This window comes from Virgibacillus sp. 7505 (assembly GCF_002272135.1).
In the GTDB taxonomy this organism is placed as follows: Bacteria; Bacillota; Bacilli; order Bacillales; family Amphibacillaceae; genus Terribacillus.
On sequence record NZ_NPBF01000021.1, the window covers coordinates 173,014 to 230,684 of the forward strand.

Annotated in this window: 57 protein-coding genes, 1 riboswitch and 1 other annotated feature (2 of these 59 only partly in view); of the genes, 53 read left to right on the plus strand and 4 right to left on the minus strand. The window is 45.6% G+C overall.

Annotation, left to right across the window (positions count from 1 at the left end; genetic code table 11):
* Window positions 1–692, plus strand: the end of a protein-coding gene (gene pyc / locus CHH91_RS08370; protein WP_095222997.1) for a pyruvate carboxylase. The gene continues 2,752 nt to the left of window position 1, outside the view; only the last 692 of its 3,444 coding nucleotides appear in the window; its start codon lies beyond the left edge, outside the window; its stop codon occupies window positions 690–692.
* 38 nt (window positions 693–730) lie between these two features.
* Here pyc and CHH91_RS08375 read toward each other — a convergent pair whose 3' ends face one another.
* A complete protein-coding gene (locus tag CHH91_RS08375) occupies window positions 731–1,639 on the minus strand; it encodes a COX15/CtaA family protein (RefSeq protein WP_286160727.1) in 909 nt (302 codons plus the stop codon).
* A gap of 268 nt (window positions 1,640–1,907) precedes the next feature.
* On the opposite strand from CHH91_RS08375, the gene cyoE reads away from it, so the two are divergent.
* The 9 genes from cyoE to coaD all read left to right on the plus strand — a co-directional run bounded on the left by cyoE (window position 1,908) and on the right by coaD (window position 7,484).
* Entirely contained in the window at window positions 1,908–2,843 is a 936-nt protein-coding gene (gene cyoE / locus CHH91_RS08380; RefSeq protein ID WP_095222999.1) for a heme o synthase, read from the plus strand.
* Between the two features lie 101 nt (window positions 2,844–2,944).
* Window positions 2,945–3,466: a GNAT family N-acetyltransferase gene (locus CHH91_RS08385; protein WP_095223062.1), complete on the plus strand. Its 522-nt coding sequence runs from the start codon at window positions 2,945–2,947 to the stop codon at window positions 3,464–3,466.
* Window positions 3,467–3,546: 80 nt separating this feature from the next.
* Window positions 3,547–4,581, plus strand: coding sequence for a CAP domain-containing protein (locus CHH91_RS08390; RefSeq protein ID WP_176465730.1), 1,035 nt, complete (start codon window positions 3,547–3,549; stop codon window positions 4,579–4,581).
* Between the two features lie 102 nt (window positions 4,582–4,683).
* Entirely contained in the window at window positions 4,684–5,115 is a 432-nt protein-coding gene (ylbD, locus tag CHH91_RS08395) for a YlbD family protein (RefSeq protein ID WP_176465731.1), read from the plus strand.
* Between the two features lie 15 nt (window positions 5,116–5,130).
* Complete coding sequence (locus CHH91_RS08400) at window positions 5,131–5,364, plus strand: YlbE-like family protein (protein ID WP_095223002.1); 234 nt, start codon at window positions 5,131–5,133, stop codon at window positions 5,362–5,364.
* Window positions 5,365–5,414: 50 nt separating this feature from the next.
* On the plus strand, window positions 5,415–5,852 hold the full coding sequence (locus CHH91_RS08405; protein ID WP_095223003.1) for a YlbF/YmcA family competence regulator: 438 nt from the start codon (window positions 5,415–5,417) through the stop codon (window positions 5,850–5,852).
* A 102-nt stretch (window positions 5,853–5,954) separates the two neighbouring features.
* The gene (locus tag CHH91_RS08410) at window positions 5,955–6,230 is read left to right on the plus strand and encodes a YlbG family protein (protein WP_095223004.1); all 276 of its coding nucleotides are present in this window, start codon (window positions 5,955–5,957) and stop codon (window positions 6,228–6,230) included.
* 205 nt (window positions 6,231–6,435) lie between these two features.
* Complete coding sequence (gene rsmD / locus CHH91_RS08415; protein WP_286160728.1) at window positions 6,436–7,011, plus strand: 16S rRNA (guanine(966)-N(2))-methyltransferase RsmD; 576 nt, start codon at window positions 6,436–6,438, stop codon at window positions 7,009–7,011.
* Complete coding sequence (gene coaD / locus CHH91_RS08420; RefSeq protein WP_095223006.1) at window positions 7,008–7,484, plus strand: pantetheine-phosphate adenylyltransferase; 477 nt, start codon at window positions 7,008–7,010, stop codon at window positions 7,482–7,484. Before rsmD ends, coaD begins: the two co-directional genes overlap by 4 nt.
* On the opposite strand, the gene ylbJ is transcribed toward coaD, so the two are convergent.
* Entirely contained in the window at window positions 7,481–8,665 is a 1,185-nt protein-coding gene (ylbJ, locus tag CHH91_RS08425) for a sporulation integral membrane protein YlbJ (RefSeq protein ID WP_176465736.1), read from the minus strand. The two genes, coaD and ylbJ, sit on opposite strands and share 4 nt — an antisense overlap.
* A gap of 174 nt (window positions 8,666–8,839) precedes the next feature.
* Here ylbJ and CHH91_RS08430 point away from each other — a divergent pair, with 174 nt between their 5' ends.
* A complete protein-coding gene (locus tag CHH91_RS08430) occupies window positions 8,840–9,862 on the plus strand; it encodes a SepM family pheromone-processing serine protease (protein ID WP_095223008.1) in 1,023 nt (340 codons plus the stop codon).
* A gap of 35 nt (window positions 9,863–9,897) precedes the next feature.
* On the opposite strand, the gene CHH91_RS08435 is transcribed toward CHH91_RS08430, so the two are convergent.
* Entirely contained in the window at window positions 9,898–11,085 is a 1,188-nt protein-coding gene (locus CHH91_RS08435) for a nucleotidyltransferase (protein ID WP_095223009.1), read from the minus strand.
* A gap of 609 nt (window positions 11,086–11,694) precedes the next feature.
* On the opposite strand from CHH91_RS08435, the gene CHH91_RS08440 reads away from it, so the two are divergent.
* From CHH91_RS08440 to CHH91_RS08450, 3 genes are all read left to right on the plus strand, one after another.
* Window positions 11,695–12,210: a YceD family protein gene (locus CHH91_RS08440; RefSeq protein ID WP_095223010.1), complete on the plus strand. Its 516-nt coding sequence runs from the start codon at window positions 11,695–11,697 to the stop codon at window positions 12,208–12,210.
* A 31-nt stretch (window positions 12,211–12,241) separates the two neighbouring features.
* The gene (gene rpmF, locus CHH91_RS08445) at window positions 12,242–12,415 is read left to right on the plus strand and encodes a 50S ribosomal protein L32 (RefSeq protein WP_077309792.1); all 174 of its coding nucleotides are present in this window, start codon (window positions 12,242–12,244) and stop codon (window positions 12,413–12,415) included.
* A 130-nt stretch (window positions 12,416–12,545) separates the two neighbouring features.
* The gene (locus CHH91_RS08450; protein ID WP_095223011.1) at window positions 12,546–13,022 is read left to right on the plus strand and encodes an RsfA family transcriptional regulator; all 477 of its coding nucleotides are present in this window, start codon (window positions 12,546–12,548) and stop codon (window positions 13,020–13,022) included.
* A 20-nt stretch (window positions 13,023–13,042) separates the two neighbouring features.
* Here CHH91_RS08450 and CHH91_RS08455 read toward each other — a convergent pair whose 3' ends face one another.
* Entirely contained in the window at window positions 13,043–13,492 is a 450-nt protein-coding gene (locus CHH91_RS08455; RefSeq protein ID WP_176465732.1) for a GNAT family N-acetyltransferase, read from the minus strand.
* Between the two features lie 160 nt (window positions 13,493–13,652).
* Here CHH91_RS08455 and CHH91_RS08460 point away from each other — a divergent pair, with 160 nt between their 5' ends.
* From CHH91_RS08460 to carB, 39 genes are all read left to right on the plus strand, one after another.
* Window positions 13,653–14,534 carry a 2-dehydropantoate 2-reductase gene (locus CHH91_RS08460; RefSeq protein ID WP_095223013.1) on the plus strand — a complete coding sequence of 294 codons (882 nt, stop codon included), beginning with the start codon at window positions 13,653–13,655 and terminating at the stop codon, window positions 14,532–14,534.
* The gene (locus tag CHH91_RS08465; RefSeq protein WP_095223014.1) at window positions 14,531–14,914 is read left to right on the plus strand and encodes a DUF3397 domain-containing protein; all 384 of its coding nucleotides are present in this window, start codon (window positions 14,531–14,533) and stop codon (window positions 14,912–14,914) included. The genes CHH91_RS08460 and CHH91_RS08465 overlap by 4 nt, the downstream gene beginning before the upstream one ends.
* Window positions 14,915–14,945: 31 nt before the next feature.
* Window positions 14,946–16,571 carry a bacillithiol biosynthesis cysteine-adding enzyme BshC gene (gene bshC, locus CHH91_RS08470; protein WP_095223015.1) on the plus strand — a complete coding sequence of 542 codons (1,626 nt, stop codon included), beginning with the start codon at window positions 14,946–14,948 and terminating at the stop codon, window positions 16,569–16,571.
* Between the two features lie 166 nt (window positions 16,572–16,737).
* Window positions 16,738–17,169, plus strand: coding sequence for a division/cell wall cluster transcriptional repressor MraZ (gene mraZ, locus CHH91_RS08475; RefSeq protein WP_095223016.1), 432 nt, complete (start codon window positions 16,738–16,740; stop codon window positions 17,167–17,169).
* Window positions 17,170–17,193: 24 nt separating this feature from the next.
* Entirely contained in the window at window positions 17,194–18,153 is a 960-nt protein-coding gene (rsmH, locus tag CHH91_RS08480) for a 16S rRNA (cytosine(1402)-N(4))-methyltransferase RsmH (protein WP_095223017.1), read from the plus strand.
* A gap of 18 nt (window positions 18,154–18,171) precedes the next feature.
* On the plus strand, window positions 18,172–18,552 hold the full coding sequence (ftsL, locus tag CHH91_RS08485) for a cell division protein FtsL (RefSeq protein ID WP_095223018.1): 381 nt from the start codon (window positions 18,172–18,174) through the stop codon (window positions 18,550–18,552).
* 16 nt (window positions 18,553–18,568) lie between these two features.
* Window positions 18,569–20,707, plus strand: coding sequence for a penicillin-binding protein (locus CHH91_RS08490; RefSeq protein ID WP_095223019.1), 2,139 nt, complete (start codon window positions 18,569–18,571; stop codon window positions 20,705–20,707).
* A gap of 83 nt (window positions 20,708–20,790) precedes the next feature.
* Window positions 20,791–22,725 carry a stage V sporulation protein D gene (locus CHH91_RS08495; RefSeq protein ID WP_095223020.1) on the plus strand — a complete coding sequence of 645 codons (1,935 nt, stop codon included), beginning with the start codon at window positions 20,791–20,793 and terminating at the stop codon, window positions 22,723–22,725.
* Between the two features lie 121 nt (window positions 22,726–22,846).
* Window positions 22,847–24,322, plus strand: coding sequence for a UDP-N-acetylmuramoyl-L-alanyl-D-glutamate--2,6-diaminopimelate ligase (locus CHH91_RS08500; RefSeq protein ID WP_286160729.1), 1,476 nt, complete (start codon window positions 22,847–22,849; stop codon window positions 24,320–24,322).
* 2 nt (window positions 24,323–24,324) lie between these two features.
* A complete protein-coding gene (locus CHH91_RS08505) occupies window positions 24,325–25,677 on the plus strand; it encodes a UDP-N-acetylmuramoyl-tripeptide--D-alanyl-D-alanine ligase (RefSeq protein ID WP_095223022.1) in 1,353 nt (450 codons plus the stop codon).
* An 80-nt stretch (window positions 25,678–25,757) separates the two neighbouring features.
* On the plus strand, window positions 25,758–26,738 hold the full coding sequence (gene mraY / locus CHH91_RS08510) for a phospho-N-acetylmuramoyl-pentapeptide-transferase (RefSeq protein WP_095223023.1): 981 nt from the start codon (window positions 25,758–25,760) through the stop codon (window positions 26,736–26,738).
* Window positions 26,738–28,090 carry a UDP-N-acetylmuramoyl-L-alanine--D-glutamate ligase gene (gene murD, locus CHH91_RS08515; protein ID WP_095223024.1) on the plus strand — a complete coding sequence of 451 codons (1,353 nt, stop codon included), beginning with the start codon at window positions 26,738–26,740 and terminating at the stop codon, window positions 28,088–28,090. Before mraY ends, murD begins: the two co-directional genes overlap by 1 nt.
* Before the next feature lie 71 nt (window positions 28,091–28,161).
* Window positions 28,162–29,265, plus strand: coding sequence for a stage V sporulation protein E (gene spoVE / locus CHH91_RS08520; protein WP_286160730.1), 1,104 nt, complete (start codon window positions 28,162–28,164; stop codon window positions 29,263–29,265).
* Between the two features lie 153 nt (window positions 29,266–29,418).
* Window positions 29,419–29,525, plus strand: a riboswitch (SAM riboswitch).
* A gap of 90 nt (window positions 29,526–29,615) precedes the next feature.
* Window positions 29,616–30,167 (plus strand): NADPH-dependent FMN reductase, encoded by a 552-nt coding sequence (gene ssuE, locus CHH91_RS08525; RefSeq protein WP_095223026.1) that lies wholly within the window; start codon window positions 29,616–29,618, stop codon window positions 30,165–30,167.
* 12 nt (window positions 30,168–30,179) lie between these two features.
* Window positions 30,180–31,445: an MFS transporter gene (locus CHH91_RS08530; RefSeq protein WP_217973714.1), complete on the plus strand. Its 1,266-nt coding sequence runs from the start codon at window positions 30,180–30,182 to the stop codon at window positions 31,443–31,445.
* Between the two features lie 18 nt (window positions 31,446–31,463).
* Window positions 31,464–32,855, plus strand: coding sequence for an LLM class flavin-dependent oxidoreductase (locus CHH91_RS08535; RefSeq protein WP_095223027.1), 1,392 nt, complete (start codon window positions 31,464–31,466; stop codon window positions 32,853–32,855).
* 4 nt (window positions 32,856–32,859) lie between these two features.
* Window positions 32,860–34,047, plus strand: a complete 1,188-nt coding sequence (locus CHH91_RS08540; RefSeq protein ID WP_095223028.1) for an acyl-CoA dehydrogenase family protein — start codon at window positions 32,860–32,862, stop codon at window positions 34,045–34,047.
* Window positions 34,048–34,421: 374 nt separating this feature from the next.
* Complete coding sequence (locus CHH91_RS08550; RefSeq protein WP_095223030.1) at window positions 34,422–35,204, plus strand: cell division protein FtsQ/DivIB; 783 nt, start codon at window positions 34,422–34,424, stop codon at window positions 35,202–35,204.
* A gap of 232 nt (window positions 35,205–35,436) precedes the next feature.
* Entirely contained in the window at window positions 35,437–36,720 is a 1,284-nt protein-coding gene (gene ftsA / locus CHH91_RS08555; protein WP_095223031.1) for a cell division protein FtsA, read from the plus strand.
* A 58-nt stretch (window positions 36,721–36,778) separates the two neighbouring features.
* Window positions 36,779–37,948, plus strand: a complete 1,170-nt coding sequence (ftsZ, locus tag CHH91_RS08560; RefSeq protein ID WP_095223032.1) for a cell division protein FtsZ — start codon at window positions 36,779–36,781, stop codon at window positions 37,946–37,948.
* A 177-nt stretch (window positions 37,949–38,125) separates the two neighbouring features.
* Window positions 38,126–39,046 (plus strand): sigma-E processing peptidase SpoIIGA, encoded by a 921-nt coding sequence (gene spoIIGA / locus CHH91_RS08565; protein WP_095223033.1) that lies wholly within the window; start codon window positions 38,126–38,128, stop codon window positions 39,044–39,046.
* A gap of 23 nt (window positions 39,047–39,069) precedes the next feature.
* The gene (gene sigE, locus CHH91_RS08570) at window positions 39,070–39,783 is read left to right on the plus strand and encodes an RNA polymerase sporulation sigma factor SigE (RefSeq protein ID WP_095223064.1); all 714 of its coding nucleotides are present in this window, start codon (window positions 39,070–39,072) and stop codon (window positions 39,781–39,783) included.
* 125 nt (window positions 39,784–39,908) lie between these two features.
* Complete coding sequence (sigG, locus tag CHH91_RS08575; RefSeq protein WP_095223034.1) at window positions 39,909–40,691, plus strand: RNA polymerase sporulation sigma factor SigG; 783 nt, start codon at window positions 39,909–39,911, stop codon at window positions 40,689–40,691.
* A 95-nt stretch (window positions 40,692–40,786) separates the two neighbouring features.
* Window positions 40,787–41,050, plus strand: a complete 264-nt coding sequence (locus tag CHH91_RS08580) for a YlmC/YmxH family sporulation protein (RefSeq protein ID WP_095223035.1) — start codon at window positions 40,787–40,789, stop codon at window positions 41,048–41,050.
* Between the two features lie 61 nt (window positions 41,051–41,111).
* Window positions 41,112–41,918, plus strand: a complete 807-nt coding sequence (pgeF, locus tag CHH91_RS08585) for a peptidoglycan editing factor PgeF (RefSeq protein ID WP_286160731.1) — start codon at window positions 41,112–41,114, stop codon at window positions 41,916–41,918.
* A gap of 2 nt (window positions 41,919–41,920) precedes the next feature.
* Window positions 41,921–42,598, plus strand: coding sequence for a YggS family pyridoxal phosphate-dependent enzyme (locus CHH91_RS08590; RefSeq protein WP_095223036.1), 678 nt, complete (start codon window positions 41,921–41,923; stop codon window positions 42,596–42,598).
* A gap of 17 nt (window positions 42,599–42,615) precedes the next feature.
* The gene (locus CHH91_RS08595) at window positions 42,616–43,056 is read left to right on the plus strand and encodes a cell division protein SepF (protein ID WP_095223037.1); all 441 of its coding nucleotides are present in this window, start codon (window positions 42,616–42,618) and stop codon (window positions 43,054–43,056) included.
* 6 nt (window positions 43,057–43,062) lie between these two features.
* Window positions 43,063–43,320, plus strand: coding sequence for a YggT family protein (locus tag CHH91_RS08600; protein WP_095217536.1), 258 nt, complete (start codon window positions 43,063–43,065; stop codon window positions 43,318–43,320).
* 21 nt (window positions 43,321–43,341) lie between these two features.
* Window positions 43,342–44,115: a YlmH family RNA-binding protein gene (locus tag CHH91_RS08605; protein WP_095223038.1), complete on the plus strand. Its 774-nt coding sequence runs from the start codon at window positions 43,342–43,344 to the stop codon at window positions 44,113–44,115.
* Between the two features lie 74 nt (window positions 44,116–44,189).
* A complete protein-coding gene (locus tag CHH91_RS08610) occupies window positions 44,190–44,690 on the plus strand; it encodes a DivIVA domain-containing protein (RefSeq protein WP_095223039.1) in 501 nt (166 codons plus the stop codon).
* A gap of 69 nt (window positions 44,691–44,759) precedes the next feature.
* Window positions 44,760–44,980 (plus strand) — a binding site (T-box leader).
* Between the two features lie 61 nt (window positions 44,981–45,041).
* Window positions 45,042–47,795, plus strand: coding sequence for an isoleucine--tRNA ligase (gene ileS, locus CHH91_RS08615; protein WP_095223040.1), 2,754 nt, complete (start codon window positions 45,042–45,044; stop codon window positions 47,793–47,795).
* Window positions 47,796–47,908: 113 nt separating this feature from the next.
* Window positions 47,909–48,373 (plus strand): signal peptidase II, encoded by a 465-nt coding sequence (gene lspA / locus CHH91_RS08620; RefSeq protein ID WP_095223041.1) that lies wholly within the window; start codon window positions 47,909–47,911, stop codon window positions 48,371–48,373.
* Window positions 48,370–49,281, plus strand: a complete 912-nt coding sequence (locus CHH91_RS08625) for an RluA family pseudouridine synthase (protein ID WP_095223042.1) — start codon at window positions 48,370–48,372, stop codon at window positions 49,279–49,281. Before lspA ends, CHH91_RS08625 begins: the two co-directional genes overlap by 4 nt.
* Window positions 49,282–49,453: 172 nt before the next feature.
* A complete protein-coding gene (gene pyrR, locus CHH91_RS08630) occupies window positions 49,454–49,999 on the plus strand; it encodes a bifunctional pyr operon transcriptional regulator/uracil phosphoribosyltransferase PyrR (protein WP_095223043.1) in 546 nt (181 codons plus the stop codon).
* 136 nt (window positions 50,000–50,135) lie between these two features.
* A complete protein-coding gene (locus CHH91_RS08635; protein WP_095223044.1) occupies window positions 50,136–51,488 on the plus strand; it encodes a solute carrier family 23 protein in 1,353 nt (450 codons plus the stop codon).
* Window positions 51,489–51,501: 13 nt separating this feature from the next.
* A complete protein-coding gene (locus CHH91_RS08640; RefSeq protein WP_095223045.1) occupies window positions 51,502–52,425 on the plus strand; it encodes an aspartate carbamoyltransferase catalytic subunit in 924 nt (307 codons plus the stop codon).
* Window positions 52,385–53,665 carry a dihydroorotase gene (locus tag CHH91_RS08645; protein WP_095223046.1) on the plus strand — a complete coding sequence of 427 codons (1,281 nt, stop codon included), beginning with the start codon at window positions 52,385–52,387 and terminating at the stop codon, window positions 53,663–53,665. Before CHH91_RS08640 ends, CHH91_RS08645 begins: the two co-directional genes overlap by 41 nt.
* On the plus strand, window positions 53,662–54,762 hold the full coding sequence (locus tag CHH91_RS08650; protein WP_095223047.1) for a carbamoyl phosphate synthase small subunit: 1,101 nt from the start codon (window positions 53,662–53,664) through the stop codon (window positions 54,760–54,762). Before CHH91_RS08645 ends, CHH91_RS08650 begins: the two co-directional genes overlap by 4 nt.
* Window positions 54,755–57,671, plus strand: the 5' portion of a protein-coding gene (gene carB / locus CHH91_RS08655; protein WP_095223048.1) for a carbamoyl-phosphate synthase large subunit. 281 nt of this gene lie beyond the right edge of the window; the window shows 2,917 of its 3,198 coding nt (coding positions 1–2,917); it begins with the start codon at window positions 54,755–54,757; its stop codon lies beyond the right edge, outside the window. The genes CHH91_RS08650 and carB overlap by 8 nt, the downstream gene beginning before the upstream one ends.

Sequence of the window (57,671 nt, forward strand, 5' to 3'; positions counted from 1 at the left end):
AAGGCTATCTTGGTCAGCCTTATGGCGGCTTCCCGAAAGAATTACAGAAGGTCATTGTAAAGGATCGGGAGGTAATCACCGAACGACCGGGCAAACTGCTTCCGCCTGTTGATTTTGATGAGCTGCGAAGTGAATTGGATGAAAAAGTGGAAGCTGACATTACAGAACAGGATGTTACTGCTTACTCCTTGTATCCGAAAGTGTTTGAAACGTACGCAGCTTTCAAAGAAGCTTATGGTGACTTGTCTGTACTGACAACACCAACTTTCTTCTACGGTATGAAGCTGGATGAAGAAATCGAAGTGGAAATCGAACCAGGAAAGACCTTGATCGTAAAGCTTGTTGCAATTGGGGAAGCAGGGCCGGATGCGATGCGGACGATCTACTTCGAATTCAATGGACAGCCTCGTGAAGTACTAGTTCGGGATGAACAGGTACAGGCAACAGTTAAGACGACACCAAAAGCTGATAAACAAAATAAAAAGCATATTGGTGCGACAATGCCTGGAACAGTTATCAGATCACTCGTTACCGGCGGGGAGCATGTACAAAAAGGACAGCAGCTTCTTATTACAGAAGCGATGAAGATGGAAACAACAGTACAAGCGCCATTTGATGGGAAAATCAAAGACGTTTATGTGAAAGATGGAGAACCGATTCAGGTTGGGGATCTGCTAGTAGAATTTGAATAAAAAAAGAGGTCCGTGCTATGACAGCAGCGGACCCTTTTTTATTGTTCTTTTTCGTATTTCGCACTTCGGAAGGATAGCATGATATAGTATGTCATGATTCCAAAGTAAACGCTGATGATCAAGGAATGCATCAGTGCTACGAATAAATTCATTGCTGTAAAGACAACAAGCGCACCGACTACTGCTTGTGATGCTAAAAGACAAAAGCTGATGATCCAGCCTTTGGACATCACTGCGTGGTCTTTGTAACGGCGAATCACTTGAATCATGATAATGAAGGACCAGACCAGTGCAAGCATTGCAGCACCACGGTGGAGCATTTGTACCATTTGTGCCGTACTCAATCCGAAGAGACTAGGATCAGCGTTGGAGCATAGTGGGAAATCTCCGCACACAAGGCTTGCATTCATGTGACGTACAAGCGCTCCGGTATATACGACCAAATAGATGAAAATTGTATGGAGATAAAATTGAATTCGCATCCCTTTCCGGATGACAAGTGCGCGGGCATCGAACTTCTTGTCCACTTCAAAGACGATTAGCGTCAGCAGAAGAACGGAAGCGAATGAGATAAGTGAGATACCAAAATGAAGTGCCAATACAGTGTCAGACTGCTGCCAAACAACAGCTGCTGCCCCAATCAATGCTTGTATGACAAGAAAGGCTACTGCCATGATGGACAGAAACTTAACTTCCCGAATATGACCGATCTTGCGCCAAGCGAGGATTGCCAGCAATAGAATGACGATCCCCATTGTGGAAGAAACAAATCGGTGGGCAACTTCTATGATAAGCTCAGGCGTGATATTGGTTAATGCCCCTTCACATAACGGCCAGCTTTGTCCGCAGCCATCTGCTGAGCCTGTCTTGGTAACAAGGGCGCCGCCAAGCAGGATGAAGAGCATACCTATGGTGCTGATCACAGATAAGATTTTCAATAATTTCACGAATAAACACCTCTTATATACAAACTTATAACTATGACAAAAAAACATTAAGCTTATCGTAACATGAAATCTATTTAAAGAAGGACATATTTCTTGTCAATTTTATGACCTGTACAAACGCATGAATAAGGAATGGCTGATATGATAAGGTATTAGTTCGGCAAATTGTCAAAAACGGTTTTATTTGCTGCAGCTGGACGTGTTACAATGTTAAAAGTGTGATAGAATACAAGAATTATGTTTAACCAAGCAGAAAGGATGTGCTGGTGTGGAAAAGATCGAAACAACTTCTTCACAAGTATTGAACGGTGCTGAACAGGCCGATTCTACTACTAGTCTGTGGACAGACTTTAAGGCGCTTATAAAAACTGGTATTATAAATTCAAATCTATTGACTGCATTCGGCGGTTTCTGGCTCGCACTCTATATGACGAACCAACAATTCGTCAACCATATCCCGACGTTCATTTACATGATGCTCGGAAGCGGATTGGTCATAGCTGGCGGATGTGTGATCAATAACTATTACGATCGTGATATCGACCATGTAATGAAGCGGACGAAAAAACGTCCGACAGTTACAGGCACGATTCCGCTCTCTGTCGTGCTGACAATGGGTATAGGATTTACTGTCCTCGGCGTCGGATTTTTATTCCTGACAACGTGGCAAGCAGCAGCGATTGGTATATTCGGCTGGTTTGCTTATGTCGTACTTTATACGATGTGGTCTAAACGTCGCTATACAATCAATACAGCAATTGGAAGCTTCTCCGGAGCGGTTCCTCCTCTAATCGGATACGCTGCTATCGATGGCGGTTTGAGCACAGAGGCTTGGATCGTTTTCGCTATCATGTTCATCTGGCAGACACCGCATTTCTTAGCACTGGCTATGAAAAAAGCAGAGGATTACAAAGCTGCGAATATTCCAATGCTGCCTTCTGTATATGGCTTTGGAATTACGAAGCGCCAAATCGTTGTTTATACAGCATGTTTGCTTCCGCTTCCGTTTTATTTAACTACACTGGGAACAGTATTTGTTATCATCGCTAGTGTGCTGAATATCGGCTGGCTTGCAATCGGTATAGCTGGGTTCTTTATGAAAGATGATCTGAAATGGGCTACCTGGATGTTCGTGTACAGCCTGAATTACTTGATGATTTTCTTTATCGCACTTGTGATCTTCACAACTCCTGCGATTTTCTAATTTAAGACACCTCCATATTGGAGGTGTCTTTTTTTGTGTTTATATAGTAGGAAGTATCGGGAATAAGAACCATAAATGTGCATCGGAGAGAGGGAAAGTAAATGGATATGGAAACACCGCGTTTAACGATGAAAGCTATAACACTGGATATGGGGAAGCAGCTCGTTCGATTCCCGCTTACCTTCTTTTATGAACAGGAAATTTCCTACGTTACTGATTGGCCTACAAATGCATTAAAGGCAGAGCTGCCTCTATATTTGGAGGAATTCGCTACTGGACAGACAAGCTTCGGTTTTGGACCGTGGATCTTACATACAAAATATCAAAAGGAAATGGTCGGGGACATTTTTATCAAGCAGCCTTCTCATGATGCAGCTCAAGCTGAGTTATATTTTGAAATACGTGAGGAGATGCAAGGGAAAAGATATGAAGACGAAGCAATCGTCAGCATTTGTGATTGGCTGCTGAAGCATGGTATCGAAACAATACATGCTTTTTGTAGGCCGGAGGAGGAAGAAAAGCAAGAAGTCCTTACAAGATGCGGCTTCAAAAAGCTTGGCCAAGTAGGAGGATTGATTCAGTTCAGGACGTATGGGCACCTGCTTCCGGCAGATGGTATGTGAAGCTTGTCGAAGGAGTCGACTATCTCCTGAATGGATTTTGTATTATAATAGGTGCAACTTACGGAAAGGGGGCAGGATGCATGAAAAGCTTACGAATTGTATTATTGTTACTCGTTGTGGGAGCAGGTGTGCTGTTCTTTTGGAACAAGGATGATTATCTGGCTCCTGCCCAGGATACAAAGTCGGTTGAGTCAGGAGATACAGAGCAAACGCCAAAGGCGGAAGCTGCCCAAAAACCGAATGGTGATATAGAACGGTGGATCAACCAAGCACCTGAAACATTAGAAGAAGATCAGGGCGAACCAGATCGGATCGATGAGTCTTCGTATGGATATGAGTGGTATATATATGATAAAGGTGATGCATATGCACAGTATGGTGTGAAAGATGGACGTGTCATCACTGCCTTTGCTGTCGGTGAGGCATCCCTTGCAAAGGCGAAGCTTGGAGAAAGTCGTGAGGAAGTCGAACAGGATTATCCTCTGCAAGACGAGGTGTCCTTCCGTTATGACAGCAATCGATATACATTCAAGCTGAAGGATAAGGATCAGCAAATACAGCCGCTTGCCCAGATTGGTGATGGTTTGTTTGCTCAGTTCTATTTCGATACGTTTGAAGATGAACTGACAGGAGTGCGGGTGCTGACTGATGAACAGCTCGTCATGGAACGGCCTTATGACGTAACATATACAGGCCAGCTGCCTGAGCAGCCGCAGCTCTCAGACGAAGAATGGCAGCAGGTGCAGGGAGGAATGGAACAGCAAATCATTGATATAACCAATGTGATGCGTGCGAATTTTGACGTCCCGCCATTGAAATGGAATGACCAGGTAGCAGCTGTTGCGCTTGGTCATAGTGAAGATATGCAAAAGCAGCAGTATTTCTCTCATGTGACGCCAAGTGGTGAGGAGCTCGGAGATCGGCTTGCTGATGGTCAGGTCAAGTTCCAAAGTGCAGGTGAGAATATCGCCGCGGGCTATACAGATGCCCCAGCAGCAATGATTGGATGGCTGAACAGTGAAGGGCATCGCAAGACAATGCTTGAACCATCTTATGAAGAGCTTGGGGTAGGCGTTTATCGTTATTACTATACGCAGAATTTTCTTTTACAATAACGGGATTTCCATTGTGGAATCCCGTTTTTTTTTTGTGTCATTTCCCCAATGCTTTCATACATTGGTCAGAGAGGGTATTTATCTGGTTAGGAGATGAATGTAATGTCAGATTCGAATTTGCATCCATCTATTCAGGCATTCAGACAGTTCGTAGAGCAGCACCCCAAGCTAATTCAAGAGGTTAGGCAGAAACGCGCCGGATGGCAGCCATACTATGAAAAGTGGGTACTGATGGGCGAAGAGGATCCGAGCTGGCAGGTATATAAAGATGGACAGAATGCAAAGGCGGAAACAGAACCAAAAGCAGAAACAGATGCAGAGCAAGCTGGAAAGGAATCAGAAGAAACAGGGAAAGAAATGTTCAACAAGGTGTTGGGAATGGCTAATCAGTTAGATTTGCAAAAACTGCAAGGACATATCCATCATTTGAATGGAGCGCTTGAGAATATCAAGCAATTGATCGGACAATATCAAGGTGTCAAACAACAGCTGCCTTCAAAGAAGAAGACTCCAACATTTTTCCATAGGGACTAAAAAGGAGGTATGCTGATGCGACAGGAAATATATCAACGGCTGCAGCACCGGGAAGAACTGCTCCGTTTTGTCAGACTTCACCCGGTATGGTACCGTACACTAGCACGTGACCCAAGTTCATTCGCAGATTTGGAAAAACAAGCGAATTATTTTTACGGTAAAACTGTCCCGCAGCGCATTGGGAAATTTGGCGATCAGCTGAGTATGGTGAACATGCTGATTCAGATGGCACGAGCAATGCGGGATTAAACACTTTTCATTTCCCTATTATTTGGTATGATAATAGGGGAGGTGGTTCTATGTTTGCAACTATGGAATTCGTCGAGCTCCTGGAGAAGTCCGAGCAATTGGGAATGATGATACGTGAGTCGGAAGTGATGGCGGCATATAGCTCCGCGCAATCCGCACTCTACCAGAATAGTGAGACGAAAGCTAAAATCGACGCATTCACGGCTATTAAGGAACAGTATGAGGAAGTGCAGCGATTCGGCAGATACCACCCTGATTACAGCTTCATCATGAAGGAAATCCGCAGCAAGAAGCGTGAGATGGATATGGATGCCAACGTTGCGGCATTTAAAATAGCAGAGCGTAATCTGCAAAAACTGCTTGATGATATTAGTTCCAAACTTGCTTCAACTGTGAGCAAGAATGTCAAAGCCCCGCGATCTGGTGCAGCTTTAAAAGACTCTGGCTGCGGCTGTGGAAGCGGCGGCGCCTGCGGGTGTGCTTCCTGACAATATTCCGGTAAGCTTAGGCTTGCCGGTTTTTTTGTGTTGCTCCAAGGGGGCAGGCTTTGCTACACTAAGAAAAAAGCTGTAAAGCGAGGAACATCAATTATGTTGACAAAACGGCAAGGAATCGTCGTATGGTTCCAGCATATGAAAAATATTAAGCAGCTGAAGCGGCATGGACACTTGGTTTTCGTGTCCAAAAAGCTTAAATACGCGATGATATATGTGAACCTGGAGGAGGCCGAAGAGAAGGAAGCAGCGTTGAATAAACTGCCATTCGTCTCTAAGACGGCGTTATCTTACCGTCCCTTCGTCCGTACCGATTTCGAGAATGCGAAACAGGATAAAGCGAAAGAATACGATTATAAGATTGGTATATAAAAAAAGCCTGCAGGGAAAAGCCCTGCAGGCGCCTTTTGTTTCCAATGAAAACAAACAGGCAAAGGGAGAGGAGAAACCGGAGGAAGAGCTTATGGGGAAACGTAAGTCTTCTCCGTGTTCATGAAGCAGCTATTAGCGTGATAGCCGCTTCAATAGTACAGTATGGACTGGCTTAGCCGGGAATATACATCGTTTTTTTGAAGGAGTGAAATGTATGCGAGTGATTGCTGGAGAGCATAAAGGCAGGGCATTGAAAGCTGTCCCGAACCAATTGACAAGACCAACGACGGATAAAGTGAAGGAGAGCCTATTTTCTGTGTTGGGACCTTTTTTTGAAGGCGGTGAATGCCTGGATTTATTCGCAGGAAGCGGCGGACTTGGGATAGAAGCCTTGAGCAGAGGAATGACACACTGTATCTTTGTGGATAAGCAAGGGAAGGCTGTCGAGACAATCAAACAGAACCTGACAACCTTGAGGCTGACAGACTACTCGGAAGTATACCGGAATGATGCGCTGCGCGCACTGAAGGCCGTCGCAAAAAGGGAGAAACAGTTCGATCTTATTTTTCTGGATCCGCCGTATCAAAAGATGTCCTACGAGGGTCTTTTGGAGCAAATCAGTGAAGCGGGTATACTGGGAGCAAATGGACGAATTGTTTGTGAACATGATGCGAAGAAGGACATGCCGGAGTTCATAGCTGGATTGCAAGCTGTAAAACAGGACGTATATGGAAATACTACAGCTATTACTATCTATCAAGCTGCCAAGGGGGATGAGTGATGACGATTGCTATGTATCCAGGTTCGTTCGATCCTGTCACCAATGGCCACGTGGATATTATCCAGCGAGCAGCCGCAATATTCGATCAAGTAATCGTTGCAGTGGCAGTAAACAGCAAAAAAAAGCCGCTGTTCAATGAAGAGGAGCGACTGGAGCTTTTACGGCAGTCGGTAAGACATATCTCTAACGTATCTGTAGTTAAAGCAGAAGGTCTCACCGTTGACTTTGCCAGGGAACATGATGCTAAAGTTTTGGTCCGCGGATTGCGAGCAGTGAGTGATTTTGAAAATGAGATGCAGATCAGCGGTATCAACCGGCATTTAGAGCCAGGATTAGAGACAATCTTCATAACAGCAGATTCTGCTTATAGCTTCTTGAGCTCCAGTATCGTGAAGGAGGCAGCAAGCTTTGGAGCTGATATCAGTAAGCTCGTGCCGCCTCCAGTACAGGAAGCCATCAAGCAAAAATATTAATTTAACCGGCGTCTCAGCAGGATCAGTGTGCCAATTGAAAGCATGATGAGTGTGAAAACAGGTCCGAATGACGAAAGAAAACGCAGCAGCTCCACGGAAGTGTCAGGAGCTGTTTTTTCATGCAGGAAGGTAAGGATACTTGTTTCCTGATGTCTGGCGTAAAGCGGTCCATATAGGATAGCTGTTAATCCTGCTGCGATGAATCCGTGGAGCAGGCGGGCAAAAAAGTACGGTGCGAACCGGATATCCGTCTCGGCGAGAATACTTGCCACTTGTGCTTGGACTGAAAAACCATTGAATGCAAGAATGAAGCTGACGATAATGGCAGGGAAGAAAAAGTTGGATCCTGATGCTTGTGCGATCATTTGCCCACCCATTGTAATCTCGAATAATCCAGAAAACATTGGGACTACCAGGTCTGCTGGAACTCCGAAAATGCTGGTTATCATTTTTAAGCCATATGCCAGGGAATCTGTGATGCCCAAAATGAATAAAAGCTTATTGAAAACGGAAAACATGATAATGAATCCGCCAATCATAAGTAATGTTTGGATGGAATTTACGACGGCATCTCCAAAAATCTTGCCAAATGGTCTCTTATCAGCCATCCGCGTTTCATGCAGTCCCCGGAAGGCGCGGCTAATCAACCCTTTTTCCCGGACGTAAGTCGAACGGGGCTCAGATCGGCCGTAGAAGCGCATGCAGATACCTACTAGTATATTACCTCCGTAATGCGCTGCGGCGAGCAGGATGCCAAGCTCGGCTTCCCCGAAAAAACTTACGGCAATCACACCAACAATAAACAGGGGGTTGCTCGCATTTGTGAAGGAAACAAGACGCTCGGCTTCGATTTTCGTCAGTTGTTTTTCCTGACGCAGACGGCTTGTCAGTTTCGCACCTGATGGATAGCCACTGGCCATTCCCATAGCAAGCACAAAACTGCCGACACCTGGAACATTGAACAAAGGCCGCATGATCGGTTCACAAAAAACTCCTATAAAACGAACCATCCCAAACGCAATCAGCAGTTCTGCAGTGATAAAGAAAGGCAGGAGGGATGGAAAGACGACTTCCCACCACATATTCAATCCACGTATGCTGGCTTGCAGTGATGGGTCCGGATACATAATTAAACTGACCGCCAGCAGCAGTGCAGCCCCAGCCAGCAGAACTGATTTCATTTTTTGCACAAAAATCCCTCCGATTTATGACAGCTGTACTTCTTTAATTCGAAGTAGTACACTTAAATTCAGCCTGATTGTACAGGCTATCTTAACTATACGCGTGCTCAAAAGGGAAATATGCTTCTTCTTCTGAATAAGTAGAGAAAGCGGGCACAGAAGGGGAACTTGTATATGAAACAGAACACACGTTATATCCTGTTCGTTATTCTGCTGCTGATCATCGTCTTCTGTTTTTCCGGAATTTACAGAATGCCATATTATGTATACAAGCCGGGTGCAGCAGATCCTCTTGACCCAATTGTATCTGTAGATGGCAGTGAGAAAAGCGAAGGTGATATGCATCTAGTCACCGTACGGGGCGGACAAGCGACACCATTCCAATATGTGATGGCTAAAATACTGCCATATCATCAAATTGAAAAACTAGAAGATGTCATACCGGAGGGTGTATCCGAAGAAGAATATACACAAGCACAGCTGATGCAGATGGAGAGCTCTCAAGAAGCTTCTACTGTCGTTGCCTATGAGGCAGCTGGAGCAGACCTGCAAATTGATTTCAAAGGTGTATATGTCGTGTCAGTCGTTAAAGATTTACCGGCTGATGGCCAGCTCAAGCAGGGCGATCACATCACAGCTGTTGATGATCAGCAAGTAAAAGAAGCAACCGATCTGACTAATTATGTTACATCCAAGCATGTGGGTGACACCATCACTTTGAAGATAGAACGAGATGACAAACAGCTAGAAAAGAAGCTGGAGCTACAGGAACTGCCTGATTCCAAGGTACCGGGAATCGGAATCACACTCGTGACCGATCGAGATGTTACCGAAGATCCGGAAGTGACCTTCTCGAGCGGACAAATCGGCGGACCGAGTGCGGGTCTTATGTTCAGCTTGGAAATTTATGATCAGCTGGAGGAGGAAGATATGACAAAGGGCCTTCAGATATGCGGAACCGGTGAAGTGGATTATGAAGGAAATGTCGGCCGTATCGGCGGAATCGACAAGAAGGTTGTAGCTGCGGATAAAGAAGGCTGCGACGTCTTCTTTGCTCCAAATGAACAAGGTGCCGAAGATTCGAATTACCTTGTGGCAAAACAAACAGCAGAAGATATCGATACAAATATGAAAGTTGTACCAGTCAATACCTTTGATGATGCAAAAAAATACTTAGAAGAAATGCCAGAAAAATAATAAAAAGGATGCATCTCTCTGATGCATCCTTTTTATTATGCGAATATAGGCGGCGATAGCTCTTGTCTGCGCGAAGCTGCCGCTATTTCAGGTGGTAATATACTGTTATAAGCATCCGCTGCTTGCAATTCTAAATCAGCAACTGGATGCATGCCGTCCTTTAATTGTGTATATAACGGAACGTCAAGCTGCTTTTTCCTAGAAGAAAGAAAGGCCTGTCCATTTTTGTTCATTCCGAGAATACGGATATAAGGGCATGCTGCCTGTTCAAGATATTCGCGGTTCATATGCTTTTGTGTATTCGATAGCAGGTGCACACAGACGCGCTGCAGTCTTGTCCATGTATAGCGTTTCGTTTTGATCAGAGAAAGGAACTGCTGGAAATTCAACGCCTGATTGATATATTTCTTGAAACGGTATTCCAATCCCTCATCCATCCCATGAATGTGGCGCAGTGTTTCAGCAGGTCGGGTTAGGATGAGATAGCGTAAAAGCGGGAAATAGGCTTCCCAGCTGTGAAGTTCTTTAGCTTCCATCAATTCAAACGTCTTTTCCGGTACAGCTGCTTTCACTTGTTGTTTTCTCTCTTCCTGCCAAGCAGAACGGATTGATGTGGCACTTGCGATCGGGCCGGTAATAGACTGTTCATGATAACCTGCCTGAATACGGCGGATTGTATCGACCTGTATTGGCGAATGAAGGGCCTGGGCTGCCTGAAGATATGCAAAACCCAAGATATTATTGGGGCTGCTAAGATCGAGTGCGGAATTGATTCCCACTAACTCGTATGCTGCACGATTTGCTTCAGGATAGGATAAGCCATTTTCCAGCTGCTGTTTTAGAACTGTCTCAAAAGCTGTCCGATTCTTTTGTCGTTCTTTTTGTGCGTGATGGAATGATTCTATAGATCCGTTTTCAGAACCAAAAACGAGATGATCCACTTTCAGGGCATCAAGGATGGAAACAGCTCCTTTGGCAAACAAATCAGCATGCTGCACTGCAAAAAGGAAGGGCAATTCGACAACCAAATCGACACCGGCAGAAAGTGCCGCTTTTGTACGGCTGAACTTATCCATAATGGCCGGTTCACCACGCTGTGTGAAATTCCCGCTCATTACTGCAATCGTACAATCGCTTTCGGTTAATTTTTGCGCCTGCTGTATATGATAAACATGACCGTTATGCAGAGGGTTATATTCGACGATGAGGCCGCATGCTTTCATAGGGGAACTCCTTTCCTGTATTTTTTAGTCTTTTACTGAGAAAGGACACCCAATCCGGGCTCCCTCGCTTATCCTTACTTTTCTAAACGGTGTTCTCCGCTTTTCTTTGTTGTCTGGCTCTAGAAACCAGAAACTGCGGTATAAGAGATGAATCCCTATGTGGGAAAGGACACCCACGCCGGGCTCCCTCGCTTATCCCTACGTTTCTAAACGGTTTCTTCCGCTTTTCTTTGTTGTCTGGCTGCAAAAACCAGGAGCTGCGCTGGAATCGATAAATCCCTACAGGAGAAGGGCGCCTCCTTCCGGGCTTTCTCGTTTCCTTCTCCGCTCCTAACGGTTTTCTCCGCTTTTCTAGTGTTGTCTAGCTACAGAAACCAGAAACTGCGGTATAAGCGATGAATCCCTGCGTGGGGAAGGACACCCACTCCGGGCTCCCTCACTTATTCCTTCGTTTCTAAACGGTTTCTTCCGCTTTTCTTACGTGTTACAATAGAGATAATGTTCTTTAGTAAGAATATAGGCTAATTATTGCCTTGGTGTAAAGAAAATATATTGACAAAGCTTCTGTTTTTTTTTACAATTACTTTTGTTGCCATGAGGTGAATTAACGTGAAAATTCCGGTTCAAAAGCTTAAAGCTAAAGGTCTTGAACCTTTCGAATTTACAGAGCAAGTGGATGTGTCAGACATCCAGGGCAAAAATGATATTCGTCGGATTGATCCGGTGAAGGTCAGCGGTCAGGCGACATCGCATGGAAACGATATAACCGTTAAGTTCGCTGTAGATGGCAAGATGATTCTTCCATGTGCGCGCACGCTGGTGGATGTACCGTATGAATTTCATGTTGAAGCGACTGAACTGTTTACTTTGTCTCCATATGCAAGCGCGGATGACGAGTCAGAGATTCACCCTGTTGAGGGAGAACTGCTTGACTTGAAACCGTATATAGAGGAAAATATCCTATTGGATGTTCCTTTCCGTGTTTTCTCCGAAGATCCGGAGGCATTGGATAATGCCACGAAACAAGGAGAAGGCTGGCAGCTTGCCAGTGAGGAAGCACAGCAGGACAAGATCGACCCGAGGCTCGAGAAACTGCAAGCTCTCTTGAAAAAGGACGACGAATAAGCATTGTAACGATTGAAGGAGGTGTAGGACCGTGGCAGTACCTAAAAGAAGAACTTCTAAAAAAGTAAAAAACCAACGCCGTACACACAAAAAATTGCATGTACCTGGAATGGTAGAATGCTCTAACTGTGGAGAACTTGCAAAACCACACCACGTTTGCAGATCTTGCGGACATTACGATGGAAAAGCAGTGGTTGAAGCGTAAGAAAGAAAGACGACATCTGTCGGCAATATTGCCGATAGATGTTTTTTTTATATTCTATCGTCTGTTTTCTAGTCTAGCATTTTTCCCTCTCGCATACATTGATAGCAGAATAGAAGAGGGGGGAAGCGTTTTGAAGAGTACGAGACAAGATGCATGGTCGGATAAAGAGGATGTTTTGTTGGCAAATACGGTACTGGATTTTATTCAGGAAGGGAAGACGCAGCTGGATGCCTTCCGTGATGTTGCCGTAAAGCTCAACCGTACTGCGGCGGCATGTGGCTTCCGTTGGAATGCATCACTCCGTCAGTATTATCAAACAGATATCGAAATCGCAAAACAGCAGCGGAAACAGCAGCTTCCAGTGTCAGATAAAGCAGCTGCACCGGTTAAGGATGATAAAGAATCCATCAGCTTGGAAGCAGCAATCGACTTGCTTGAAAAAGTGAAACAGAATTTCCAAGCTCCGAGAAAAGAACCGCAGGAAGAACTTAAGGCATTGAAAGAAGAGAATGCAAAGCTGAAGGATCAGCTTAAACGGTATCAAGATGCATGCATTGAAATGGAAAAGCTATGCCGCTGGGTAATCGAGGAAGCTGAGACAAATTAAAAAAGCCCAGTTGGGGCTTTTTATTTTGTCGGCTGCCACGTCATAACGGACAGATTATCTTCCTTTTTGCTGCTGTCCTTAAAATGCAGCCTAGTCCAGAAAGCTTCTGAATTTACTCTTGCTTTTGTGCGTACTGGTTTTGCAAAGGACTGTACAAATTCAACTAGGGACGAGCCAAGTCGATTTCCTTGGTATGCAGGCAGCACTTCCAGTTTGGAGATTTCTACGTATCCCTTTGGCGGATAGAATGTATTGTCACGTTGTTCGTTCACAAAGGTAAGCGCCATTCTCGCTGCCAGTTCATTATCCATGTAGATTCCGTAGAATAGCGTATCATCGTCACTTTCGATGAGACTTAGCTGGAACTCATCCAGCATGGAAAGCTCTGCGTTCCCCTGTGCGGCAAAGCGTTCGAAATCCTCCGCTGTTTTATAATTCACCGGCAATTTTTCCACTTTAGCAAATGTCATACAGATTCCCCTCTCCGTATTAAAAAATTTCGCTGTGTGACTTATGTTTTCAATATATATGAAAACGGTTACAAATTCAAGCGTTATATTTCTTATATCCATACTGTCTGTTCTTTTGCTAAAATAAACAATTAGGTATAGGACGAATGGGGGAACGGACATGAGAATCAATGTGATCGGCGGAGGGGCAATCGGGTTACTTATAACCGCAAAACTCGGCAGATTCCATGATGTGCGGCTTTTGACTAGAACACGAGAACAATCCGAACTGATTGCAGCGAAAGGTCTTCTTCTCAAGGGTGAAGTAAACGCATTGGAGACGTTAGCTTCTACTGATTGGCAGGCTTTGGGGCAAGCGGATGTATGGATTGTCTGTGTTAAACAATATGATGTGCAGCCCATTTGGGAAAAGTTGAAGCTGCACGTAAAAGCTGCAATCGTCTTTCTCCAAAACGGTATGGCTCATACGGACTTTTTGCAGGGAGATGAATTCGATTATCCTATCATCGTAGGGTCTGTCGAACATGGTGCCCTGCGGGTGGATTCTCGTACTGTAGAACATACAGGGAAAGCGGCCATTCGTCTGGCAGATCTGACTGTTAATGATGCTGAAAAGCTTGTGAATCAGCTCCATGAATCGGATTTTCCGTTTTTATTTGAGCAGGACTGGCGTGAGATGTTAGGCAAAAAACTGATCGCGAATGCTGTGATCAACCCGTTGACTGCAATTTATCGGGTGGAGAATGGTGCGCTGCTGGAACATCCTGCCTTTGAAAAAATAGCATGGGTATTATGCAAGGAAGCTGCAGATGCGCTAGAGTTAGAGGAAAAACAGCAATGGGCAAATGTTTGCAGGATCATACAAGCTACGAAAGCTAATTTGTCCTCCATGCACAGAGATATTCAATCCGGCAGGCAGACTGAGATTGAATCCATATCAGGATATATCCGCAAGCATGCAAAACAAGCTGTTCCTTATACGGATTTTGTCTACTATAGTATACTTGGACTTACGAAACAGCAGGAGAGGACGAATCTATGACCCACTTAATCGCTTACCTTCTAGCGGCAGCAATCACGGTACCGCCGCTTGCAACTTGGATTTATTATTTGATCGCCAGACGGATCATTCATAAAAGACGGAATGCTTTTCTCCATAGCGTGCAAACTACTGCCGTATTCTATATCTTTTCTGTTATGATTATGTTGCAAATCATTTTACAGCATACAGTGATCGGTTATATGATAGGATTCCTTGCGGTATTGTTCATATTGGTTGTGCTCATGCATTACAAATACCGCGGCGAGATCGTCTTTAAGCATGTGTGGCGCATCTTCCTGCGTATCTGCTTCCTCTTGTTCGGTCCGCTGTACATCCTCCTGCTAGTGGCAGGAGTCATCGTTACATTTATCAGACAGTAATACATAGACGTTATATAAAGGAGTACTTAATATGGTAATACAACCAATGAGACTGGAAAGTCCGAACAAATTGGTGGCCGATTATCGGGCAGAGCTTCCTTCTATTATGGGGAAATTCGATTTTTCTCCATTCCGCCAAGAAAGCTATGCGACTAGACTGGAGGAGCTTGAAGCTCGTGAGTTCCCGAGGGAGGCGCTAGTGGAACTCCTCCTCAAATGCAATAAAGAGTGGGGAGCGGATCAGGTAACGATCCAAAATATCAATAAATTAGCTGATACGAATACAGTGGCTGTAGTCGGCGGGCAGCAGGCAGGCCTCTTCACGGGTCCTTTATTGACACTGCATAAGATCACCTCCATCATTTCCCTAGCTTCCGAGCAGAGTAAAAAACTGGGCTCGACGGTCATACCGGTGTTTTGGATAGCGGGTGAGGATCATGATGTGGAGGAGATCAATCACATCTTCCTGCCAAATCGTAACAAGTTGAAAAAAATCAAATGGAAACAGCATCTTACTGAAAAGATTGCAGCTTCTGATGTAGTGCTCGATAACGGTTTGATGCATGATTTCTTGCAAGAAGTGATGGCTGCCTTGCCGGAGACAGCATATACAAAGGATATTCACTCTACTGTGAGTAATATATTGGATCAATCAGAGACATTCGTTGATTTCTTCGCGAAATTCATTCATTTCCTATACAAGGATACCGGTTTGGTGCTTTTGGATTCCGGGGATCAGGCACTGCGGCAAGTAGAGCGACCATTTTTCCGGGAGCTGATCAACAAGCAGCAGGAAATAAGCCATGGTGTTTATGGAGCATCTCAGGAGCTCCAGCAGATGGGTTATGCTGATGTGTTAGGTGCAGAAACAGAAGATGCTAACCTGTTCTGTTATATTGACGGTGAAAGAACGCTGCTTATACGCGACAGTGAGGGTAAGTGGCGAGGCAAAAATGATGAAGCAGTCTTTACGGAAGAAGAGCTGATGCTTATTGCGGAAACAGCGCCGGAAAGACTGAGCAATAATGTTGTCACGCGCCCTCTCATGCAGGACTACCTCCTGCCGGTGCTTGCTTTCATTGCCGGTCCTGGAGAAATCGCCTATTGGGCGAATCTGAAACCGGGTTTTCAGGCAGTCGGCTTTAATATGCCGCCCGTCATGCCGCGTCTTTCCTTCACGATGCTGGATGGCAAGACAGAAAAGCTGCTCAATCGTTATCGTTTGCGCCCCGAAAAAGCTATTGCATTTGGCGTTGAAGCGGAAAAAATTCATTATCTAGCTGCACAGCAGCAGCCGCCGATTGCTGTTGTATCTGAACAAGTGAAGCGAGCAATGGCTGATTTGCACGCACCGCTCCGGCGAAGTGCGGCATCGATTGCAGATGATCTTGGCAGCCTGGCAGAAAAGAATCTCCGTCATTTGGAAGAGGATATCGATTTTCTGGTCAAACGTATGGAAGCTAGAATTAAAGAGCAGCATGGTGTGGCTTTATCCCATTTTGACCATATTCAATGTATGCTTCACCCGGAAAATGGGCTGCAAGAGCGGACATGGAGTATCTTCCCTATATGGAATATGCATGGAGTGGAGATTTGGCGCGAATTAGCGCAGAAAAGCTATGATTTCACCACTCCCCACCATATCGTAACGTTATAATGAAACAGAAAGCGTGCCTGGTCGACGACCATGCACGTTTTTTTGTGCACAAAACTCCGAAAAAGCGCTAGACAAGGGAGAAAATGCTAATAAAAAGTGTGAATATTGAGGTGGTGAAATGTGGGGGGATGTGGTACTATGAAAATGGAAAGTGGGGGCGGAGTCTATGTTCATGGGGGAATTTCAGCATTCGGTAGATACGAAAGGCCGTATTATCGTACCTGCCAAGTTCCGAGAAAACTTAGGGGAACGTTTCGTACTGACCCGAGGATTGGACCAATGTCTGTTTGGATACCCTATGGAGGAATGGAGACTCCTGGAAGAAAAACTAAAAAAGCTGCCATTGACCAAGAAGGATGCCCGTGCATTCACTCGCTTCTTCTTTTCAGGAGCAGTCGAATGTGAGCTTGATAAGCAAGGGAGAATCAATATCCCTGCACCGCTCCGGAAATATGCGAAGCTGGAAAAGGACGTAGCCATCATTGGTGTGTCTGGACGGATCGAATTCTGGGCGGAGAGCGAATGGAATTCCTATTTTGATGAATCTGAGGAATCTTTTGCTGAAATCGCTGAAAATATGCTTGATTTCGATATTTGATGGCAGTCGAAAGGATGTAAGAGCTTGTTTGAACATTATAGTGTGCTGAACAGAGAGACGATTGAAGGACTCAATGTGAAGCCAGAAGGTACATATGTGGATTGCACCCTAGGCGGAGGAGGTCACTCCGAAGTAATTTTGAAGCAGTTATCCGATAAAGGAAAACTGTATGCGTTTGACCAGGACAAGCAAGCCATCGAGGCCACAGCGGCAAGATTAGCGGAGTATGGCGATCGAATCGAATATATCCAGGCGAATTTCCGACATCTGAAAAGCGAATTAGAGGAAAGAGGCGTAACGGAAGTCGATGGTGTAGTATTCGACCTTGGCGTGTCCTCCCCACAGCTCGATCAGGCGGAAAGAGGATTCAGCTATCAGCACGATGCGCCGCTTGATATGCGCATGAACCAGCATCAGGCGCTTTCTGCCTACGAGGTGGTTAATACGTGGTCTTACGAGCAGCTTGTACGGATTTTCTTCCAATATGGAGAAGAGAATTTTTCCAAGCAAGTTGCAAGAAAAATAGAGAAAAGACGAGAAACGAAACCGATTGAAACAACATTTGAACTTGTGGAAGTGATCAAGGAAGCGATTCCTGCACCAGCAAGAAGAAAAGGCGGCCATCCGGCCAAAAGAATCTTTCAGGCAATCCGGATTGCGGTAAATGACGAATTACAAGCATTCCGTGATGCGCTGCAGCAGACAGCAGAGATAGTTGCAGTCGGGGGAAGGGTTTCAGTCATTACCTTCCACTCGCTGGAGGACAGAATGTGTAAGCAGGCATTTAAATCATGGAGCACACCGCTGCCGGTTCCGCGCAATATCCCAATTTTGCCGGAGGACAGCAAGGCACCGTTTGCTCTCATTACGAGAAAGCCGATATTGGCAAGTGATGAGGAACTGGAAGATAACAGAAGATCCCGTTCCGCCAAACTCCGCGTAGCAGAAAAAATAAAACCGTGGAGTTCGAAATTCGAATTCTAATACAGGGGAGGAATAAGCTTGAGCGCAGAACGTGCAAGAAGCTGGCAGCAGAGCAGTCCGGCACAAAGACCGCAGCAGCAGCCTAAACGACAGGTAAAAGTAAAAGTTCATAAGAAAACGTGGATTACGCCGGGAGAGAAGGTTCTATATGCCGTTTTCAGTCTAGTTATCTTGGCTGCAGCAGCTTATTTCGTCACCTTCGCAGCTTCCACGTATAATGTGAACCGAGACTTGGAAGCACTGGATTCTGAAATCAGCCACCAGAAGGTTGCGAATACAGATCTGACTTATGAAGTGAAGGAATTGAGCAAGCCGGAGCGCATCATCGATATCGCACGTGATGCAGGTCTGAAGGTACAAAGTGCCAAAGTAAAAGAAGCAAACAAAGTCTCTGAATAAGAAAGGTACTGTCAATATGAAAAAGAACAAGACAACACAGAGAATGGCGATGGTTCTGTTATCCGTTTTTGCCTTGCTCTTTCTTGTCTTAGCTGGACGTTTCTTGTTCATCCAGGCATCCGGTGAAGTTGCTGGAGTTAATTTAAAGAAATTTGCAGAAAGTAAGCGGACTGACTCGTATACGCTCGAAGCTACGAGAGGGAAGATACTGGATCGCAATGGAATGGAGTTGGCGTATGATCAGCCAACTTATTCTATTTATGCGATTGTTAGTGAAGAGTATTCCGCGGATAAAGAACATCCGATCCATGTAACGAATGTGGATAAGACGGCAAAAGAAATTGCTGAAATCATCGGGGCAGATGAAAATGATCTGAAAAAACGGCTCCAGGATGGAATTGACGGCGGCAAGTTCCAGGTGGAATTCGGTTCCGCGGGAAGCGGATTGTCTCAGGATCAGAAGAAGAAGATTGAAGACCTCGAGTTGCCTGGAATCCAGTTTACAGAAGAAGCAGAGCGCTTCTATCCGAATGGTACTTTTGCTTCGCAAGTAATTGGGCTGGCACAGCGACAAGATGGTGTGATTACTGGCTTAACAGGAATTGAACAACAGCTGAATGATCAGCTTGCAGGTAAAAACGGGAATATATCCTATGAACAAGATGGTTATGGATACAAGCTGCTGAATCCGAATGAAGAAGTGCAGGCAGCCCAAGATGGGGATAATGTCTATCTGACTATTGATCAGAAAATCCAGACTTTACTGGAGGATACACTCACCCAAGTGGATGATAAATGGAACCCTAAGAAAATCAGTGCAGTCGTCATGAATCCAAAAACAGGTGAGATTGTAGCGATGAGCAACCGCCCAAGCTATGATCCGAACGATCCAGAGAATGTAGAAAACTGGTACAATGACTCCATTTCAAATCCGATGGAACCCGGATCGACTATGAAAATGTTCACAGTCGCGTCTGCTATCGAAGAGGGGAAATGGAATCCGGATGAAAAATATAAGTCCGGATCATACAAACCGGATAGCAAAACAACAATCAGTGACTGGAATAAGGGTGGCTGGGGATCCATAACTTACTTAGAAGGTATGCAGCGTTCATCCAATGTTATGGTCGCGAATCTTGTTGCAAATAAAATTGGTGAGGACAAGTTTCTGGAATATCTAAAGAAATTCCACTTTGACCAGAAAACGGGCATTGATCTTCCTGGTGAGATACCTGGCACCATTCTATATAACTATCAATCTGAAAAGATTAGTACATCATATGGTCAAGGAACCACTGCAACCCCGATTCAGATGATTACGGCTGCCAGTGCGATTGCCAATGATGGAAAGATGGTTACGCCACATATCATTGACAAGATTGTCAATCCGGATACGAAGAAGGTTGTCGAGCAGAAGAAAACAGAAGTACAAGGCAAACCTATTTCTAAGGATACAGCTGACGAAACACTAAAGATACTTGAATCGGTCGTAACATCCAAACATGGCACTGGAAAACCGTTTAAATTGGATGATTATAGCGTAGCTGGTAAAACCGGTACAGCACAAATACCAAATCCAAACGGTGGCGGCTATATGCAAGGCAAGAATAATTATCTATTCTCCTTCCTTGGCATGGCACCTGCTGATGATCCAGAATTGATCATGTATGTATCTGTGCTCCAGCCTGAATTGAGTGAAACGGAAACTGGCAGTGAACCATCCGCCTTCATCTTCAAAAATGTAATGGAAAATGCGCTGCACTATATGGATATCAGTCCGGACCAAGCGGACGATAAAAATGAGGTTTCTGAAAAACGAGTGCCGGATATTGAAGGCATGTCTACTCGTGCTACGAAGAAAGCGCTAGAAGACACTGGAATGGATGTAGTTGTTGTCGGTGAGGGAGATAAGGTTGCCAAAACGAGTGTTGAAAGCGGGCAAACCGTTCTGGAAGGCGAGCGCGCCATCATCGTCACGGATGAGCCGACGATGCCGGATATTAATGGATGGTCCATGCGTGAAGTGCTTGAATTGGGTGAACTGCTCCAGCTGGATGTGGAAACAATCAACAGCGGCTACGCCAAGACACAAAGCATCAAAAAAGGAACGAAACTGAATAAGAACGACTATCTTGCTGTCGAATTCTCGACATAAGAAAAACGGACAGTGGTCTATCCGCTTGCCAACCATCATAACATGGATACAAGCCTACCTTTGTATACGAGGGAGAGATTTGTTTGAAGAGAGTATCCAATGTTACGATGCGCAAGCGGTTGGTCACTGTTTTTGTTTTGGCTTTTATCGTGTTCCTTGTTATCGGAATCCGATTAGCATATGTCCAGTTCGTCTTAGGTAAAGACTTAGTGGACAAGGCTGAGGATTCCTGGAGCAGGAATATCACATTTGAGCCGGAAAGAGGAAAGATACTTGACCGTAATGGTGAGGTGCTGGCAGAGAATGTGTCCGCACCGACTGTCATGGTCGTACCACGTCAGATCAAGGATCCTGAAAAGACAGCCGAGAAGCTGGCAGAAATTCTTGGGATGGAAAAGGACAAGGCAATGCAGCACGTGACGAAGAAGGCATCTATCGAAAGAATTCACCCTGAAGGACGAAAAATTTCCGAAGAGCAGGCAGAAGCAATTCAGGCGCTGAACATGGAGGGCGTTTATATTGCCAAAGATTCAAAACGGCACTATCCAAATGGGGATTATCTGTCTCATGTACTTGGTTTCAGCGGTATAGATAACCAGGGGTTGATGGGCCTGGAGGCATACTATGATGAAGAACTGAGCGGAGAATCAGGCAGCCTGTCGTTTTTCTCTGATGCAAAAGGGCATCGATTGGAAGATATGGCAGATGTCTATTCACCGCCGACGGATGGTATGGACCTTCAGCTGACGATTGACTCTGATATCCAGACAATTATAGAGCGGGAACTGGATAATGCAGAAGCAAAATATAATCCGGATGGTGCGATTGCACTGGCTGTAGATCCTGATACAGGTGAAATCCTCGGAATGTCCTCGAGACCTTCATTCGAACCGGAAAATTACAATGAAGCCGATCCTGATACGTATAACAGGAATCTGCCGATTTGGAGTTCGTATGAGCCAGGTAGTACATTTAAGATCATCACACTTGCTGCGGCACTTGAAGAGAAGGTAGTTGACCTTGAGAACGATCATTTCCATGACAGCGGAGCTATCAAAGTGGATGGTGCCACCTTGCATTGCTGGAAACGCGGCGGACATGGTGATCAAACATATTTAGAGGTTGTACAAAATTCTTGTAACCCAGGTTTTGTCTCACTAGGGCAGAAGCTAGGGACGGACCGTCTATTCTCTTATATCAAGGATTTTGGGTTCGGTGAGAAAACTGGTATCGATTTGCAAGGGGAAGGAAAAGGTATTTTATTCGATCCCGCGAAAATCGGGCAGGTAGAGACAGCAACCACTGCTTTCGGACAAGGTGTTTCCGTCACTCCGATTCAGCAAGTGATGGGTGTATCAGCTGCTATCAATGGAGGCTACTTATACCAGCCTCATATCGCCAAGTCATGGAAGGATCCAGTTACCGGTGACACGGAAACAGCCACCGAGACAGTCATGAAACGACGGGTAGTGTCAGAGGATACATCAGAACAGGTTCGTCATGCATTGGAAAACGTTGTAGCAAAAGGGACAGGACGAGGAGCTTACCGGGAAGGGTTCCGGATTGGCGGTAAAACAGGAACAGCCCAGAAAGTGGGAGCCAACGGAACCTATATGGAAAACAACTATATTCTTTCCTTCATCGGATTTGCACCTGCCAATGACCCTGAAATCGTGGTCTACCTTGCTATAGATAATCCGAAAAACACAATCCAATTCGGTGGTAAAGTGGCAGCGCCGATTGTAGGTACTATTCTGGAGGACAGCCTTCGTTCAATGGGAGTAGAACCGCAGACGGATGGATTGGAGAAATCTTACAGCTGGCCGGAAGAGCCGCCAGCAGAAGCACCTGATTTTGTCGGTATGAAAAAGCGGGAACTGACAGAATATTACACTACACTGAACTTGGAATTGAGCGGAACCGGCGAATATATCATCGATCAAGAACCAAAAGCTGGAATAAAGATGGAAGCAGGATCCACTATCCGCCTGTATTTATCTGAAAACCCGCCTGAATAAATCGGATGAACCATTCCTGCGGACATAAATTCTGGTATAATGGGGAAAGGTTTTTACGCCTCAATCAATCAAAATAATATTACTTTGCATTTTGTAAGGATAAATGAAGGACGTGGCAGCTTTGAAACTAGCAGTACTTTTGTCCGCACTGCCTTTTTACGAACAGCAGGCGGCCCATGAAGAAATCGACATTACCGGATTGACAATCGATTCCCGGGAAATTAAATCTGGCAATCTATTCATATGCATAGACGGAGCAGTAGTCGACGGACATACGTTTGCCAGACAGGCCGAGGAGCAAGGGGCGGCGGCTATTTTAGCCGAACGTCCGCTGGATGTATCCATTCCAGTTATTCTAGTCAAAGACACGCTTCGCGCTTTGGCTCCATTAGCGAATACTTTCTATGGTCACCCATCGAAAGAGATGCGGGTGATCGGTATTACTGGTACCAATGGCAAGACGAGCATGACATATTTGCTTGAAAGTATTTTCCGCGCTAATGAGGAAGCTACTGGAGTGATTGGTACGATTCAGATGAAGATCAAGGACGAGACGTTTCCGGTGAAAAATACGACACCGGATGCGCTGTTCCTGCAAAAAGGGTTCCGTAATATGGTCGATGAAGGAGTCGATACGGCTGTCATCGAGGTATCTTCCCATGCTTTGGACAGGGGACGAGTACATGGCACCGATTTTGATATCGCTGTATTCACGAATCTATCACAGGATCATCTTGATTATCATGAAAGCTTTGAGGACTACTTCCATGCGAAAAGTCTTTTATTCTCTCAGCTTGGCAATACCTTCGATCCAAAGCATCCGAAGTACGCCGTAATCAATGCAGATGACCGTTACGCTGAAGCATTGATCAAATCAACTGCACAGCCAATTTGCACGTACGGGATCGATAAGGATGCAGACATTATGGCCAAGGATATTCAGCTGGCATCCAACGGTACTACTTTCTTACTTCAAACACCGAAGGGCGAAGCGAGAATAACGAGCAAGCTGATGGGTAAATTCAATGTCTATAATATGCTTGCTGCTGTAGGAGCCGCTATTTGCAGCGGTATACCGTTTGCGACGATCTGCAGTACACTGCATGAGACGACTGGTGTAGCAGGCCGCTTCGAGCCTGTCATGGCAGGACAGTCTTTTGGGGTGATTGTAGACTATGCACACACACCGGATTCCTTGGAGAATGTCCTGACGACGATAAAATCATTCGTGAAGGGCAATATAATTACAGTGGTAGGCTGTGGCGGTGACCGCGATAAAACAAAACGCCCGCTTATGGCAGGAAAAGCTGTCCAATATTCGGATACATCCATTTTCACAGCGGATAATCCGCGTTCTGAGGACCCGCAAGCTATCCTTGAGGATATGATCAGAGGATTGGAATCCGACCAGTATGCTGTCGTACCAGACCGGGCAGAAGCGATTCAGCGTGCTATCGACCTTGCAGGAAATGACGATATCGTCTTGATAGCAGGTAAAGGGCATGAGACATATCAGATCGTAGGAAATCAGGTTCTTGATTTCGATGATCGTCTAGTTGCAGCACAAGCCATTAAAAGAGCGGGATTAGGAGAATGACGATGCTATTTTCAAGTGATTTCCTATATGATGTATTCCCTGATGCTACGAAACAGCAGGAATTTACCATTGCTGAAGTGAATACCGATAGCAGGAAAGAAGCACCAAACAGTTTATTTGTCCCGATTAGAGGAAAACGCTTCGATGCGCATGCTTTTATTGAGCAGGCAGTTGCGCAGGGGGCAGTCGCCTCTTTATGGGATAGATCATTGCCGATACCGGAAGCTGCTTCTAGTATTGTGCTGTTCTTGGTTGATGATACGCTGGAAGCATTGCAAAAACTAGCTAAAGCACATCGCGAAGCAATTGATCCGATTGTTGTCGGCATCACCGGTTCAAACGGTAAAACGACTACAAAAGATTTAGTTGCCAGCGTGTTAAAAGAGAAATATGAAGTGTTGGCGACCAAAGGGAACCTGAATAATCATATCGGGTTGCCGCTCACTGTTTTATCTATGCAGCCTTCCTGTGAAGTGCTTGTTTTAGAAATGGGTATGAGTAACTTCGGTGAAATCGAGCTGTTGTCGCATATCGCACAGCCGGATTATGCAATCATCACAAATATCGGGGAGTCGCATATCGAATTCCTTGGATCAAGGGAAGGCATTGCCAAGGCAAAGAGTGAGATTACAGCGGGTTTAGCTGAAGATGGCGTGTTGATCATTGATGGAGATGAGCCTCTGCTTGCATTCCATCATGATAAGAAAACGACAATCACGTGCGGATTTGAAGATCATAATAAGCAGCAGCTCAAGATTGAGAAGACACTTGATGCAGCCACTGCTTTTTCGGTAAACGGTGAAAATTACACATTTTCTTTGCTTGGCGCGCATAATGTACGGAATGCAGGCTATGCGATCGTACTAGGAAAAGAGCTGGGTGTCAGTCAGCAGCTTATACAGCAAGCATTGCATACTCCATCAATGACAGGAATGCGGATGGAGCAGCTTGCCGGGAAGAATGGAAGTAAAATCATCAACGATGCATATAACGCTTCTCCGACATCGATGAAAGCAGCAATTCAGACAGTACAGAGTCTGCCTTTTGCCAGACGTATTCTCGTGCTAGGCGATATCTATGAAATAGGGGATGAATCCAAAAGCTATCATCGGCAGATTGCAGAAGCTATCACCTCTGATACTACGCACGTATTTACGGTCGGTGAGGATTCGGATGAAATTACTGATGCATTAAAAGGTACATCGATTACAGCTGTTCACTTCACAGACAAGGATTCTTTGGCGGAAACAGTTCTGCAATTGCTGCAGCCTGATACAATCGTCCTGCTGAAAGCATCACGCGGTATGAAACTGGAATCCATACTTGACACAATCGCTGTTATGGAAGAAAATTAATAGCTGGTAATCAGAAACATGGCGTCACTGGCGCCAGGTAATACACTGGACGGGTGCTTTTTTAAAGGAGGAAAACATCAATGAACGTGGCACTATTACTTGTGACAATTGCAGTAGCATTCATCGTCACCGTCCTTATTTCTCCAATAATCATACCATTTCTACGCAGGTTGAAATTTGGTCAGAGTATTCGTGAGGAAGGACCAAAATCCCATATGAAAAAGTCGGGTACACCGACAATGGGCGGCGTGATGATCATGATCAGCATTGTCGTATCTACATGGATCATGCATGCAATAGGCAATATCCATATTAGCCTGGAAACGTGGCTGCTATTATTCGTATTGATCGGATACGGCTTGCTCGGATTCCTTGATGACTACATCAAAGTAGCAATGAAACGAAACCTTGGATTAACATCCAAGCAGAAAATGATTGGTCAGATCATTATCGCTATCGTTTTTTACGCACTGCTTCGATTTAATGATTTCGGTACGTACATACAGATTCCGGGAACATCGATTCAGTGGGACCTCGGATGGGGTTATTTCTTCTTGATTCTTGTTATGCTTGTCGGCGCATCCAATGCCGTCAATTTGACAGACGGACTGGACGGTCTCCTGGCAGGTACTGCTGCGATTGCGTTCGGAGCATTCGCTGTGGTGGCGTACTATGACGTCCAGCAAACACAAATTACTGTATTCTCTTTGGCAGTGGTCGGGGCTTTGCTAGGATTCCTTGTATTCAATGCGCATCCTGCGAAGGTATTTATGGGAGACACCGGATCACTTGGACTTGGCGGCGCAATTGCAGCCGTTGCCATACTCACTAAAATGGAGATTCTGCTGATTGTCATCGGCGGTGTCTTCGTTATCGAGACACTTTCCGTAATGATCCAGGTCATTTCCTTCAAGACGACTGGAAAACGGGTATTCAAGATGAGCCCGCTTCACCATCACTATGAACTGTCTGGTTGGTCGGAATGGCGTGTCGTAACGACATTTTGGGCTGTAGGACTATTATTCGCTGTCATCGGTGTCTACATGAAGGTGGGATTATGATGAGTGATTTTGAAACCAAATTCCCATATCAAAACGTGCTTGTACTGGGCCTGGCAAAGAGTGGATTTGCTGCTGCCAGCACATTGCTTGCCCACGGACGCAACGTTCGGGTAAGTGATCTGAATACAACCAATCAAGAAGAACTTGTCCAAATCCTCGAGCAAAAAGGTGCACAAGTGAGGCTTGGTGTGCAAGAAGTAGAACTTTTGGAAGATATTGATGTTTTGATTAAGAATCCAGGAATTCGTTATGAGAATGTGATTGTACAAACAGCAATGGAAAGAAATATTCCAGTGCTGACGGAAGTCGAACTTGCTGGTTTGCTTCACAAGGGTACCCTGATTGGTATTACCGGATCAAACGGTAAGACTACAACGACAACACTTGCTTATGAGATGCTCAAAGAGAGCCAGGTAAGTACGTTTGTTGCTGGTAATATCGGTACAGCCGCATCCGAAGTTGCCGACAGGACGACAGAAGATGACCGGCTTGTTTTGGAGCTTTCATCTTTCCAGCTTCAAGGTATCGATCAGTTCCGTCCGAAAATAAGTGTTATGCTGAACATTTTTGAAGCACATTTGGATTATCACCATTCTCTTGAAAATTATGAACAAGCGAAAGCTAATATTTTCCGTAATCAAGATGCAACTGACTATCTTGTTTATAATGCGGAGGATGAGCGGCTTCGTGATATCGTCAAAAATGCGAAAGCAACCCTTGTTCCTTTTTCAGGTTCCAGAAAGCTGGAAGATGGTGCATGGTATGATGATACTCATGTGTATTTCAAGGACGAACCGATAGCAGCATTAAAAGATATCCTGCTTGTCGGAGGCCATCAGCTGGAGAATATACTCGCTGCTTTAGCAGCTGCTAAGCTAGCCGGAGCGACTAACGAAGGTATTCAGCAAGTATTGAAGACTTTCTCAGGTGTTGAGCATCGGCTGCAGTATATAAAGCACATTAATGGCCGTGCATTTTATAACGACTCAAAAGCTACCAATATTTTGGCAACCTCAAAAGCATTGTCATCATTCGATCAGCCGACAATCCTGCTTGCAGGAGGCTTGGATCGCGGTAACACGTTTGAGACACTTGTCCCATTCATGGAACATGTAAAAGCATTGATCGTGTTCGGTGAAACAGCTGAAAAATTGCGAGAGACTGCCTATATGGCCGGGATTGAACTAATTGAACATGCGAAGGATGTCAAAGAGGCAGCTGAAATTGCTTATCGCATCTCTCAGAGCGGCGATGTGATCCTTCTGTCTCCAGCATGTGCAAGCTGGGATCAGTACCGTACATTTGAAGAAAGAGGAGACATGTTTGTAGAAGCGGTGCATACATTAGAGTAGGGGCTTGTCCTGCTCAGCCGCTTCGCTGCATGCGGACCCCCAATTCCAATCCAAGGAAATGGGGTTTTTCTTTGCGTAAATCTAATCTCCCGAAGACGGACTGGCTATTGCTCTTCTCTATCGGAGGCCTGCTGACAATCGGTATCATCATGGTGTATAGTGCTTCTGCTGTATGGGCGGAATATAAATTTGACGATAGCTTCTTTTTTGCCAAGCGGCAGCTATTGTTCGCCGGTGTTGGTTTAGGGGCTATGCTGGTCATTTCCAGGTTGCATTATGAGATTTGGCGGAAATATGCGAAGGTTTTACTGTTGATTTGCTTTATTTTGCTTATTGCCGTCTTGATTCCCGGAGTCGGATTGGTCCGTGGTGGTGCAAGAAGCTGGATCGGGGTAGGGGCCTTCAGTATCCAGCCTTCTGAATTCACAAAGCTGGGCTTGATAATCTATTTAGCTGTATATCTTTCGGCCAAGCAGAAATATATAACTTCCTTGAAGCAAGGATTTCTGCCTTCGCTCTTGCTCGTTTTTACAGCTTTCGGAATGATTATGCTCCAGCCGGATCTTGGCACAGGTGTTGTTCTAGTACTTACTTGTATGGTGATGATTTTAGTTAGCGGAGCCAGAATCTCCCACTTCGTCGGTCTCGGTATTTTAGGACTAGGTGCTTTCGCAGCACTCATTTTGTCTGCGCCATATCGTATACAGCGCATTACTGCTTTCCTTGATCCTTGGGAGGATCCATTAGGGGAAGGATTCCAGATCATCCAATCTCTATATGCGATTGGTCCAGGTGGATTGATGGGACTCGGCTTAGGCAACAGTCTGCAAAAATTCTTCTATCTTCCGGAGCCGCAGACAGATTTCATTTTTGCCATTCTGGCAGAGGAGCTTGGCTTCATCGGAGGTGCTGGCGTTATGCTTCTCTTCCTGCTGTTTCTGTGGCGAGGCATTCAAGTAGCTCTTCGCGCGCCTGATGGCTTTAGCAGTCTGCTGGCATTAGGCATCACTGGTATGATAGCTATCCAATGTATGATTAACATCAGTGTAGTAATAGGGTTGATCCCGGTTACTGGTATCACACTGCCGTTTTTAAGCTACGGAGGATCATCGCTTACACTTACGCTGAGCTCAGTTGGTATCCTTCTGAATGTCAGCAGGTATAGCAAACTCTGAAGAATTCGACGATCACTAGACTAACGAACAAGTTAGATTCGATATGCACCGATAAAAAGGTGGATTTGAAAAAGTAATATATTAAAAATTTTTAGATAATTCTTATTGACTTTTTTTAGCAACGCACGTATCATTATAAACAATTTCATACAGTTCTTATCAAGAGAAGCCGAGGGACTGGCCCGATGAAGCTTCAGCAACCTCTGACTAAGTCAGAAAGGTGCTAAATCCAGCAAGATTAATTTCTTGGAAGATAAGAGTGCGGGCGATTATATCAAGCTCTCTTTTCTTCGGAAAAGAGAGCTTTTTTTCGTTTAGTCACTCTACTACAGAAAAAGGAGAAATGAAAATTGACTGACATTATTATTTTATCAGGAAGCCCGTCCAAACATTCCAGGTCTCAGCTGGCTGCTAATTATGCAGGTAAACTGGCTGAAGAGCAAGGTTTCACCGTCAAGGAAATCAGTGTTACCGATTTTACGCCGGAGGATTTAATTTATGCAAGATTCGACAGCCCTGCAATTGTGCGGGCAGGTCATGCTGTCAGCGGCGCGAAAGGCTTAATCATTGCTTCGCCTGTATATAAAGCAGCATATACAGGCGTGCTGAAAGCATTGCTTGATTTATTGCCTCAAGATGCATTTAAGCACAAGCCCGTACTTCCGATCATGACAGGAGGCAGCCCGGCTCATTTGTTAGCGATAGATTATGCGCTAAAGCCCTTGATTGCGAATCTTAAGGGAGAGCCTTTACAGGGAGTATATTTGTGCGATCACCATATCAACAAGGAGAATCCTGATCAACCAGTGGCAGATGCAGAAACAGGTATAAGGATTAACACGCAAGCTAATCAGCTTGTTGAGGCGATTCGCCGAAATCACTCTATCAGTATCGCAAAGTAAAGGAGGGAAGTAATGAAAGCAACGAAAACGTTGTTCGGTATACCAGTTCAAGTCATTGGCGGGTTGCTTGCGATTTTGTTTTTCATGACTGGGGATGGCATCGAACAGGCATTCCTGTCCAAGTATGTTGTCGACATTGGCTTCACTACCAATCAGTCAGCTATCATGTTCAGTGCTTATGGGATCGTGCTTACACTGGCTTCCTGGCTGGCTGGTGTTCTAGGAGAAGTCATCGGACCTCGGAAAACGATGCTGATTGGGCTTGTGACGTGGGTTGTTTTTGAAGTCGGCTTTCTGTATCTGGGGCTTTACATGGAAAGCTTTACTATGATGGTGCTTATGTACGGATTGCGCGGTTTTGGCTACCCGCTGTTTGCTTTCGCTTTTATTGTCTGGATTGCCTACCGTACGGAAAAGCAAAAGCTTGCAACAGCAATGGGATGGTTCTTCTTTATGTTTGCTGGGGGAATTGGTTTTCTTGGCTCCTATTATCCGAGTATTTTACTGCCATACATCGGAGAAATGGCCACATTGTGGAGCTCGCTTATTTGGATCATCCTTGGTGGAATTTTAGGTGTCGCATTAGTCGATGACAAAGATCGCCAGGGAGTCAGGATTCAGGATCAAAGCCGGGGAAATAAATGGGCAGAAGCACTTAAAGGCATCACGATTCTTTGGGAGAGTCCTCGCGTTGCTGCTGGAGGTCTGCTTCGGACAATCAATACAGCAGGATGGTATGGTTTCGTAGTTGTGATGCCTGGATTTTTCACAAGTTTCCTGGATATTTCGACAAGTCAGTGGCTCCAGCTTTGGGCAATTCAGTCCATCAGCAATATGGCGGCAGGGGTGTTGTTTGGAATGATAGGTGACCGAATCGGCTGGGTCAAGGTAGTCCGTTGGTTTGGCTGTGTGGGAGCAGCTATTTGTTCTTTGCTTTACTACTATATCCCGGCAGCATTCGGAGCAAATATCCCTCTTCTAATGCTGAACGCTATTCTTTTCGGTGCTGCAATAGCAGCTTTTGTTCCGCTGTCTGCTATATTGCCGACGCTTGCTCCAGCTAATCGCGGTGCAGCGATCTCGGTACTTAATTTAGGTGCTGGAGCCAGTCAGTTTCTGGGACCGGTGCTTGTCGGAGTACTGAATAACTACTTAGGAATCATCGGTGTGGTATGGGGATTTGCCATTTTATATGCACTTAGTTTTCTGTTAACACCATTTCTAACCCCTGCTTCGAAAGCACAAATACATGCCTCAGAAGAGCTTGCTGTCAGATAACTAAAGGAGGATTTTCAAATGACAAACAAACGGATCTTTTTGAACGCTTTTGATATGAATTGCGTTGGACATCAATCACCTGGGTTATGGACACATCCTGATGATCAGGCACATCGTTACAAGGACTTGGAGTATTGGACAGAGCTTGCGCAGCTATTGGAGCGCGGGCGGTTTGATGCGTTGTTTTTAGCAGATGTACTCGGAACATATGATGTGTATCAAAACTCCCGGGATGGAGCAGTCCGTCAAGCAGCACAAGTGCCGGTGAATGATCCGCTGCTTGTCGTGCCGGCGATGGCCCAAGTCACAAAGCATTTGGGTTTTGGTGTCACGGCATCCGTTACGTATGAGCACCCATACAGCTTTGCGCGTCGTGTATCTACTCTGGATCATTTGACGAAAGGCCGTGTCGGCTGGAATATTGTTACCTCCTATTTAGAAAGTGCAGCAAGGAACCTTGGGTTGGATACGCAAGTCAAACATGACGAGCGTTATAACATTGCAGAGGAATACGTAGAAGTCTGCTATAAGCTTTGGGAGGGCAGTTGGGAAGACGGTGCAGTTGTTCGTGATACAGAGAGAAAAGTGTACACTGACCCAGAAAAGGTGCATGATATCCACCACAACGGTACTTATTATACTGTGCCGGGAGCACATCTGTCCGAACCTTCTCCACAGCGGACGCCAGTGCTTTTCCAGGCGGGATCATCGTCTAAGGGCCGATCATTTGCTGCTAAGCATGCCGAATGTGTCTTTATAAGCACCCCCACAGTTACTGTGACAAAAAGCTATGTAGACAAGCTGCGAGAAGAAGCGAAGCGCCAAGGACGTGACCCCGAAGAGATAAAAGTGATGAGTCTCTTTACTCCGATAGTGGCCGAGACAGAAGAAGCTGCACAGGAAAAACTGGCAGAATATCGAAGTCATGCAAGCTATGAAGGAGGTCTGGTACTGCTGGGTGGATGGACCGGCATTGATTTTTCCGAATATGATCCGGACGAAGAGCTTCGTTTCGTTGAGAATGAATCGATCCATTCAGCCGTGGAGACGTTCACGAAGATTGATCCAAATAAAAAATGGACTGTCCGTGAAGTGGCCGAATTTGTAGGTGTAGGAGGAATTGGTCCGGTAGTCGCCGGAACACCGGTCCAAGTGGCTGATGCAATGGAAGAGTGGATTGAACAGACTGGCGTCGATGGGTTTAATATAGCATACGCAGTGACTCCTGGAACCTTTAAAGATCTTGCAGATTATGTGGTGCCGATTTTGCAGGAGCGGGGCAGAATCAGAAAGGATTATGAAGGCGATACATTACGCGAGAATTTGAGCGGAAATAAGAGACTGCCAGTTCATCACCCAGCACGCCAGATCGGGCGAGCAGTTCAAGAACAAGGAAAGCAAACGGTGTAAAGTCATGACCAATAAAACTGAAACTACATTAGAAACCATTTACTCGTTGATAGAAGAAATAGTTGACCAGACCATTGGCCCCTCTGCAGATCGGCTCGACCGGGAGAAAATCTTTCCTAAGGCGAACATGCAGGAACTAGCTGATAAAGGATTGAACGGTATTTTACTGCCTGAATCCTTGGGGGGGCTGGATGCAGGGTACAAAGCATTTTCGATAGTGGCAGAAAAGATTGCTGCACACTGTCCTTCCACTGGTCTTGTTTACACGATGCATGTGGAAGCGGCCGATGTGATAGTCCGATTCGGATCGAAGGAACAGCAGGAGAAGTGGCTAAAACCTGTACAGGCGGGGAGCTTTGGCACAACCTCGACAAGTGAAAGAACCTCTGGAGGCAGATATTGGATCAACACGAGCCGAGCAAAACGGACGCTTCAAGGATATGAGCTTAATCTTGAAAAATCGTTTACGACAAGCAGCGGATTTGCTGATTTTTATATTGTTCAAACTGGCTCGCCCGAGGCTTCTTCAGCTGATGATTTGAGTTATTTTATCATCGAAGGAACGAACCCTGGCTTAAGCTATGGAAGCTGGGATGCGCTCGGAGTGAGAGGGAATCATAGCTCTTCACTCACTCTCGACAGAGTGCAAGTGCCGAAAGAAAATTTGCTCGGAAGTGAAGGGTCTGGCCGTACAATTGTAGAAACGAGTATTGCTTATTTGCTTGGCCTGGGTTCTGTCTGGACAGGCCTGGCTGGCGGCATTATTGATATAGTAACGGTTTATGCCAAACAGAATCATCATCGTGATGTGGAAAAAAGCCTTGGTGACTATCAGGTTATCCGCAGTTTGCTTGCTAAAGCCGTGATCCAATATAAAGGGCTTGCTGCCTGGCTGGAGCAGCTTCGAAGCGAGGTTGATCATCAGCTTAACAATGGCTCAGGAAAGCTTAGCCCCCCAACACAGCAGGATTTGCTGTCATTTAAAATACATGCTTCGGATACGGTGAATGATATTGCACAAATCGCCATGGACATTACAGGAGGTTATGGTTATAAAATTGGTAAGCTGGAACGGTTTTACCGAGATGCAAGAGCGGGTATTGTAATGGGACCTTCCAATAATCTTGCTCGTGAAATTCTTGCAAAGCAGCTTATAGGTATTTCAGATGATTTGTGGGGAGAAACCTCTTGATTAGAGGTTTCTTTTTTCTGGGATATGAAAGATCCCTAGTTAATCTCATTATGAAAGTAACCATATGGGAATTTTTACATATGAAAAAACAAGGCTTGACCGACAAAATAAAGTACCCAGGAACGAATGTAATGGTAGAATGGGAGAGTAATAGCAGAGACAGTATAAAGAAAGAAGATGGATAGAAGTTTTCATTTCTTGACCATTGAAGAAGGAAATCGGCGGCTTCTTATGTAATTAGGTAAAGAAACCTTTTTGAAGGCGGATTATTTACAATTTGTTGGTTACTGACTACTTCCGCTATATGAATGTGTTATAATTTTATAATTACAATACAAGCAGTTTTTGACTGTACAGCATAGGAAGAAGAGGAAATGAGCGAAAAAAAGAAAATTGTTTCCATCGAGGACCGTATCCCAAAATTAAAACAAGCGAGAAAGAAAAAGGCGAATAGACGACTTATATTCTACTTGTCTATTTTCTTCGTACTTATCTTCATCATTGTGTACCTGCAATCGCCATTAAGCAATATTCACCGCCTTGAAGTGGAAGGAAATGATTTTCTGCCTAAAGATACTATCATTCAAAGCAGCGGCCTGACTACTTCAGATAATATGTGGCGCATTGATAAGGATGAAGCAATTAAACGGATAGAGGAAAATGAAGAAGTTGAAAAGGTATCAATAAGCAGAGGCTTCCCTGCCACTGTCACAATCAAAGTGACAGAGCTTGGCAGAGTAGGATATCTGCAGCAGGATGGCAGTTATCGCGCACTGCTGACCAATGGCAGTATCTCTGAAAAGAAATGGGAGCAGCCAAAATCCGATGCCCCGACTCTCTATGGTTTTTCTGATGATAAGTATCTTAAAGAGATGGCAGAGGAACTTGCCGAATTGCCAGCTTCTATTACCGGTCTCATATCCGAGATACACTACAAGCCATCAGAAGACAATCAATTCATCATTCAGCTTTTCATGAGTGACGGCAGGGAAGTGCAAGGAACAATCCGCACTTTCGCTACGAACATGGAGGCATATCCTAGCATTGCTGCTCAGCTTGATCCAGAAGTCGATGGTGTACTCCATATGGGAGTAGGGACCTATTTCGAGCCTGCTGAGAAGGAAAAAGAAGATAACGACCAAGAAGAAGGCAGATAAGCAGAAATTCGTGGTATTTTGTCAGTTTATGTAGAATAAACGGGCTATATGCGGTATAGTCGAATCAAATACGAGTATATTAGGCTAAATTCTTACAGAATGTCGCTTTTTAGGCAAAATTTCTCGTGAAATTTGTTATAATTATGCGTGTCTCAATACAAATGTTAATAATGAAACGAAAATGTAAAAACAATGCTGGGCGACATGTCTCTAGGATTAGGAGGTGCCTTACGTGAACAACAGTGAAATTTTAGTCAGCTTAGATGTAGGAACATCAAATATTAAAGTGATTATCGGGGAAGTATTTCAGGATTCCCTTAACATAATCGGTGTCGGTACGGCAAAATCAAAAGGCCTGAAGAAAGGCGCCATCGTCGATATCGACCAAACTGTCCAATCGATCCGCAGTGCTGTAGAACAAGCAGAGCGGATGGTCGGTATGCAAATCGAACGTGTAGTCGTCGGTGTCAATGGGAATCAGATTCAGCTGCATCCATGCCATGGAGTAGTGGCTGTATCCAATGAAACCCGTGAGATAGACGATGAGGATATTGCGCGAGTAATTGACGCGGCGCAGGTTGTGTCCATTCCGCCGGAACGTGAAATAGTCGATGTGGTTCCAAAACAGTTCATCGTAGATGGATTGGACGGTATCAATGACCCTCGCGGCATGATTGGTGTTCGATTAGAAATGGAAGGAACAATCATTACTTGTTCCCGTACAGTCTTACATAATCTATTGAAATGCGTCGAGAGAGCCAACTTAGAAGTGATGGATATATGTCTGCAGCCATTGGCTGCAGGGGCTGTCGCCCTTTCAGAGGATGAAAAGAACCTTGGTGTTGGATTGATCGACATCGGCGGAGGCAATACAACTGTCTCTGTGTTCGGAAATGGTCAGCTCATGGCAACTAGTGTGGTTCCTCTTGGCGGCGAGAATATTAGCAAGGATATATCTATAGGACTGAAGACTTCCTCCGAACAAGCGGAAGAAATCAAAATTGGATATGGACATGCTTTCTACGACGATGCCAGGGAGGATGAGACATTCGAAGCGTCGATTATCGGCAGCAACAAGAAACAAAACTTCTCCCAGCTTGATGTTGCAGACATAGTGGAAGCCCGTGTTGAAGAAATATTTGCATACGCCGACAGCGAAATCAAGCGCATGGGCTTCCCTGAACTCCCGGGCGGCTATGTCCTCACCGGCGGAACATCCATGATGCCAGGCATGCTTGAACTGGCACAGGACTGCTTCCAGGCGAATGTGAGACTTGCGATCCCGGATTATTTAGGAGTGCGGGAACCGCAGTTTACAAGCGCCGTTGGAATCTTGCAATTTGCCTATCGGAATGCGAGAATACAAGGGAAGGAGATCTTCTCTGCTGTGACAGAAGGAGATTTCGATGAGCCGGAAAGAAGACCGGCAAAACCCGCTAAATCAGAAAAGAAAAAAGGCGAAGAAAAAAAGAAAGAATCAGGTATTGCTAACCTGTTCAAGTACTTTTTCGATTAAGACAGACACGTCAGCTCGATTGAAGGGAAAGACGGTTTGTAAATAGGAGGACGTTAAGATGTTAGAGTTTGACACAAATATGGAAACATTAGCGACAATAAAAGTCATCGGCGTCGGCGGAGGCGGAAGCAACGCCGTCAACCGAATGATCGAACATGGCGTCCAAGGCGTGGACTTTATTGCAGTAAATACTGATTCACAGGCATTGAATCTATCTAAAGCAGATGTCAAAATGCAGATTGGTGCGAAACTGACTCGCGGTCTTGGTGCTGGTGCCAACCCGGAAGTTGGCCGCAAAGCAGCAGAAGAAAGCAAAGAACAGATCCAGGAAGTTCTCCAAGGGGCCGACATGGTATTCGTTACAGCCGGTATGGGAGGCGGTACTGGTACAGGTGCTGCACCAGTTATCGCACAGATAGCCAAAGAGCTTGGCGCATTGACAGTCGGTATCGTTACACGTCCATTCTCTTTCGAGGGACGTAAGCGTCAGACGCAGGCTTTAGCTGGAACGGATGCTCTAAAGGGTAGTGTAGATACACTTATCGTCATCCCGAATGACCGCTTGCTTGAAATTGTTGATAAAAACACGCCTATGCTTGAGGCATTCCGTGAAGCGGATAATGTCCTTCGTCAAGGTGTACAAGGTATTTCCGAACTGATTGCCGTTCCTGGTTTGATCAACGTCGACTTTGCTGACGTGAAGACGATCATGGCTGATAAAGGATCTGCACTTATGGGTATCGGTATTGCAACTGGTGAAAACCGGGCGACTGAGGCTGCGAAGAAAGCTATCAGCTCTCCATTGCTAGAGACCTCTATCGATGGAGCACATGGTGTTCTGATGAACATCTCCGGCGGTACGAACCTAAGCCTGTATGAAGTACAGGAAGCGGCTGATATCGTAACAAGTGCGGCCGATCAGGAAGTAAACGTAATCTTCGGGTCCGTCATCAATGAAGATTTGAAAGATGAAATCGTTGTAACTGTCATTGCGACAGGATTCGATGAAGCTCAAATCCAGCAAGCTATGAATGCACCTCGTCCGAAAGCACGTCCGGTAGAGAAGGAAGTTCAAAGCACGCAGCAGCCTGCGACATCGGAAAGAAGAAGAGAGCGGGAAGAACTGCGCAGGGAAACACCATCTCCGCAGCAGCAACAGACGCGTAAGCAGGAAGAGGATACATTGGATATCCCGACATTCCTTCGCAATCGCAACCGCAGAAAATAATAATCACAAAGGATAGCATCCTATGATGCTATCCTTTTTTTTATGCCAAGAAATGTTAGACAAATTAGGCGGAAAATACATAAAAATAGTGCGCTGATGCGTGCATAAACTGACAGTATTTGAATCGGCTCTCCGTTATACTAGCTTCATCTATTAAAGAAGAAGGGGATAGCTGACGTGACAATCTATCTGGATGCAGTCTGGACGCTCAATCTATTTTTGGACTGGCTGCTGTTATTATGTACGCAAGCTATTGCAAGGTTGCAAGTACCAAAGCTTCGTATATTTGCAGGCGCCGTTGTAGCTTCACTCATTGTTCCAGTAACAGTCTATTTTCCCGAGAGCTTACTGGCCCACCCAGCAGGTAAATTGCTTTTTTCCATGCTAATCATCTGGACAGCTTTCGGATTCCGCTCTGTCACCCGTTTTTTAAAGCTGCTGCTGCTTTTTTATTTTGTTACCTTCGCAGTAGGCGGCAGTCTATTCGCCATCCATTATATGCTGCAGACTCAAGCTGCATTCACTTCTGCCTCCTTCTTGACTGTAAGCACAGGATATGGTGATCACGTCAGCTGGCTTTTCGTAGCCATCATGTTTCCGATTGCTTTGTATTTTACTAAAAGCAGAATGGACAAGCAGCGCTTTGAGCAATTCCGTTATGATCAGCTGCACAACGTTCAAGTGAGCATCAATGGCATTGCACATAAAACAGAAGGCTTCATCGATAGCGGAAATCATCTGTCTGATCCGTTAACGAAGCGGCCTGTCGTAATCTGTGATCAGCTTTTTTTGAGGAACTGGTTCACTGAAGAAGAATGGCAGCTGTTGGCCCAAGCAAACAGCGATTTGGATTTGGATTTGCTGCCAAAGGACTGGCCCTATGAATTTTCTGTCGTTCCGTATCAGGGTGTGAATGGGGAAGGGGCCCTCATGTTGGTTTTAAAGCCGGATAGCATTTTGATTGAAATGGAGCAAGTTCAGATCGAAACCGACCGAGTCTGGATTGGAATTCAATTCGGTAATCTTACCGCAGACCGACGCTATCACTGTCTGCTTCATCCGTCACTAGTACACGATGCCAGCACGCAAGCGGGCTAAGAAGAAGGGAGATAAACATGGGAATGAAAGCATGGAAGCTGAAAATATGGTGGTATAAAATTCTCGTCAAGCTTAAAATCAAGCGAAAGGAAATTTATTATATCGGAGGCAGCGAGGCTTTGCCTCCTCCATTATCGAAGGAAGAGGAGTTCAAATTGCTCCAGCTCCTGCCTACTGGTGATAAATCGGCAAGAGCGATGCTGATTGAGCGCAACCTTCGCCTAGTGGTGTATATAGCGAGGAAGTTCGAAAATACCGGCATCAATATAGAAGACTTGATTAGCATTGGAACAATCGGTTTGATCAAGGCTGTGAATACTTTCAATCCAGAAAAGAAAATCAAGCTTGCAACATACGCTTCCCGCTGTATAGAAAATGAAATTCTCATGTATTTACGCCGGAATAGCAAACTGAAATCAGAAATCAGTTTTGATGAACCGCTCAATATTGATTGGGATGGCAATGAACTGCTTTTATCAGATGTATTAGGAACGGACGATGACATCATCACGAAGGATATCGAGAAGAATGTAGATAAGAATTTACTAAAAAAAGCCTTGGAACAGCTCAATGACAGAGAAAAGCAAATCATGGAACTGCGCTTTGGGCTTATCGGTCAGGAAGAGAAAACGCAAAAAGATGTGGCGGATATGCTCGGCATATCCCAGTCTTATATATCCCGTTTGGAAAAGAAGATTATCCGCCGATTGCAAAAAGAATTTAATAAAATGCTCTAAGCCTTACTGGTGCCTGTATTTGTCCACTGCCGGACAATGTCAGGCACCTTTTGTCTTTGCATAAAAAAATTCCCGCGGGGAGATACTGTGCTTGCATCGTATCTTCATTCGGGAGGTCAAGGAATATGTCGAGACAGAAAGTTGAAATATGTGGGGTAGATACTTCAAAGCTGCCAGTACTCAAAAATGAGGAAATGAAAAAGCTATTCATCCGCATGCAGCAAGAAGACGACATTTCAGCCCGGGAAGAACTCGTCAATGGGAATCTCCGACTTGTGCTCAGTGTTATTCAGCGCTTCAATAATCGAGGAGAATATGTTGACGATCTTTTTCAAGTAGGCTGTATCGGACTAATGAAATCCATTGATAATTTCGATTTGAAGCATAATGTGCGTTTTTCTACATACGCAGTGCCGATGATCATAGGGGAAATTCGCCGCTACTTACGAGATAATAATCCGATTCGGGTCTCTCGTTCCTTGCGTGATACGGCATATAAAGCTTTGCAGGTACGTGAGCAGCTGATTGCGAAGACTTCTAAAGACCCAACAACAGCTGAGATTGCTGCAGAGCTAGGTGTACAGCCCTCTGATATAACATTCGCAATGGATGCGATCCAGGATCCGGTTTCTTTGTTCGAGCCGATTTATAACGATGGCGGTGACCCGATATTCGTTTTGGATCAGCTTCGCAGCGAGTCGGAAAATGATGCTAACTGGCTCGATAATCTTTCTTTGAAAGAAGGTATGCATCGTCTGAACGAACGGGAAAAAATGATTCTGAACAAGCGTTTCTTCCAAGGCAAAACACAGATGGAAGTCGCAGACGAAATTGGTATATCCCAAGCACAAGTATCGCGGCTGGAAAAAGCTGCAATAGAAGAAATGAATAAACAAATGTTCGAGTGAAGACACCTGATTCAGGTGTCTTTTTTATGTTTGCATGCTAATTCATGAGCTTGGCCGCATAGACTAGAAGAAAAGAGCAAAGGGGCTACGTATTGATGACATTAACCGAATTGCAGATGAAGGATATAGTTCTGATGGAGAATGGTAAAAAAGTAGGGAATGTGTCCGATTTGGAAATCAATGAACAAAATGGTCATATATCAGCAATTATCGTAACACTTCGAGGGAAGATGATGGGGCTGTTCGGGAAGGAAGAGGAATTAGTCGTTCCATGGAATCAGATCATCACGATTGGAACAGATGTCATCTTAATCAAAAGTCCTGAACAAGCATCTTTGACAGAAGAAGCGAGCAAGTAATCTTGTACAGAATCAAGCGGAAATATGGTACTATAAAAGCAATCAGAGGAGTGGGTACCATATGAGAGAAACAGCTTCCGACTTGAAAGGGCTGTATATGAAGCTTGGCGGATGGTCAGCTCCTGACAGCATCGTCAGCGGAATTACGACAAAATACAATGGTGTGAGTAACGCGCCTTTTCATAGTCTGAATATGGGACTGCATGTCGGCGATGAGCCAGAAGCGGTCGTCCAAAATCGTCAGCTTCTTGCCGAAGCAATTCAGTTCCCCTTGGAAAGATGGGTACTGGGTGAGCAAGTCCACGGGACAGAAATAGCGGTCGTCACCAAAAGAGAAGCAGGTCGCGGAAGCCGGGAATTAGCTGACAGCCTCCCATCAGTTGATGGTTTGATCACGAATGAAAAAGGCATGCTTCTTGCTGCTTTCTTTGCAGACTGTGTGCCTCTTTATTTTTTCGATAGTACTAGTGGGTGGATCGGAATGGCACACGCTGGCTGGCGCGGAACTGTCGCAAATATGGCAGGGAAAATGACTGAAGCTCTTTGTAACAACGGAGCAAACAAGGAAAATTTACAAGCGATGATCGGACCATGTATATCCAAGAACAGATACGAAGTGGACGATCATATTGTACAGCAGATACCTGAGCAATTCCGGGCTAAGGTGCTGGAGCCAAGCGGATCGGATCGATATTATCTTGATCTGCAGACACTCAATCGGCTGTATATGCTGCAAGCAGATATTCTGGATGAAAACATACTGACAGCGGCGCATTGTACATACGATTCTCCGGAATTCTATTCACATCGGGAAGATCAAGGAAAAACCGGCCGTATGATCGGTTTTATCGGGATGAAAGAGGAGTAAGCATGAATACAGTACAAGAGAATCTGAAACGGATCAAGGATGATATTAGCTCGGCAGCGGCTAGAACAGGCCGAAATTCCGAGGATATAACACTCCTTGCCGTTACGAAATATGTTACAATTGAACGAACAGAAGAAGCTGTCGATGCCGGTATTGTCGATTTAGGCGAGAATCGGATCGAAGGTTTTCTTGAGAAGCAGGCAATCATTGGAGAAAAAGCTGTATGGCATTTCATCGGAAGCCTGCAAACAAGGAAAGTAAAAGATGTCATCAATCAGGTGGATTATCTGCATGCACTGGACAGACTGTCGCTCGCAAAGGAAATTCAGAAACGGGCAACCAAGAAAATCAAGTGCTTTGTACAAGTCAATGTGAGCGGAGAAGCTACCAAATCTGGTGTTTCACCTGAGGAAACACTGTCTTTTATCAAGGAGCTTGCAGAATTTCCGGCAATTGAAGTAGTCGGTCTGATGACGATGGCACCTAATACAGATAATGAAGATGTACTCCGCAGTGTGTTCAGCGGCTTGAGACAGCTTCGTGACGAAGTGGCAGCTGCTGGGTTGACGCATGCACCTTGTACATTCTTATCCATGGGAATGAGTAATGATTACACAATCGCGGTAGAAGAAGGAGCGACTCATATCCGGGTCGGCTCTGCTCTTGTAGGTCCATACTAAAATGCGAGGTGAAGAAAATGAGTTTCAAGAATAAGATGAAAAATTTCTTTACTGTAGATGATGAAGAATATGAATATGTCGAGGAACAGCCAAACGAACAAGAGGAGATCGAGCCATATCAGCCAGGCGGGCGGAACCAGAATCAGAACGTTGTCAGCCTGAAAAGCGTGCAATCCTCTTCTAAAGTCGTTCTTTGCGAGCCAAGGACATATAATGAAGCACAGGAAATTGCCGATCATGTTGTAAACAGAAGAGCAGTAGTGCTTAATCTGCAGCGTGTCGATCATCACCAGGCAAAGCGTATCGTTGATTTTCTGAGTGGTACAGTCTACGCGGTTAATGGTGATATCCAGAAACTGGGCAGTCAAACCTTCCTGTGTGCTCCGGACAATATTGAACTAACCGGCAGCATATCCGATATGATAGAAGAGCAGGATGACTATAATAAGAGGTGGTAGAAGCAGATGCTTTTGAGCATAATTAGTACAGCATTCACAGTATATTCCTTTGCACTGATCATTTATATCCTGATGTCATGGTTCCCGGGAGCCCGGCAGTCAGCGTTCGGCGAAATGCTAGGACGTATCTGTGAGCCATATTTGGATGTATTTCGACGGTTCATTCCGCCGCTGGGAATGATAGATCTCTCCCCAATTGTTGGGATCATTGTTTTGCGCTTGGCGGAGAGTGGTGTAAGAACTATCTACTTTATGATTTTTTAATGATGAGGAGTACAAAGTAACGTGAGTATCTATCAGCATTACCGGGAAGAGGAACGTCCTTTTATTGACCAAATACTTTCCTGGATGGAACAAGTGGAGCGTCAATACCAGCCCCGGGTGACCGATTTCCTGGATCCCCGGGAACAGCTTATCTTCCGACAGCTGTTAGGCGGTCAGGCCGAGCTGCAGTGGGCTTTTTCCGGCGGGACGGAGAAAGCGGAAAGAAAGCGGGGGATCATCGCTCCGCTTTATGACTCGATAACTCCCGAGGACTTTAGTATCGAGCTGCTCGAAGCTGCTTATCCCGATAAGTTTGTCACACTTGAGCACCGAGATGTGATGGGCTCTTTCCTTTCCCTTGGCATCGATCGCAAAAAACTGGGTGATATAAGTGTTGGGGAAGGCATAATCCAGCTTTTCACTACATCAGACATCGCAACATACATACGTGCGAATTTAGTTGAAGTTAAAAGAGCCAAGGTATCGTGGCAATCAGTAGATCCTAATCGGTTCAGACCTGAAGAGGTGGAATGGGTCACGAGCGAAACAACTGTCTCCTCCCTCAGGCTGGATGCTATCGTAAAGGAACTCTATCGTATGTCACGCCAGCAGGCTGCAGAGCGCATCCAGAAAGGGCTTGTCAAAGTCAATTTCAAGACAGTCGAGGATGTCAGCTTTCAATTGGCTGAGGGAGACCTCATATCCCTGCGAGGAATGGGCAGGGGCAAGCTTGCAGAAGTGAAAGGTACAACGAAGAAGGACAAGCAGCGAATCACATTGGAAAAATTAAAGTAGCCGTAATGGTTATTTTATGCTATCTTTGTCGAATAACAGCTATTATTTAGATTCTTTTACAGGAGGTGGCCGTTGTGCCATTAACACCTTTGGATATTCACAATAAAGAGTTCGCCCGCGGATTCCGCGGTTATGATGAAGATGATGTAAACGACTTCCTAGACAGGGTGATCAAGGATTATGAGATCATCATCCGAGAGAAGAAGGATTTAGAAGAACGTGTACAGCAGCTCGAAGAACGACTTGGACATTTCAATAATATTGAAACGACTTTGAATAAGTCGATCCTTGTAGCGCAGGAAACTGCCGAAGAAGTGAAGGGCAATGCAATGAAAGAGTCCAAGCTGATCATCAAAGAAGCTGAGAAGAATGCTGACCGTATCATTAATGAGTCCCTCACAAAGTCACGCCAGATTGCTTTGGAAGTCGAGGACCTTAAAAAACAGGCAAAAGTATTCCGTACACGCTTGAAGATGCTTGTGGAAGCACAGCTTGAGATGATTGAAACGGATGATTGGGATGGTTTATTCGCCACAGAGGTAGCGTATGAGCCTGAGGAAGAGAAGGCGGAATAAAGTCCGCTTGACGTTTTTCGCAAACTTACATATAATTTTACTATTATTAGCAAACAACATGACCATGATATAAAGACTGTGATCGGGACAGTAGGAAGTCCATACCGCTTTCAAAGCGAGCCAGGGAAGGTGAGAGCCTGGTACGGTATCTCTTTCGAACATCACCCGCTAGTTTCCATTCGAACCGCAAGCAGTAGAAATGGACGTCTCATTCACGTTACGAATTCGAGTGGATAGACGATACTAGTCTGTCTATAAGGGTGGTACCGCGAGTCTCTCTCGTCCCTTCTGGGATGATGAGGGACTCCTTTTTTTGCCCAAAATTATCGGTCATCATAAGGAGGAAAAACATTGGATTACAAAGAAACACTGCTGATGCCGGAAACGGCTTTCCCGATGCGCGGCAACCTGCCGAACAAAGAACCAAAAATGCAGCAGGACTGGGAAGAACAAAACATCTACAAAAAAGTGCAGGAAAGAACGGAAGGGCGTCCGCTCTTCGTTTTGCATGACGGACCTCCATACGCCAATGGTGACCTTCATATGGGCCATGCGCTTAACAAAGTATTGAAAGACTTTATCGTGCGTTATAAATCGATGTCTGGCTTCCATGCACCATATGTTCCAGGCTGGGATACACACGGACTGCCGATCGAGCAGGCGCTTACGAAAAAGAAAGTCGACCGCAAGAAAATGACGGTTGCGGAATTCCGCCGTCTTTGTGCGGAATATGCGATGCAGCAGATCAATAACCAGCGCACACAGTTCAAGCAGCTAGGTGTTCGCGGGGATTGGGATAATCCTTATATCACGCTGACAAAGGATTATGAAGCAGCACAAATCAAAGTGTTCGGCGAAATGGCTGAACGCGGCTATATCTATAAAGGCATGAAGCCAGTATACTGGTCTCCATCCTCTGAATCTGCTTTAGCAGAAGCAGAAATCGAGTACCAAGACAAACGCTCTGCATCCATCTATGTGGCTTTCCAAGTTAAAGACGGTAAAGACCTGTTCCAAGGTGACGAGAAATTCATCATCTGGACAACTACACCATGGACATTACCTGCTAACGTTGCAATCTCGCTTCATCCTGAAGTGACATACGTGGTTGCACAAGTCGGCAGCGAGAAATACGTCGTGGCAGAAGACTTGCTTAGCAGCGTTACAGAAACACTTGAATGGAGCAGTCCTGAAGTACTGAAAACATTCAAAGGAAAAGAAGCAGAGTATGTTACAACACAGCATCCTTTCTATGACCGTGAATCATTGATCATTCTTGGCGAACATGTTACGACTGACAGCGGTACAGGCTGCGTGCACACAGCACCTGGACACGGGGAAGAAGATTTCTTTGCCAGTCAAAAATACAAATTGCCAATCATCAGCCCGCTAGATGACAAAGGAGTATTCACAAGTGAAGCTCCTGGTTTTGAAGGTGTATTCTATGATACGGCAAACAAAGAAATCACAGAACTGCTTGAAGAAAAAGGCGCATTACTGAAACTTGAGTTCTTTACACATTCTTACCCGCATGACTGGCGTACAAAGAAACCTGTCATCTATCGTGCAACAGCGCAATGGTTTGCTTCCATCAAAGCATTCCGTGAGCAGATCATCGAACAAATCAAGGAAGTGGAATGGTTCCCGAAATGGGGCGAAACACGCCTTTACAACATGTTCCGTGATCGTGAAGACTGGTGTATTTCCCGTCAGCGTGCATGGGGTGTTCCGATTCCTGTATTCTACGGTGAAAATGGAGAACCTATCATTACAGAAGAAACGATCCAGCATGTTTCCGATCTATTCCTTGAGCATGGCTCTAACATCTGGTTCGAAAGAGAAGCAAAAGACCTATTGCCGGAAGGCTTCACTTCCGAGCATAGCCCGAACGGCATCTTCACGAAAGAAACAGATATCATGGACGTGTGGTTCGACTCTGGTTCTTCTCACCAAGCTGTGTTAGTGAACCGTCCGGAATTACAGCGTCCAGCTGACCTTTACTTGGAAGGCTCCGATCAATATCGCGGCTGGTTCAACTCGTCCTTGACAACTGCTGTTGCTGTAACAGGCAAAGCACCGTACAAAGCAGTTCTAAGCCACGGATTTGCATTGGACGGAAAAGGCAAGAAGATGAGTAAATCGCTTGGCAACATCGTTGTACCGGCGAAAATCATGAAGCAGTATGGCGCGGATATCCTCCGTCTATGGGTTGCTTCCGTGGATTATCAATCAGATGTCCGTATCTCTGATGAAATCATCAAACAGACATCCGAAGGCTATCGCAAAATCCGGAATACGTTCCGCTTCTTGCTTGCCAACTTGCATGATTTCGATCCTGCGAAGGACAGTGTAGCGCATGCTGATATGGTGGAAGTGGATCGTTATATGCTTGCGAAGCTTTCTGATTTGACGAAGCACGTACGCGCGAGCTACGACAAATACGAATTTGCGGATGTATATTCTGCAATCCTTAGCTTCTGTTCTGTAGAACTTAGTGCGTTCTACCTTGATTTCGGTAAAGATATCCTTTATATCGAGGCTGCTGATCATCCAGCACGCCGCAGCATCCAGACTGCCTATTACGAAATCGTAAAAGCGCTTCTGCAAATGCTTGCACCGATTCTTGCACATACAACAGAGGAAGCTTGGAGCTATATTCCTGGTGAAAAAGCAGAAAGCGTCCAGTTGACTGACTTCCCAGAAGCTGCAGTAATTGCAGATCATGATGAGCTTTTGGCAAAATGGGATCATTTCATGAAGGTACGTGATGATGTTCTGAAAGCTTTGGAAATCGCCCGAAGTGAGAAAGTCATCGGTAAATCACTCGAATCTAAATTAACGATTGTTGCAAAAGACGATGCAACGAAACAGCTGCTTCAAGGTATTGATAATTTGCATCAATTGCTTATTGTATCTGAAGCTGATGTAGTGGATGCAAATGCAGATGCTGCTGATTATGAGCATGTGGCTGTCCGTGTGGAAAAACATCCGGCAGACCGATGCGAACGCTGCTGGGTTGCTTCTGACACAGTCGGGCAGGATGAGAAGCATCCTGAGCTATGTTCTCGCTGTGCAAGTATCGTGGAAGCACACTATCACGCGTAAGGAGAGAAAGCTTCGCTTTAAGGCGAAGCTTTCTTTTTATCTGGACAATCTTTTTGGCCGCATCTATGGTAAAATGCAAGGTAGATTGTATTTGAACGGAGGATAAGAAGTCCATGTATTTTGTCATTGCGATTATTCTGATCATCATTGATCAGCTAACAAAATTGGCAGTAGTGAAGAATATGACGGAAGGAGAGTCAATTCCGATCATCGATAATTTCCTGTACCTGTCTTCTCATCGTAACAGAGGAGCAGCCTGGGGGATATTGGAAGGTCATTTTTGGTTCTTCTATCTTGTAACAGCGATTGTTATTGTCATAGTCAGCTACTATATTGTGAAATATAGCAAGGAAAGCAAATTGATGGGTGCCGGTCTTTCGCTTGTACTTGGCGGAGCCATCGGCAACTTCATCGATCGGCTGTTCCGTAAGGAGGTCGTCGATTTCGTCGATACACGATTCGGTGACTATCATTATCCAATCTTCAACGTGGCGGATTCCTGTCTGGTTGTAGGTGTAATCCTCATCATTATCGCAATGCTGCTTGATGAGCGAAAGAAAGGAAGAAAAGAAGCATGAGTCAGTTTGACCATACAGTCGCAGCCGAAGAATCGGGTTTGCGCATCGATAAACTGTTATCTGATATCCAGGAGGATGTTTCCCGGAGTCAGGCTCAGAGCTGGATCAAAGAGGATCTAGTTACTGTGAACGGCACTAAGGTAAAGAATAAGTATACTGTGCAAGAAGGGGACGTGATCGAGTGGTCGATTCCGGAACCTGAGGAAATGAAAATCGAAGCGGAGAATATCCCGCTTGAGATCATTTATGAAGATGCAGATATTGCAGTTGTGAATAAGCCGCGAGGAATGGTTGTACACCCATCCAACGGTCATCAGACTGGTACGATGGTTCACGCGCTGCTATATCATCTTAAAGATCTATCTGGTATCAATGGAACGATGCGTCCGGGGATCGTACATCGTATCGATAAGGATACAAGCGGCCTTCTAGTCGTCGCTAAGCATGATAAAGCGCACCAAAAATTGACGGATATGCTGAAGGAACATGACATTGAACGGAAGTACCGTGCCATTGTCCATGGTGTGATCGATCACGAGTTTGGCACAATTGAAGCACCAATTGGTCGTGACCCGAATGACCGTCAGAAAATGGCTGTCGTAGAAAATGGAAAACCTGCAGTGACGCATTTTGAGGTGCTGGAACGTTTTGATGAATTCACTTATTTGGAATGTAAGCTGGAGACGGGCAGAACACATCAGATTCGTGTGCATATGCAATACATCGGTTATCCGCTTGCTGGAGACCCTAAATACGGTCCGCGCAGAACGCTGGATATCGGTGGCCAAGCGCTGCATGCTGCTGTTCTTGGCTTCAACCACCCTATCTCTGGTGAATGGATGCATTTCGAAGCTCCTGTTCCTGACGTGTTCCAAGAGGAATTGGACAAGTTGAAGTTCAATGCTTGACAGTCGTTCCCTGACATGCGATACTGAATGCAGTTGAATAGGAACCTTTAAGACAGTCCAGAGAGGCTGATAAGGAAGCGGAGAAGAACGGGATACGTATAGTATCCAAGCCCCTTATTGCCTCATGGTGATAAGGGGCTTTTTCATAGCTTCAAAGGAAGGTGGGAAGAAAATGAATAAGAAAGCAACCCTGCTGGATCAGGCTGCAATTGGACGTGCGCTCACCCGGATCGCACATGAAATCCTAGAACGCAATAAAGGACCGGAAGATTTGGTTCTTGTCGGTATCCAGACCAGAGGTGTTCCCATCGCGAAACGCCTGCAGCAGAAGATAGTAGGAATCGAACAAGTGACTGTACCGCTTGAAGAAGTGGATATCACCCTGTACCGGGATGACTTGGCACATGCTTCCGATAATCAGGAACCGATGGTGCAGCCAGTGAAGCTCGGAACAGATTTAACGAATAAGAATGTCATCTTGATTGATGATGTATTATACACAGGAAGAACAGTGAGAGCTGCAATGGATGCGATCATGGACGCGGGACGTCCAGCGCAGATCCAACTAGCAGTTCTGATCGACAGAGGACATCGGGAACTGCCGATTCGGGCCGATTATATTGGGAAGAATATCCCTACCTCACAATCGGAAGTCATCGTCGTCGAGTTAGAAGAGACAGATGACTACGAGAGCGTCGATATTTACGAAAATGAATAAGGACCTTTAATGGAAGTCCAGAGAGGCTTACAAGGTCGCAAGCAACAACGTCGTCACGGAAGTGGCAGACGTGTGCCTCTTTGCGACCATAATCGCGAAGAGGCTTTTTTTATAGGGAAAAAGAGGAGAGAAACAGATGAAGCCAGCATTAAACATACACGACATACCAAAATGGAATCAATGGATCATATTCAGCTTACAGCATTTATTCGCAATGTTCGGTGCAACTATCCTGGTGCCGGCACTCACCGGGCTTGATCCGGCAGTAGCACTTGTATCAAGCGGTGTCGGCACACTCGCATTCATCCTGATTACAAGAGGGACAGTGCCAGCTTATCTAGGATCGAGCTTCGCTTTCATCTATCCGATCACACAGGCAATTGAAACTGCCGGAATCGGCGGCGCCATGATTGGCAGCTTTTTCGCAGGTCTTGCTTACGGCGTCGTTGCGATCGCCATCCGTCTCGGCGGAATGAGAAGTATCATCAAACTGCTTCCGCCGATTGTTGTTGGACCAGTCATCATTGTCATCGGTCTGGCACTGGCACCGACTGCGGTGGATATGGCAATGAATGCACCTGATACAGGGGAATACAGCACAAAATACTTCATAATTGCACTGGTCACATTAGCAATAACAGTAGCAGCGTCCATCTTCCTGAAAGGATTCCTTGGATTGATTCCGGTCTTGATCGGAATCATCGGCGGGTATGTTTTCGCGCTAACACAAGGAATTGTTGACACAAGCGGCGTACAGGCAGCTTGGAACCAGATTGTTTCAGCGGATAGCATCAGTGCTTTCTTCAGCGGAATCTTCACGGTACCGAACTTTACCATCCCGTTTGTTGATTACAACGTCGCTGATGTATTCAGCTGGCAGCTTTTCTTCACGATGGTGCCTATCGCGGTTGTAACAGTATCTGAACACATCGGACACCAGCTGGCATTATCCAAGATCGTCGATCAAAACATGCTCGTCAAGCCAGGTTTGCATACATCTTTGGCGGGTGATGGAATCGCGACAATGATTGCATCCGTCCTTGGCGGTCCGCCAAACACAACTTACGGGGAAAACATCGGGGTACTGGCGATCACAAGAGTGTTCAGTGTATTCGTCATCGGGGGTACAGCAGTACTTGCTATTCTTTTCGGATTCACGGGCTTGATCACTGCTTTGATCAGCTCAGTTCCGTCGGCAGTCATGGGCGGCGTGAGCATCATGCTCTTTGGGATCATCGCTGCAAGCGGTCTTCGAACGATGATCGACAGCCAGCTTGACCTTGGCGACAAACGTAACTTGATCATCAGCTCGATCATCTTGGTCATCGGAATCGGCGGAGCTTTCCTTCGCTTCCAGATTGCCGATCTGGACTTGGAAATCAACAGCATGGCATTAGCAGCACTAGTTGGAGTCGTCTTGAACCTTGTATTGCCGGGCAAAGAATCCGGTCTTGGAAATGGCAGTCTGTTCACAGTCGAGGACAAATAAGGAGGAGAAGGACATGAAGCATTTCGTATCGATGAAGCATCTTACTGCAGGTGAACTGCTGCAGCTCGTACAGCTCGCTACAGACATACAGGTACAGGGGGTATCAGGATACAGGGAGCAGCTGTTCGCAGCCAATCTATTCTTCGAGCCGAGCACACGGACGAAGATGAGCTTTACCGTAGCAGAACGGAAACTTGGCCTGGAAGTGCTGGACTTCGCCGCAGAGGCATCCAGCGTGACCAAAGGCGAGACCGTCTATGACACCGCTAAGACCCTTCAATCGATCGGAGCTTCGGTCCTTATCATCCGTCATCCAGAGGAACAAACAGCTGCAATGCTTGCTGAAAAGCTGGATATACCGGTTATTAATGCCGGTGATGGAAAAGGGGAGCACCCGACACAATGCTTGCTTGATCTGATGACAATATATCAGGAGTATGGACGCTTTGACGGGCTGAAAATCGTCATTGCAGGTGACATCCGTCACAGCCGGGTTGCCAGAAGCAATGCATTGGCACTGCGCAAATTGGGGGCGCACGTCTTTGCAGCAGGCAAGCCGGAATGGATGGATGAAACACTTGGAATACCGGTATTGAGTATGGATGATGCAGTGGAACAATGTGATGTCATGATGCTGCTTCGTATTCAGTTTGAACGTCATGAATCAAAAGGAGAAGCATCTGGATATTTGGAACAATACGGACTGACGAAAGCCAGGGAACAAAAGATGCAGCAGCACGCGATCATTATGCACCCGGCTCCAGTCAACCGCGGCATCGAAATAGACGACAGTCTCGTGGAAGCACCACGCTCGAGGATATTCCGTCAAATGGAAAACGGCGTAGCAGCAAGAATGGCAGTTATCATTACACTATTGGAAGGATGGGGAATCAAGCATGGCTACAATCTTAACAAACGCGAAGCAGTTAACAGCTGATCAGACACTGGAAGAAGTAATGGTAAAAATCGAGGATGGTATTATCACTGACATTGCCAGTCAAATCGAGATTACAGCAGAAGATCATGTAGAGGATCTAGAAGGTCAGCTAGTAACAGCAGGCTTTGTGGATGTCCATGTACATTTGCGTGAACCAGGTGCAGAAAAGAAGGAAACGATTGAAACTGGTACAAAAGCTGCAGCTCGAGGCGGATTCACGACAGTAGCTGCCATGCCTAACCTCCGACCAGCACCAGATTGTCCAGAAACGCTCCAATCCATCATGGCTCGAAATGAAGAAAGCGGCGTTATCCGCGTGTTGCAATATGCTGCCATCACGAAACAGCAGTTAGGCCGTGAAATAGTGGACATGGAAAACATGAAAGAAGCTTTTGCCTTTACCGACGATGGTCTTGGAATCCAATCTGCTGGGATGATGCTGGAGACGATGCAGCGAGCAGCTAAGCTCGGAATTCCTGTTGTGGCGCATTGCGAAGATGACAGTCTCGTTCCTGGCGGTGTCATGCATGAAGGTACAGCGAGCGAACGGCTTGGGTTGCCAGGTATCAATAGTGTTTCCGAGTCAGTACATATCGCCCGTGATATTCTGCTGGCCGAAGCTGCGGGCTGTCATTATCATATCTGCCATGTGAGTACAAAAGAATCTGTCCGGGTCATCCGAGACGCTAAACGTGCCGGTATCCGCGTGACTGCTGAGGTTACACCGCATCACTTGCTTCTTATTGATGAAGATATCATAACAGATGACGGGAACTTTAAGATGAATCCGCCACTCAGGTCCGATGCGGATCGTCAGGCGCTGATTGAAGGACTGCTTGATGGAACGATTGACATGATAGCGACAGATCATGCACCACACACAGCGGAAGAGAAGAACGTCAGCATGCTGGATGCTTCATTCGGTATCGTTGGCTCAGAAACTGCCTTCAGCCTGCTATACACGCAGTTTGTTGAGACAAATATCTTTACGCTTAATCAGCTGATTGATTGGCTAACGATCAAACCTTCACAGGCATTCGGATTGCCATATGGCCGCTTCGAAATAGGTGCAGCGGCAGACTTAGCTGTATTGGACCTAGAAGCTGAAGGAGAAGTAGATCCGGCACTATTCCAATCCAAGGGAACAAACACACCATTCATTGGCTGGCGCTATAAAGGAGAGCCGACGATGACAATCTTTGGCGGAGAAATCGTCTACAGAAAGGAAGCGGTAAAATGAAGAAACGACAACTTATCCTAGAAGACGGTACAGTTTTTACTGGCACGGCATTCGGCAGCGATAGCGCAACAACTGGAGAAATCGTCTTCAATACAGGGATGACAGGCTATCAAGAGATTATTTCTGACCCTTCCTACTGCGGTCAGATCGTTACACTGACGTATCCGCTGATCGGCAACTATGGTATCAACAGCGATGACTTCGAGAGCATCCAGCCATCCATTCAGGCCTTGGTTGTAAAAGAAGCTGCAGCAGCACCTTCTAACTTCCGGAAACAGCACACAATTGATGCTTTCCTAAAGTTTCATCAGATCCCAGGTATCGCAGGTATCGATACTCGTAAACTGACAAAAATCATCCGGAAACAAGGTGCAATGAAAGCTAGATTGACAGAAGCAGTCGATACACTTGAAAATCATGCTTCTTGGGAAACAATCACACTTTCAAACGATCAAGTACAACGTATGAGTACAGCTAAACCTTATGTTGTACCAGGGCGCGGCAAACGCATTGTTGTCATGGATTTTGGCATGAAGCACGGCATTCTTCGTGAATTGGCAGCCCGCGATTGTCATATCACAGTTGTACCTTGGCATTACACAGCCGAACAAATCCTCCATTTAAACCCTGATGGCATCATGCTGACGAATGGACCTGGCGATCCGAAAGACGTGGAACCTGCCATACAAACTATTCGTGAGCTGATCGGCCAAGTACCTATTTTCGGTATCTGTCTTGGTCACCAGCTGATTGCATTGGCAGCCGGTGCGAATACAGAAAAACTGAAGTTCGGTCATCGGGGCTCCAACCACCCTGTCAAAGACTTGGAAACAGGGAAAACCTACCTTACCTCACAAAATCATGGCTATACAGTCACAAAGGAATCTTTGGCCGCGACGGAACTCATCCTGACACAAGTAGCTTTGAATGACGGCACCGTAGAAGGGCTCAGACATAACAAATATCCGGTCATGTGTGTGCAGTACCATCCAGAAGCGGCACCAGGTCCTGAGGATACCCGTCATTTATTCGATAACTTCCTTACAATGACAGCACAAACCAACCAAACATCCAAGGGGGAAGCAACTTATGCCTAAACGCACTGATATCCAGAAAATACTCGTCATCGGTTCAGGACCAATTGTGATCGGGCAAGCAGCTGAATTCGATTATTCCGGTACGCAGGCATGCCAGGCGCTGCGTGAAGAAGGATATACCGTCATTCTTGCTAACTCCAATCCTGCTACGATCATGACGGATCATACTGTTGCGGATACTGTTTACATGGAGCCGCTCACGGTTGAATTCCTAAGCAAGATAATCCGCAAGGAACAGCCAGATGCTTTGCTGCCGACACTTGGCGGACAGACTGGATTGAACTTGGCTGTTGCACTTGATAACTCAGGTATTTTAAAGGAATTCGGTGTAGAACTGCTTGGTACATCCCTCGAAGCCATTCAGCAGGCAGAGGACAGAGAGCAATTCCGTGATTTGATGCATCAGTTGGGAGAACCAGTACCAGAAAGTCAGATTGTCACAACTGTAGAAGGAGCAGTGGCTTTTTCAGAAGAAATCGGCTTTCCACTCATCGTCCGTCCAGCTTACACGCTTGGCGGAACGGGCGGAGGAATGTGCTATAACCTGGAGGAACTAAAACAAATCACAAAGAACGGATTAGCGCTTTCTCCGGTGACGCAATGTCTGATTGAACGGAATATTGCCGGGTTCAAGGAAATCGAATACGAAGTAATGCGCGATAAAAATGATCAGGCAATCGTCGTTTGTAATATGGAAAACGTCGATCCAGTCGGCATCCACACAGGTGACAGCATCGTCGTAGCACCTTCCCAGACACTGAGTGACCGGGAATACCAGCTGCTGCGCAACGCTTCCATAAAAATCATCAAAGCACTGCAGATCGAGGGAGGCTGTAATGTACAGCTGGCTTTGGATCCGCATAGCTTCAACTACTACATCATCGAAGTGAATCCGCGTGTAAGCCGATCAAGCGCACTTGCTTCCAAGGCAACAGGTTATCCAATCGCCAAAATGGCAGCGAAGATTGCTGTCGGTTTGACACTGGATGAAATCAAGAATCCTGTAACAGGTACGACATACGCATACTTTGAACCAGCACTAGACTATGTTGTTGCCAAACTGCCGCGTTTCCCATTTGATAAATTCGTCAGCGGAAACCGTAAACTAGGTACACAGATGAAGGCGACAGGAGAAGTAATGGCAATTGGCCGCAATGTCGAAGAGGCTTTGCTGAAAGGTGTCCGCTCCCTTGATAACAAAGCGAACGGTCTTGCATCCATCAGCCTGGATAGAATGAGCGATGAAGAGATGGAGCATCGACTTGTCAAAGCGGATGATGAACGACTGTTTGTCCTGGCTGAAGCCTTCCGCCGCGGATACACAATTGAGCAGCTGCATGAACTGACTAAGATTGACCGCTTCTTCCTTTGGAAAATTGAAGCATTGATTGAAATGGAATCAAATTTGCAAGAACAGCCTTGGGAACTGGAATTGCTGAAGGAAGTAAAACAAAAAGGATTTTCTGACCGGGAAATAGCACACTGGTGGAACACGACGGAAGACAAGGTATACGAATTCCGGACTGAAAATGATCTTCAGCCTGTATACAAAATGGTAGATACGTGTGCCGCGGAATTCGAATCGCAAACACCTTATTTCTACAGCACCTATGAAGAAGAGAATGAATCTGTCGCTTCTGATAAAGAGAAAGTAATCGTGCTTGGTTCTGGACCAATCCGAATCGGACAGGGAATCGAATTCGACTATGCAACAGTCCATAGCGTCCTGGCTATCCGGGAAGCGGGATATGAAGCGATCATCATTAACAGCAACCCCGAAACCGTTTCGACGGATTTCAGTGTTTCCGATAAGCTCTATTTCGAGCCACTTACGCTGGAAGATGTGATGCATGTCGTCAACCTTGAAAACCCGCTCGGTGTCATCGTACAATTCGGCGGTCAGACTGCTATCAATCTGGCAGAAGGGTTGGAACGCCGTGGCGTCAAGGTGCTCGGAACATCTTTGCAGGCAATCGATGCAGCAGAAGACCGGGATAAATTTGAAAAACTGCTTGATGAATTGAGTATTGCAAAACCAGATGGAGCATCTATCACAAAGCTTGCGGATGCTGCTGCGACAGCGGAAAAAATCGGTTATCCCGTACTTGTCCGTCCTTCCTATGTGATTGGCGGAAGCAATATGGAGATCGTCTACAATGACGAGGAATTGCAGAACTACATGGAAAAACGTGTACATGTCAGACATGATCATCCAGTACTGATTGATCAATACTTGACCGGTATCGAGGTGGAAGTAGACGCTATCAGCGATGGCGAAACAACTATCATTCCAGGAATCATGGAGCATATCGAACGTGCCGGCGTCCATTCAGGAGATTCCATTGCTGTTTATCCGACCCAGACGATAACCGAGGAATGCCGCCAGCAATGCATCGATGCGACAATGCAAATCGCGAAGGCTCTTGGCGTAAAAGGCTTGATCAATATTCAGTTCGTTATCCATCAAAACAAAGCATATGTGTTGGAAGTGAATCCGCGTGCCAGCCGCACGATTCCGTTCTTGTCCAAAATTACACATGTAACGATGGCCAATATCGCTACACGCGCAATTTTGGGTGAAAAGCTAGCTGACATGGGATATGTTTCCGGGCTATTGCCGGAACCCGAGGATGTCTATGTGAAAGTGCCTGTATTCAGCTTTGAGAAGCTTCGCAGTGTTGATACGCTGCTCGGGCCGGAGATGAAATCGACAGGTGAAGCAATCGGGCATGATCGTACACTTGAAAAAGCACTTTATAAAGGTTTGATTGCTTCGGGGCTGTCTGTACCGCAGGAAGGAGCTATCTTACTGACTGTAGCGGATAAAGACAAAGAAGAAGCGATGGAAATCGCAAAACTATTTTATGCGCTCGGCTTCCAGCTGTACGCTACCGAAGGAACGAGTGCAG

Excerpts from the sequence above, each read along its gene's own strand:
- ylbJ (WP_176465736.1), bottom strand. The coding sequence starts at position 8,665 with ATGAAATCAGTTCTGCTGGCTGGGGCTGCACTGCTGCTGGCGGTCAGT.
- CHH91_RS08385 (WP_095223062.1), top strand. The coding sequence starts at position 2,945 with ATGGATATGGAAACACCGCGTTTAACGATGAAAGCTATAACACTGGAT.
- CHH91_RS08640 (WP_095223045.1), top strand. The coding sequence starts at position 51,502 with ATGAAGCATTTCGTATCGATGAAGCATCTTACTGCAGGTGAACTGCTG.
- CHH91_RS08650 (WP_095223047.1), top strand. The coding sequence starts at position 53,662 with ATGAAGAAACGACAACTTATCCTAGAAGACGGTACAGTTTTTACTGGC.
- ylbD (WP_176465731.1), top strand. The coding sequence starts at position 4,684 with ATGTCAGATTCGAATTTGCATCCATCTATTCAGGCATTCAGACAGTTC.
- CHH91_RS08410 (WP_095223004.1), top strand. The coding sequence starts at position 5,955 with ATGTTGACAAAACGGCAAGGAATCGTCGTATGGTTCCAGCATATGAAA.
- lspA (WP_095223041.1), top strand. The coding sequence starts at position 47,909 with ATGTATTTTGTCATTGCGATTATTCTGATCATCATTGATCAGCTAACA.
- CHH91_RS08460 (WP_095223013.1), top strand. The coding sequence starts at position 13,653 with ATGAGAATCAATGTGATCGGCGGAGGGGCAATCGGGTTACTTATAACC.
- CHH91_RS08490 (WP_095223019.1), top strand. The coding sequence starts at position 18,569 with ATGAAAAAGAACAAGACAACACAGAGAATGGCGATGGTTCTGTTATCC.
- CHH91_RS08530 (WP_217973714.1), top strand. The coding sequence starts at position 30,180 with ATGAAAGCAACGAAAACGTTGTTCGGTATACCAGTTCAAGTCATTGGC.
- CHH91_RS08535 (WP_095223027.1), top strand. The coding sequence starts at position 31,464 with ATGACAAACAAACGGATCTTTTTGAACGCTTTTGATATGAATTGCGTT.
- CHH91_RS08590 (WP_095223036.1), top strand. The coding sequence starts at position 41,921 with ATGAATACAGTACAAGAGAATCTGAAACGGATCAAGGATGATATTAGC.
- CHH91_RS08540 (WP_095223028.1), top strand. The coding sequence starts at position 32,860 with ATGACCAATAAAACTGAAACTACATTAGAAACCATTTACTCGTTGATA.
- pgeF (WP_286160731.1), top strand. The coding sequence starts at position 41,112 with ATGAGAGAAACAGCTTCCGACTTGAAAGGGCTGTATATGAAGCTTGGC.
- CHH91_RS08600 (WP_095217536.1), top strand. The coding sequence starts at position 43,063 with ATGCTTTTGAGCATAATTAGTACAGCATTCACAGTATATTCCTTTGCA.
- CHH91_RS08645 (WP_095223046.1), top strand. The coding sequence starts at position 52,385 with ATGGCTACAATCTTAACAAACGCGAAGCAGTTAACAGCTGATCAGACA.
- ftsZ (WP_095223032.1), top strand. The coding sequence starts at position 36,779 with ATGTTAGAGTTTGACACAAATATGGAAACATTAGCGACAATAAAAGTC.
- CHH91_RS08505 (WP_095223022.1), top strand. The coding sequence starts at position 24,325 with ATGCTATTTTCAAGTGATTTCCTATATGATGTATTCCCTGATGCTACG.
- CHH91_RS08580 (WP_095223035.1), top strand. The coding sequence starts at position 40,787 with ATGACATTAACCGAATTGCAGATGAAGGATATAGTTCTGATGGAGAAT.
- CHH91_RS08635 (WP_095223044.1), top strand. The coding sequence starts at position 50,136 with ATGAAGCCAGCATTAAACATACACGACATACCAAAATGGAATCAATGG.
- CHH91_RS08390 (WP_176465730.1), top strand. The coding sequence starts at position 3,547 with ATGAAAAGCTTACGAATTGTATTATTGTTACTCGTTGTGGGAGCAGGT.
- CHH91_RS08400 (WP_095223002.1), top strand. The coding sequence starts at position 5,131 with ATGCGACAGGAAATATATCAACGGCTGCAGCACCGGGAAGAACTGCTC.
- CHH91_RS08405 (WP_095223003.1), top strand. The coding sequence starts at position 5,415 with ATGTTTGCAACTATGGAATTCGTCGAGCTCCTGGAGAAGTCCGAGCAA.
- CHH91_RS08625 (WP_095223042.1), top strand. The coding sequence starts at position 48,370 with ATGAGTCAGTTTGACCATACAGTCGCAGCCGAAGAATCGGGTTTGCGC.
- sigE (WP_095223064.1), top strand. The coding sequence starts at position 39,070 with ATGAAAGCATGGAAGCTGAAAATATGGTGGTATAAAATTCTCGTCAAG.
- mraZ (WP_095223016.1), top strand. The coding sequence starts at position 16,738 with ATGTTCATGGGGGAATTTCAGCATTCGGTAGATACGAAAGGCCGTATT.
- CHH91_RS08550 (WP_095223030.1), top strand. The coding sequence starts at position 34,422 with ATGAGCGAAAAAAAGAAAATTGTTTCCATCGAGGACCGTATCCCAAAA.
- bshC (WP_095223015.1), top strand. The coding sequence starts at position 14,946 with ATGGTAATACAACCAATGAGACTGGAAAGTCCGAACAAATTGGTGGCC.
- mraY (WP_095223023.1), top strand. The coding sequence starts at position 25,758 with ATGAACGTGGCACTATTACTTGTGACAATTGCAGTAGCATTCATCGTC.
- CHH91_RS08595 (WP_095223037.1), top strand. The coding sequence starts at position 42,616 with ATGAGTTTCAAGAATAAGATGAAAAATTTCTTTACTGTAGATGATGAA.
- CHH91_RS08455 (WP_176465732.1), bottom strand. The coding sequence starts at position 13,492 with ATGACATTTGCTAAAGTGGAAAAATTGCCGGTGAATTATAAAACAGCG.
- CHH91_RS08430 (WP_095223008.1), top strand. The coding sequence starts at position 8,840 with ATGAAACAGAACACACGTTATATCCTGTTCGTTATTCTGCTGCTGATC.
- murD (WP_095223024.1), top strand. The coding sequence starts at position 26,738 with ATGAGTGATTTTGAAACCAAATTCCCATATCAAAACGTGCTTGTACTG.
- sigG (WP_095223034.1), top strand. The coding sequence starts at position 39,909 with ATGTCGAGACAGAAAGTTGAAATATGTGGGGTAGATACTTCAAAGCTG.
- CHH91_RS08435 (WP_095223009.1), bottom strand. The coding sequence starts at position 11,085 with ATGAAAGCATGCGGCCTCATCGTCGAATATAACCCTCTGCATAACGGT.
- pyrR (WP_095223043.1), top strand. The coding sequence starts at position 49,454 with ATGAATAAGAAAGCAACCCTGCTGGATCAGGCTGCAATTGGACGTGCG.
- CHH91_RS08465 (WP_095223014.1), top strand. The coding sequence starts at position 14,531 with ATGACCCACTTAATCGCTTACCTTCTAGCGGCAGCAATCACGGTACCG.